51 protein-coding genes (1 of these 51 only partly in view) are annotated in these 57,671 nt (G+C 43.5%); 20 read left to right on the top strand and 31 right to left on the bottom strand.

Annotation, left to right across the window (positions count from 1 at the left end):
• Positions 1–44 precede the first annotated feature (44 nt).
• On the top strand, positions 45–1,481 hold the full coding sequence (locus tag S4054249_RS20305; protein ID WP_046354903.1) for a PLP-dependent aminotransferase family protein: 1,437 nt from the start codon (positions 45–47) through the stop codon (positions 1,479–1,481).
• Positions 1,482–1,514: 33 nt separating this feature from the next.
• On the opposite strand, the gene S4054249_RS20300 is transcribed toward S4054249_RS20305, so the two are convergent.
• Entirely contained in the window at positions 1,515–2,303 is a 789-nt protein-coding gene (locus S4054249_RS20300) for a YggN family protein (RefSeq protein ID WP_046354904.1), read from the bottom strand.
• Between the two features lie 346 nt (positions 2,304–2,649).
• Between S4054249_RS20300 and S4054249_RS20295 the strand changes: the two genes are divergently transcribed.
• Positions 2,650–2,832, top strand: coding sequence for a PA3496 family putative envelope integrity protein (locus S4054249_RS20295; protein WP_046354905.1), 183 nt, complete (start codon positions 2,650–2,652; stop codon positions 2,830–2,832).
• A 44-nt stretch (positions 2,833–2,876) separates the two neighbouring features.
• Here the strand turns inward: S4054249_RS20295 and S4054249_RS20290 are convergent, their stop codons facing one another.
• Entirely contained in the window at positions 2,877–3,326 is a 450-nt protein-coding gene (locus S4054249_RS20290; RefSeq protein ID WP_046354906.1) for a c-type cytochrome, read from the bottom strand.
• Positions 3,327–3,690: 364 nt separating this feature from the next.
• Here S4054249_RS20290 and S4054249_RS20285 point away from each other — a divergent pair, with 364 nt between their 5' ends.
• Positions 3,691–7,755, top strand: coding sequence for a S8 family serine peptidase (locus tag S4054249_RS20285; protein ID WP_046354907.1), 4,065 nt, complete (start codon positions 3,691–3,693; stop codon positions 7,753–7,755).
• Positions 7,756–7,970: 215 nt separating this feature from the next.
• On the opposite strand, the gene S4054249_RS20280 is transcribed toward S4054249_RS20285, so the two are convergent.
• Positions 7,971–8,438 (bottom strand): DUF2721 domain-containing protein, encoded by a 468-nt coding sequence (locus S4054249_RS20280; protein WP_046354908.1) that lies wholly within the window; start codon positions 8,436–8,438, stop codon positions 7,971–7,973.
• Positions 8,429–8,923: a TlpA family protein disulfide reductase gene (locus S4054249_RS20275; RefSeq protein WP_052960879.1), complete on the bottom strand. Its 495-nt coding sequence runs from the start codon at positions 8,921–8,923 to the stop codon at positions 8,429–8,431. Before S4054249_RS20275 ends, S4054249_RS20280 begins: the two co-directional genes overlap by 10 nt.
• Positions 8,924–9,021: 98 nt before the next feature.
• Between S4054249_RS20275 and S4054249_RS20270 the strand changes: the two genes are divergently transcribed.
• Complete coding sequence (locus S4054249_RS20270) at positions 9,022–9,447, top strand: YqaA family protein (protein WP_046354909.1); 426 nt, start codon at positions 9,022–9,024, stop codon at positions 9,445–9,447.
• A 46-nt stretch (positions 9,448–9,493) separates the two neighbouring features.
• Here S4054249_RS20270 and folX read toward each other — a convergent pair whose 3' ends face one another.
• The 6 genes from folX to S4054249_RS20240 form a co-directional block, all read right to left on the bottom strand.
• Complete coding sequence (gene folX, locus S4054249_RS20265; protein WP_039611292.1) at positions 9,494–9,868, bottom strand: dihydroneopterin triphosphate 2'-epimerase; 375 nt, start codon at positions 9,866–9,868, stop codon at positions 9,494–9,496.
• 19 nt (positions 9,869–9,887) lie between these two features.
• On the bottom strand, positions 9,888–10,445 hold the full coding sequence (gene folE / locus S4054249_RS20260) for a GTP cyclohydrolase I FolE (protein WP_046354960.1): 558 nt from the start codon (positions 10,443–10,445) through the stop codon (positions 9,888–9,890).
• Positions 10,446–10,501: 56 nt separating this feature from the next.
• Entirely contained in the window at positions 10,502–11,209 is a 708-nt protein-coding gene (gene folM, locus S4054249_RS20255; protein ID WP_046354910.1) for a dihydromonapterin reductase, read from the bottom strand.
• 249 nt (positions 11,210–11,458) lie between these two features.
• Positions 11,459–12,292, bottom strand: coding sequence for an ammonia-dependent NAD(+) synthetase (nadE, locus tag S4054249_RS20250; protein WP_046354911.1), 834 nt, complete (start codon positions 12,290–12,292; stop codon positions 11,459–11,461).
• A gap of 89 nt (positions 12,293–12,381) precedes the next feature.
• On the bottom strand, positions 12,382–12,999 hold the full coding sequence (locus S4054249_RS20245; protein ID WP_046354912.1) for a YceH family protein: 618 nt from the start codon (positions 12,997–12,999) through the stop codon (positions 12,382–12,384).
• 96 nt (positions 13,000–13,095) lie between these two features.
• Positions 13,096–16,425, bottom strand: coding sequence for an ATP-binding protein (locus tag S4054249_RS20240; RefSeq protein WP_046354913.1), 3,330 nt, complete (start codon positions 16,423–16,425; stop codon positions 13,096–13,098).
• 225 nt (positions 16,426–16,650) lie between these two features.
• Between S4054249_RS20240 and S4054249_RS20235 the strand changes: the two genes are divergently transcribed.
• Positions 16,651–18,951 (top strand): penicillin acylase family protein, encoded by a 2,301-nt coding sequence (locus S4054249_RS20235; protein WP_046354914.1) that lies wholly within the window; start codon positions 16,651–16,653, stop codon positions 18,949–18,951.
• An 11-nt stretch (positions 18,952–18,962) separates the two neighbouring features.
• Here the strand turns inward: S4054249_RS20235 and S4054249_RS20230 are convergent, their stop codons facing one another.
• Positions 18,963–20,030 (bottom strand): GGDEF domain-containing protein, encoded by a 1,068-nt coding sequence (locus S4054249_RS20230; protein ID WP_046354915.1) that lies wholly within the window; start codon positions 20,028–20,030, stop codon positions 18,963–18,965.
• A gap of 121 nt (positions 20,031–20,151) precedes the next feature.
• Positions 20,152–21,033: a DMT family transporter gene (locus S4054249_RS20225; RefSeq protein ID WP_046354916.1), complete on the bottom strand. Its 882-nt coding sequence runs from the start codon at positions 21,031–21,033 to the stop codon at positions 20,152–20,154.
• Between the two features lie 286 nt (positions 21,034–21,319).
• Between S4054249_RS20225 and S4054249_RS20220 the strand changes: the two genes are divergently transcribed.
• A complete protein-coding gene (locus S4054249_RS20220; RefSeq protein ID WP_046354917.1) occupies positions 21,320–21,703 on the top strand; it encodes an MAPEG family protein in 384 nt (127 codons plus the stop codon).
• Here S4054249_RS20220 and S4054249_RS20215 read toward each other — a convergent pair.
• Entirely contained in the window at positions 21,698–22,423 is a 726-nt protein-coding gene (locus S4054249_RS20215; protein WP_230851891.1) for a pseudouridine synthase, read from the bottom strand. The two genes, S4054249_RS20220 and S4054249_RS20215, sit on opposite strands and share 6 nt — an antisense overlap.
• Positions 22,424–22,534: 111 nt before the next feature.
• On the opposite strand from S4054249_RS20215, the gene S4054249_RS20210 reads away from it, so the two are divergent.
• Positions 22,535–22,840, top strand: coding sequence for a DUF6482 family protein (locus tag S4054249_RS20210; protein WP_046354919.1), 306 nt, complete (start codon positions 22,535–22,537; stop codon positions 22,838–22,840).
• Between the two features lie 245 nt (positions 22,841–23,085).
• Positions 23,086–23,811 carry a hypothetical protein gene (locus S4054249_RS20205; RefSeq protein WP_046354920.1) on the top strand — a complete coding sequence of 242 codons (726 nt, stop codon included), beginning with the start codon at positions 23,086–23,088 and terminating at the stop codon, positions 23,809–23,811.
• Positions 23,812–23,837: 26 nt separating this feature from the next.
• On the opposite strand, the gene S4054249_RS20200 is transcribed toward S4054249_RS20205, so the two are convergent.
• The 9 genes from S4054249_RS20200 to lptM all read right to left on the bottom strand — a co-directional run bounded on the left by S4054249_RS20200 (position 23,838) and on the right by lptM (position 32,348).
• Complete coding sequence (locus tag S4054249_RS20200; RefSeq protein ID WP_046354921.1) at positions 23,838–24,977, bottom strand: retropepsin-like aspartic protease; 1,140 nt, start codon at positions 24,975–24,977, stop codon at positions 23,838–23,840.
• Between the two features lie 23 nt (positions 24,978–25,000).
• On the bottom strand, positions 25,001–25,879 hold the full coding sequence (locus tag S4054249_RS20195; protein WP_046354922.1) for a dTDP-4-dehydrorhamnose reductase family protein: 879 nt from the start codon (positions 25,877–25,879) through the stop codon (positions 25,001–25,003).
• 150 nt (positions 25,880–26,029) lie between these two features.
• Positions 26,030–27,553, bottom strand: a complete 1,524-nt coding sequence (locus tag S4054249_RS20190; RefSeq protein ID WP_046354923.1) for a peptide MFS transporter — start codon at positions 27,551–27,553, stop codon at positions 26,030–26,032.
• Positions 27,554–27,710: 157 nt separating this feature from the next.
• A complete protein-coding gene (locus tag S4054249_RS20185; protein WP_046354924.1) occupies positions 27,711–28,412 on the bottom strand; it encodes an HAD-IA family hydrolase in 702 nt (233 codons plus the stop codon).
• Positions 28,413–28,494: 82 nt separating this feature from the next.
• Entirely contained in the window at positions 28,495–29,415 is a 921-nt protein-coding gene (locus tag S4054249_RS20180; RefSeq protein ID WP_046354925.1) for a tyrosine recombinase XerC, read from the bottom strand.
• Positions 29,412–30,038 carry a DUF484 family protein gene (locus S4054249_RS20175; RefSeq protein ID WP_046354926.1) on the bottom strand — a complete coding sequence of 209 codons (627 nt, stop codon included), beginning with the start codon at positions 30,036–30,038 and terminating at the stop codon, positions 29,412–29,414. The genes S4054249_RS20180 and S4054249_RS20175 overlap by 4 nt, the downstream gene beginning before the upstream one ends.
• Positions 30,035–30,865, bottom strand: coding sequence for a diaminopimelate epimerase (gene dapF, locus S4054249_RS20170; RefSeq protein ID WP_046354927.1), 831 nt, complete (start codon positions 30,863–30,865; stop codon positions 30,035–30,037). Before dapF ends, S4054249_RS20175 begins: the two co-directional genes overlap by 4 nt.
• A gap of 46 nt (positions 30,866–30,911) precedes the next feature.
• Positions 30,912–32,168: a diaminopimelate decarboxylase gene (gene lysA / locus S4054249_RS20165; protein ID WP_046354928.1), complete on the bottom strand. Its 1,257-nt coding sequence runs from the start codon at positions 32,166–32,168 to the stop codon at positions 30,912–30,914.
• On the bottom strand, positions 32,169–32,348 hold the full coding sequence (lptM, locus tag S4054249_RS20160) for an LPS translocon maturation chaperone LptM (RefSeq protein ID WP_046354929.1): 180 nt from the start codon (positions 32,346–32,348) through the stop codon (positions 32,169–32,171). It abuts the gene before it with no gap.
• 132 nt (positions 32,349–32,480) lie between these two features.
• Here lptM and cyaY point away from each other — a divergent pair, with 132 nt between their 5' ends.
• The 7 genes from cyaY to add all read left to right on the top strand — a co-directional run bounded on the left by cyaY (position 32,481) and on the right by add (position 39,368).
• Positions 32,481–32,801, top strand: a complete 321-nt coding sequence (cyaY, locus tag S4054249_RS20155) for an iron donor protein CyaY (protein ID WP_046354930.1) — start codon at positions 32,481–32,483, stop codon at positions 32,799–32,801.
• On the top strand, positions 32,801–33,454 hold the full coding sequence (locus tag S4054249_RS20150) for an alpha/beta hydrolase (protein ID WP_046354931.1): 654 nt from the start codon (positions 32,801–32,803) through the stop codon (positions 33,452–33,454). Before cyaY ends, S4054249_RS20150 begins: the two co-directional genes overlap by 1 nt.
• Before the next feature lie 16 nt (positions 33,455–33,470).
• Positions 33,471–34,304, top strand: a complete 834-nt coding sequence (locus tag S4054249_RS20145; RefSeq protein WP_052960880.1) for a DUF2914 domain-containing protein — start codon at positions 33,471–33,473, stop codon at positions 34,302–34,304.
• A gap of 18 nt (positions 34,305–34,322) precedes the next feature.
• Positions 34,323–35,261, top strand: coding sequence for a hydroxymethylbilane synthase (hemC, locus tag S4054249_RS20140; RefSeq protein WP_046354932.1), 939 nt, complete (start codon positions 34,323–34,325; stop codon positions 35,259–35,261).
• A gap of 1 nt (position 35,262) precedes the next feature.
• Positions 35,263–37,086, top strand: coding sequence for a uroporphyrinogen-III synthase (locus tag S4054249_RS20135; RefSeq protein WP_046354933.1), 1,824 nt, complete (start codon positions 35,263–35,265; stop codon positions 37,084–37,086).
• Positions 37,083–38,207, top strand: a complete 1,125-nt coding sequence (locus S4054249_RS20130) for a heme biosynthesis HemY N-terminal domain-containing protein (protein ID WP_046354934.1) — start codon at positions 37,083–37,085, stop codon at positions 38,205–38,207. The genes S4054249_RS20135 and S4054249_RS20130 overlap by 4 nt, the downstream gene beginning before the upstream one ends.
• A gap of 165 nt (positions 38,208–38,372) precedes the next feature.
• The gene (gene add / locus S4054249_RS20125; RefSeq protein WP_046354935.1) at positions 38,373–39,368 is read left to right on the top strand and encodes an adenosine deaminase; all 996 of its coding nucleotides are present in this window, start codon (positions 38,373–38,375) and stop codon (positions 39,366–39,368) included.
• 13 nt (positions 39,369–39,381) lie between these two features.
• Here the strand turns inward: add and S4054249_RS20120 are convergent, their stop codons facing one another.
• The 3 genes from S4054249_RS20120 to ubiD form a co-directional block, all read right to left on the bottom strand.
• Positions 39,382–39,792 carry a CBS domain-containing protein gene (locus S4054249_RS20120; protein ID WP_046354936.1) on the bottom strand — a complete coding sequence of 137 codons (411 nt, stop codon included), beginning with the start codon at positions 39,790–39,792 and terminating at the stop codon, positions 39,382–39,384.
• A gap of 128 nt (positions 39,793–39,920) precedes the next feature.
• Positions 39,921–40,634: an NAD(P)H-flavin reductase gene (fre, locus tag S4054249_RS20115; protein ID WP_046354937.1), complete on the bottom strand. Its 714-nt coding sequence runs from the start codon at positions 40,632–40,634 to the stop codon at positions 39,921–39,923.
• Between the two features lie 142 nt (positions 40,635–40,776).
• Positions 40,777–42,252, bottom strand: coding sequence for a 4-hydroxy-3-polyprenylbenzoate decarboxylase (gene ubiD, locus S4054249_RS20110; RefSeq protein ID WP_046354938.1), 1,476 nt, complete (start codon positions 42,250–42,252; stop codon positions 40,777–40,779).
• Positions 42,253–42,540: 288 nt separating this feature from the next.
• On the opposite strand from ubiD, the gene S4054249_RS20105 reads away from it, so the two are divergent.
• Positions 42,541–45,159, top strand: coding sequence for a GGDEF and EAL domain-containing protein (locus tag S4054249_RS20105; protein WP_080928292.1), 2,619 nt, complete (start codon positions 42,541–42,543; stop codon positions 45,157–45,159).
• Here the strand turns inward: S4054249_RS20105 and S4054249_RS20100 are convergent.
• Positions 45,144–45,920, bottom strand: coding sequence for a sel1 repeat family protein (locus tag S4054249_RS20100; protein WP_046354939.1), 777 nt, complete (start codon positions 45,918–45,920; stop codon positions 45,144–45,146). The genes S4054249_RS20105 and S4054249_RS20100 overlap by 16 nt on opposite strands.
• A 78-nt stretch (positions 45,921–45,998) precedes the next feature.
• Positions 45,999–47,408 (bottom strand): M20/M25/M40 family metallo-hydrolase, encoded by a 1,410-nt coding sequence (locus tag S4054249_RS20095; protein WP_046354940.1) that lies wholly within the window; start codon positions 47,406–47,408, stop codon positions 45,999–46,001.
• A gap of 219 nt (positions 47,409–47,627) precedes the next feature.
• On the opposite strand from S4054249_RS20095, the gene dbpA reads away from it, so the two are divergent.
• Positions 47,628–49,010 carry an ATP-dependent RNA helicase DbpA gene (gene dbpA / locus S4054249_RS20090; protein ID WP_046354941.1) on the top strand — a complete coding sequence of 461 codons (1,383 nt, stop codon included), beginning with the start codon at positions 47,628–47,630 and terminating at the stop codon, positions 49,008–49,010.
• Between the two features lie 15 nt (positions 49,011–49,025).
• On the opposite strand, the gene S4054249_RS20085 is transcribed toward dbpA, so the two are convergent.
• Positions 49,026–49,628, bottom strand: a complete 603-nt coding sequence (locus tag S4054249_RS20085) for a DNA-J related domain-containing protein (protein WP_230851890.1) — start codon at positions 49,626–49,628, stop codon at positions 49,026–49,028.
• A gap of 68 nt (positions 49,629–49,696) precedes the next feature.
• On the opposite strand from S4054249_RS20085, the gene S4054249_RS20080 reads away from it, so the two are divergent.
• The gene (locus tag S4054249_RS20080; protein WP_046354942.1) at positions 49,697–52,552 is read left to right on the top strand and encodes a tetratricopeptide repeat-containing hybrid sensor histidine kinase/response regulator; all 2,856 of its coding nucleotides are present in this window, start codon (positions 49,697–49,699) and stop codon (positions 52,550–52,552) included.
• Here S4054249_RS20080 and S4054249_RS20075 read toward each other — a convergent pair.
• The 3 genes from S4054249_RS20075 to trxA all read right to left on the bottom strand — a co-directional run bounded on the left by S4054249_RS20075 (position 52,523) and on the right by trxA (position 55,723).
• On the bottom strand, positions 52,523–53,797 hold the full coding sequence (locus S4054249_RS20075; protein WP_046354943.1) for a methyl-accepting chemotaxis protein: 1,275 nt from the start codon (positions 53,795–53,797) through the stop codon (positions 52,523–52,525). The two genes, S4054249_RS20080 and S4054249_RS20075, sit on opposite strands and share 30 nt — an antisense overlap.
• A gap of 130 nt (positions 53,798–53,927) precedes the next feature.
• Positions 53,928–55,187 carry a transcription termination factor Rho gene (gene rho, locus S4054249_RS20070; RefSeq protein WP_023399073.1) on the bottom strand — a complete coding sequence of 420 codons (1,260 nt, stop codon included), beginning with the start codon at positions 55,185–55,187 and terminating at the stop codon, positions 53,928–53,930.
• A 209-nt stretch (positions 55,188–55,396) separates the two neighbouring features.
• A complete protein-coding gene (gene trxA, locus S4054249_RS20065) occupies positions 55,397–55,723 on the bottom strand; it encodes a thioredoxin TrxA (RefSeq protein WP_039611268.1) in 327 nt (108 codons plus the stop codon).
• Between the two features lie 92 nt (positions 55,724–55,815).
• Between trxA and rhlB the strand changes: the two genes are divergently transcribed.
• Positions 55,816–57,099 (top strand): ATP-dependent RNA helicase RhlB, encoded by a 1,284-nt coding sequence (rhlB, locus tag S4054249_RS20060; protein WP_046354944.1) that lies wholly within the window; start codon positions 55,816–55,818, stop codon positions 57,097–57,099.
• Between the two features lie 31 nt (positions 57,100–57,130).
• A protein-coding gene (gene gppA / locus S4054249_RS20055) for a guanosine-5'-triphosphate,3'-diphosphate diphosphatase (RefSeq protein ID WP_046354945.1) crosses the window boundary here: on the top strand, positions 57,131–57,671 show its beginning. The gene runs 962 nt beyond the window's last position; the window shows 541 of its 1,503 coding nt (coding positions 1–541); the start codon lies at positions 57,131–57,133; its stop codon lies off the right edge, out of view.

Here is a 57,671-nt window from a genome sequence, read left to right as displayed (position 1 = left end):
ATACAGAAAAATGTATTTTTAACCTATACAGATGGACGTGTTGTATGCAGAGCGGACAGTTTCTCTACCAGCGTGTGATTGAAGTCATTAATGACATGATCTCACAGCAAGTGTTAAAGCCAGGTGAAAAGCTACCATCCTTACGCAAACTGGCGATGCAGTTGTCAGTGAGCATTCCTACGGTGAAGCAAGCTTATTATCATTTGGAGGGGCAGGGGCGAATTTACTCGAAAGAAAAGTCGGGGTATTTCTTATCTGATGCGGAACAAAATGCCTTACCAAGGCGTTGTCAATTGCCAATCAACCCAACTGAAGTGAACAAGCAGTCGTTAATAGAGCAAGTCTATGAAGGCATACATGCGCCACATCAGGCCAAATTTGGTATTGCTAACCCTGTCACGGCCATGAGTGATGAGGCTGTATTGGCAAAATTGATGCGCAGTACGTTAAAGCAAGCTGGTGAGCAAATTCTACAATATGGGGCGATGGATGGGCTGATGGAGCTCAAGCAGCAAATTGTGCAGCGTTATTTGCGTATGGGCTTATCTGTATCGTTGGACGATATTGTGATCACCAATGGTGCTCAAGAAGCTTTGGCCATCGCATTACAGTGTGTGACACAGCCAGGTGATGTGGTTGCGATTGAGTCCCCTTGCTACTTTGGCATTATAGAATTGATAGAAAATCTTGGCCTCAGAGCGTTGGAGATCCCAGTGTGCCCTGATGATGGCTTGTGGCTTGAAGACTTAGCCAAGGCGCTCACTCAGCACGATGTCAAAGCCTGTGTTTGTTCAACCAGTATTAATAACCCAATTGGCAGTGCTATGCCTGAAAACCGACGTCAGAGCTTGTTAAAGATGTTGGTAGAGCGTGATGTAATACTTATCGAAGATGACGTAAATGGTGATTTACACTTTACCAAACATCGCGCAAAACCCGCTCAGTTTCATGCAAAGCCGGGCCAGGTGATCACTTGTGACTCATTTTCTAAAACGGCTGCGCCGAGTTATCGTATCGGCTGGATGCTAGCCCCTGGATACGTGCAAAGAGCAAGGCGTTTTAAACGCGCATTAAGTTGTTCTTCATCACTGATAAACCAATGGGTGCTAGCTGAATACTTGGCTTCAGGCGCTTATGACCGACACATAAAAAAACTGCGTTTGAGGTTGCAAGAAAATAAGCAGAAGATGCTGTGTTGTATTCGCCGCTATTTTCCAGAGCAAACACGCATCAGCGACCCTAGAGGGGGTTGCGTTGTATGGGTAGAATTAGAGCCACAGTTTGATGGTGGCAAATTGTTTAATCGAGCGATTGCTGAAGGTATCAGTTTGGCACCTGGGCAGTTGTTCAGTGCTTCAGAGCGGTTTCAAAATTGTATTCGATTAAGTTATGGGCAGCCTTGGCATGAAATCCATGAAGTAAGCTTAAAAAGGCTAGGGGAGTTAATTACTATGATGATGAGCGATGAGAGCGAGCCTTAATAAGCGCTCGCTCAAAGAGTTGAAAATGAGTTGTTAATATTGATTTTGGCGCATTAATGCGTACCCAGATAAGGTAGGTATTGAATGGGATAATCTAGCCTCTTGTTGTGCGATTTGTGTAAATTGTTGGCAAAGGGCATCTGCGCGAGCTTCGAGTTGGTCTGCTTGTGCAGTGACTCGTTGTTCTATGTTTTCACCCATTTGCTCCATGCGTTGCTCAAATGTGTTGATATCGCCATTGGTATTTTTCATTTCAGAGCCCAGAGAAATCAGCAATGTACCAATTGATTCAAACATGGCGCTTTTCACTGCACTTTCTATTCTAGATTCAAACTCATGACCAAACCTTTCTCCAAAATTGTCCATGGTTTGCTCTCCCATAACGAAGCTGCCATCTTGGTAAAAAGTATTGTGTACTTCCTCGTTTAACTCCTCTAATACACCAGACAGCTCATCAAGGCTGTGTAAATTAAACGTCGTCGCTACCTCATCCAGGGCAACACCTGCAAGGGTGACAGCCTCTGTAGCCACTTCAGCAACTTTGGGAAGCTCAACACGTAATGTGTCTGCATAATTGGAGAGTGCTTGTTGTTGCTCAGGTGTCACAGTAATTGTTTGGCCATTGATAAGTAGATTACCATCGGCAGTGATCAGCATATGTTGGTTGTTGGCTTGTGTGATTGATACATCTTCTGGGGAAATTTTTACATCGTTTTGAAACTGTAACTGACAGTCATCATGAGTAATAGAAAAGTGATGGTCTGTGTGTGCGTAAGCAGATGCAGAAGATAAAATAGCGATAGATAATAATGTTGTTTTCATGGCATGGTTCTTTTTTTGTTGATGATATAGAGTAATAACCAAATATAATGCCAACTATAAAAAGCTATAATTATCAGTTTCTTATGTTTTTATTTTGGTCTCACTGCTGATTCATTTAACGATATTTAACTAAATTTTAGTTTTTCTGATGAATATTTAGCATGATTAGTTTTTTCAATCGTGACGATAAAAATCATTCACTGTCAAAGTGCCCTATTTCAAGCTAAATACTTTATTAGCTTTGGTGTAATTTTTCGTAGCAATTGTTTCTATGACGGATGCCGACCAGTAGGCTCAGATATCCGTGTTTATAAAGTTAAACTCTTTATGTAAATAGGAGCTTATCATGGGTAAAACATATTCCTATGATCCATTGGGTGATGAATATCAAGATGATTTAGGTGCGTTAAACGAGAAGGATGTGAATCAGCAGCGGCAGAAAGTCAGGAAAAAATTAGATGAATATTTGGAGCAAAAAAAGCTGCGACGGCATCTCGGTGATGACGACTTTGATTTTTTAGATGATTGATGGTTAATAGAGCGCATAAGCATGCGCTCTATTAAAGCGCATTGCTAGTCTTTAAATGACTTATGGCAATCTTTGCATCCTTTTGCCCAATTTCTAAAGGCCGGTGCAATCACTTTTTTATCACCTGATTCTGATGCGATGGCCAGTGCTTGTGCATATTCGGCAAAGTCAGCGGCTTTCTTATCAAAGGTGGCTCTGTCGCTCCAAATACTAGGTAGTGCGCTCGTATTCCCTTTGTCTGATCCTGTTACAAATGCTTCCCAAGGCATACTCGAAAGCTGCGCAGCATTGTGGGCGCGTTGCTTAAAGCGTTCTGCGTCAAACGGCACTTTTCCTTTAAGCATGTCACCCATATCGCCAATCTGATACCGGATCAGTTGAAAGGCTGCTTTACGGTATTCGATGGCGTCTTCCTTCTCTTCAAACATGGAATCGGCTTGTACTTGAAGGCTGATACCTGCAAGTAAAGTTAATAATGTTAATGACTTCTTCATTAATTGCCCCTTAAATAATTAATTCCTTACCTTTTTAAGGGTTTCTATATTATTTAGCAAGGTTCTGAGGCTAATGGTGGGGATATTTTCAGCCATTGAAAATAGTTTGTTGCTTTTTTAGGTCCTATTAAAAGCTTCTGTTTACAGTAAATTTATTTTAATTCCATTTACTTTCTTTTACATAACATTTTCCTTAATAAAAACATTGCTTTATGAAGTTGAATAAATTTAAAGTTCAAAAAATGTAACTTAATTGTATTTCCATTATTGCAATTAACCATGTAGTCACATTATATTGATGAATGATTCTACTCTCTTAAATATAAATAAACACCGAATTAAACAACAAGTCCTAGGGGAAACTATGGCCAAGTATTCATTTAAAGCGACAGCGGTAGCTATGGCTGTCTCAGGTGCGCTAACTGCAGCAGCAGTCAATGCTGCGACAGTAGATACGCATCATCGCGCATTTAATACCGAAATCTCTAAAGTTGACCAAGCAGAACTGCAAGAAAATCGTGCAGAAGCGTTCTTGGTAATTTTAAAGCAAGACACTGCAGCAGACTTAATGGCGCGCGGTAACTACTCAGTTAACGACGCACGTACAATGGTTACTGATGTTGAGTTGTTACAGACGTCTGTTAAGCGTGATTTAGCGGCGCTGAACGCAGATATTAAAGTTGTTGGCTCAACGAAGTTACTCGCATCAACACTTATCGTAGAAGCCTCTGATGAAGCGCTTGCGCAGATTAAAAAGAATAAAAGCGTAGAGCGTATCCTGCCGTTATACGATTACGAGTTACACGTAGCTGATGCAAATAATTACATCAAAGCAGCGCCAGTCAACTTAGCTGGTTTTACTGGTAAAGGTCAAAAAGTAGCAGTATTAGATACTGGTATCGATTACACACACCAAGTATTTGGTGGTGCAGGTACTAAAGATGCTTATGAAGCTGCACAGGCAGATCCGCGTGCAGTAGAATGGCCACAAGGTCAGGTGAAAGGCGGTTATGATTTTATGCGTAACGACCCGGATCCAATTGAAAGTGATCCTAACTTCCCTGATCCGACAAGCCCAGATGACGGTGCTTCTAGCCACGGTACATCTGTATCTCACTCAGTAACCGGTATTGCACCAGACGTTGAACTATATGTTTACTCTGTATGTGGTGGTGGTTGTCCTTTCGCAGCTCAGCTTGGCGCTTTAGAAGCGGCTATGGATCCAAATGGCGACGGTGACATCAGCGATCGCGTTGATGTAATTAACATGTCACTCGGTGGTGAGTTTGGTTCGACTGACCGCGAAGAAGGTACTCAGTTCCTTATCCATCAAGCAGTTAAAATGGGCACTAACGTTGTTATCTCTGCGGGTAACGATGGTAACCACCCATTCCGTATCGGTGGTCCAAGTACAACACCAAATGCACTTTCTGTAGGTGCAATGGGTCACCCAACGTTGAATGAGCTATTTGCACTAGGTACTATCAGCGGTGAGTCTGTTGAAGTAGGTACTGCAAGCTTTGGTCCGCAAGACCCGTTCTCGTTCTCAAACGAAGACACTGAAATTGTTTATCCTGAAACAAACCAAAATGGGTGTGACCTACCTGATCCGAATGACGCAGATGGCGCGTTAAATCCATTCGAAGGTATGGACTTCACAGGTAAGGCTGTACTTATCGACCGTGGTGCGTGTGCGTTCACTGAAAAAGCACTAAATGCACAAGAGAAAGGTGCTAAGTACGTTATCATTGCGAACAACGTTGCTGGTGGCGCGCCAGGCCTTGGTGGTTCAGATGACAATGTCACTATTCCAACAATTTCCGTAACTCAAGATGACGGTGCTAAGCTTAAAGCGACATTGGCTGCTGGTCAGCAACCAGTGTTCAAGTTCGGTATTGAAGCTCACCTTGCAATCGATACTGTCGCAGATTTCTCTTCTCGTGGTCCTTCAATGGATGGCCTATTGAAGCCAGAAATTACGGCACCAGGTGTAAACATTCAGGTTGCAGCAACAGGTACATACACTGAGCTAGCTGGTGCGACGGGTACTTCATTCTCTGGTCCAATTACTGCGGGTGCGGTTGCACTTGTACGTGAAGCACGCCCTGAACTAAGTGCATCACAAGTCAAAGCAGTTCTGATGAATACTGCGAACTTGAATGTATTCATGGAGCCTAAGTCAATCAATGCTGATGCGGCATTAGCGCCAATCAGTATCATTGGTGCGGGTCTAGTTGATGTTGAAAAAGCTGTGGCTTCACAAACGGTCGCATGGGTTAATCAAACTGACTATGATACAGCACAAGCTGCGCTATCATTTGGTTTTGATGTCCTAGATGAAACAACAACTTACACGAAGACGGTTCACGTTAAGAACTTCTCAGCGACTGATAAGACATACAATCTTCGCACTGAAGCGCGTTATGACAATGACGCAGCGTTAGGTGCCACGGCTTGGGAATTCCCAGCGTCAATCACTGTGCCGGCGGGTGAACAAGCTTCATTTGAAGTTAAACTGACAATTGACCCAAGCAAGCTACCAGCGTGGAGCCTACCTAATCCACAAAGTGCAAATGACTTAACGGCACGTGCAGATGCATTGACATTGTCAGAGCTTGATGGTGCGCTTGTATTTGATGATACATCGCTTGACGGTGACCACGATCTTCACATGGTTTACCATGTTTTACCGCGTGCAGCAGAGAGTGTCGCCCTTGAACTAATCGAAGACGACGGTCGTATCAAAGTAACCAATGATGGCTTCACGACGCTGAACGTGTACCCTGAGCAATTGATTGCAACAGGTGTTGAAGCAACAAAAGAAGACAAAGCGTATAACATCATCAGCTCTTCATTTAGCTTATTCGCTAATGAGTTCTGTGACACTGGCTTATTCTTCAATGCGTCAATTGAAATGCGTGATGAGCTAACAATTCACCGTCGCGCTGGTTACCAAATGAACCTAGATATCGATAACGACGGTATTTATGATTACGCGTTAGCTAACTACTTTGATGTAGGTCGTAGCGCAGCAGTTATTGGTCGTGCACGTACAGTAAGTGGTCCAATTGTTGATGGTGAACCACAATGGAGATTCCTAACTGCGATGTACCATGAAGGTGGTTCAAACACAGTTAAGTTCTCAGGCTGTAGTGATATTATCGGTCTAGACGGCGCTTCAATTGGCCAAGATATGATGATCCAAGCGATGGTTGGCCATAACAATTATCAGCTAGGCATTTACGAAGTTACTGACTCAGTAACTGGCTACGCTAGATTTGATGGCACGGCTGCTGCACTTGTAGATGATGCAGGTAATCAAGTAACTGAACTTGCACCTGGCGCGTCTGCTTATGCGATGAGTTATATGCCTATGACAGTGTCATCTGATAACCAAATCCTTGCAAGCGTCACATCAGACTTACTACCAGAAGTTGTAGTACCAATGGTTGCTGATGCTGATCTTGAAGTATCTGAAGATGCGGAAGTCGGTCACGTGATTGGTCAACTAGAGCTAGTTGAGCAAGACGGTGGTGCAAAACTTGATATGTTTGAGCTAGTTGCTCAGTCACATTCAGGTATCACAGTGCATAAAGATGGTTCAGTCGTAGTTGCTCAAAGCGATACTCCGCTGGATTACGACGCAGGTCTGATGCACGTTGAGCTAACAGTTGTTGCGCATGATGAAAAAGGCTTCAAATCAGAGCCGACAAATATCATTGTTGATATTCTAAATGCGGTTGATGAAGATTCTGAAAAAGCACCATATGTTGCTGAAGGTCAGGAATTCGATGTTGATGAAAATGCAGAGCTTGGCACTGAAGTAGGTCACCTTGAGTTTATGGATCAAGATGACAACGTAGCAGAGTTTGTTGTTGACGGTTCTGACGCAATCGCTATTGACGCTGATGGCCTAATCACAGTTGTTGGTGAAGTTGACTTTGACCTAGGTGAGTCTTTTGAAGTGACTGTAAAAGCAGTTGATGAAGACGGCTTAGAGTCTAAAGCAGTAACTGTTGTATTCAATGTTGAAGAAGATGAATACGAAGGCAAGCCGATGATCGAAGAAGGTCAGAGCTTTAACATCGAAGAGAATAGCCCACTGGGTACGGTTATCGGCCAGTTAACTTTCTCTGATTTCGACAATGATGTTATTGAGTTCATGGTTGCAGGTACTTCGCTAATCACTGTGAATGAGCAAGGTCAATTAATCGTTGCGGGTAACCTAGACTTCGAATATGACCGTCAATTCAGCTTTGACGTGAAAGCAAAAGATGCACAAGGCAAATACTCAGATGAAGTTCGTGTAGAAGTTCGTTTGATTGATGTTGCTGAAGACAACGGTGATGATGATGATTCAGGTTCACTAGCTTGGTTGACATTACTTGCTGCACCATTTGCTGCATTACGTCGTCGTAAACAAAAATAATCATATTCATATCAGCTCTGTCTGATAGAAAAAATGTGTAATAAACACCGGCTTGAAGCCGGTGTTTTTTTATGCCCCAAAATAGCTGGGATGGGAGTAATAAGAGGTCGCTATCGGCGCTCATATAGAGACTAGGCTCAATTAAGTTGCCTGTTTGAGAAGATATATTACATTCTTATTGAATGAAGGGGCCGTCGCTATGAGCTTCTGGACCGTTAGCCAATGTCTTTAAAAATCATACCTCGGCGCATACTGCGAGTCGCCAGCATAACTTCGGCAAGTAAGGCCAAAAAAGCCCCGATGAGCAATAGCATGGCAGCGATAAAGCAACTGGAAACAGTAATCCCTAGAGGCCATGTATATAGATGAGATATAAATAATAAGGCCACCACGGCACAGACCATCAGCGCGCTAAGTACGCTCATACTAAATGCGATATGGATACATCGAGAACGTTTTAGTAGAGCGCGCATTTCTTGCGTGAGGGTAAAGTTAAATGACTCATCTAGATTGGCATTGAGTTTTCTATCAAGTAACCTAGCTCTATCCGTAATGCGTGCCAATCGGTTGGATAGAACGCCTAGCAGAGCTGCTATCCCTGTTAATAAAAAGACTGGTGCAACAGCGGTTTGGATTACTTTGGCCATGGTTAAAATGCTCACTACTTCAGAATTTAGTTCCATTTTACTTGCTCAATAATGTTATCTGTTTCACCAATTAAAGTGTTAACCACACGGTTATTTTCATCAAGTAAGATCAATCGAGGCACTCCTTTATTCGCATACTGGCTATAGATGATACGCTGTTCATCGCTTACAAGTGGGAAGGTGACATGATAATCTTCAGCAAATTGAGTAAGTGATGCGTTTGTTTCATCTCGTCCGATAGCGATAATTGTCACTGTGTTATCGGTGGCCAAAGGAGAGGCTTTGAGTTGTTCAAACATTCGCAGCGAATCTGAGCACCATGTGGCGAAGAAAATCACCAGCTTTTTAGATTTAATTCCATATAAGTCATAAGATTGATTTTTTATGTCTGTCAGGGATAGGTGTTTAAATGCCTCTCCTTGGTGAATGTAAGTTTCATAATCTTGGTCCATGGCACCACAGGCGCTGAGTGATAAATTGAGGGCTGTGATTAAGCTGATTGTGAGCAGACTTTTTATCATTGTGTACTTCCTTATGGTAGGCTGGCGTTATTTACGCGTATTTTTATTTACATATCAAGCTTAGCGATATGAGCTTTCACAACTGTTGATGTTTATTTATGGCCTATTTGAGTCTTTTCCTTAGTGCATTTATTGCTGCTACATTGTTTCCTGCCTCGTCTGAACTGTTGCTCACAGGCATGGTTGCCAAGCAATCAGGACATCTAGGGCTTCTGTGGTTTAGCGCTACTTTGGGTAATGTGATCGGGAGCTGTGTAAATTATTACCTTGGTATGCAAATAGAGCGGTTTAGTCACCATCGTTGGTTTCCTATATCACCAAAAGCGATGGAAAAAGCGCGTAATCACTATCAAAAATATGGCAGTGCAAGTTTATTGTTTGCTTGGTTACCTGTGGTAGGGGACCCATTGACGTTGATTGCTGGTGTTTTTAGAGTGAGATTCAGCGTGTTCTTATTATTAGTGAGTATCGGAAAAGGACTGAGATATGCGCTGGTGATTGCGTTGGCTTTAGGGTTGTTTTAAGTGACATAGCTTGCTCCAAAGTGGTGACTTTGGAGCAGAGTAAACATCAATCAATATTACGTTTTTTTTGCCATTCAAGCGTCAGTGATACTGAGTCTGCAAACCTGAGTGCATGAGGCTTATCGACGCGCACGCGTGCGAAGGTCACGTCTGGATGTTGATGACATTCAGCCAATATGTCGGCAACCAACTTCTCTAGTAAAAGAAAATGACCAGTCTCAACGAGCTTGATCACCGATTTGGTTATCGTTTTGTAGTTCAGAGCATGGTCTACTTCATCCAGCTGCACGCATTCTGTGTCAGCGGGGTAATGTATCTCAATATTAATGACGACATCTTGTTTCTTTTCACGTTCTTCATCATTAAACCCGATAAAAGTGCGTAACCTGAGATTTGTGATATTGATAATCGCATTATGCATCATGGCTGATCCTTGCTATTTAGCCGTGTTTGACAAGCTGTAAAAATTCATTTCGAGTTTTTGCATCTTCTCTAAAGTTACCTAGCATGACTGATGTGCGCATTTTTGAGTTTTGCTTTTCTACACCACGCATCATCATGCACATGTGTTTAGCCTCGACGATAACCCCAACACCTCTCGCTCCAGTGACTTCTTCTACCGCTTTGGCGATTTGGTGCGTCAGCTGTTCTTGGATTTGAAAGCGACGTGCGAACATGTCTACGATCCGAGCAAACTTTGATAAGCCTAACACTTTACCATTGGGAATGTAAGCAATGTGGCAGCGGCCGACAAAGGGGAGCAGATGATGCTCGCACATAGAATATAGCTCGATGTCTTGAATAAGTACCATATCGTCTGCATCTGATGAGAATACAGCGTTGTTGGTGATTTCATTCAAGGTCTGACGATAACCTTGGGTTAAATACTCCATGGCTTTGGCTGCGCGCTTAGGGGTGTCCAATAGACCTTCTCTATCGGCGTCTTCACCAACGGCTTTGATGATCTCTGTGTAACTGTTTTTTAAATCTTCATGCATAATATGACTCACAATTTCATTATTTGAACTCGAGCTGATAACGGGGTCGCTCAAATTTATTTTAAGTGTCTACCACCATCTACGGCGAGTGTTCTACCTGTTATATAGTTGCTATTGAGCAATAGCTCAATACTGGCAATGACTTCTTGGCAGCCAGGCTCAATACCCATTAGAGATTTCTTTAAGGTTTTAACTTTGTAATCATCATCGTCATGTTCATTGAAAATGATCAGCGAAGGAGAGACGGAGTTAACTTTAATTTGAGGTGCGTACTTGGCTGCAAACGAGCGGCTTAAATTGTCTAAAGCTGCTTTACTTGCAGCGTATGCGATGTGTTTTGGGCTACCTTTTTCGGCAACGTAATCAGTGATATGAATAATATCAGTAACTTCAGTCGATGCTTGAAGCAGCGGGGCAAGTGCCATATTCAGTAAATAAGGAACTTTGGCATGGATACGCATCATGTTGTCAAAAAGCGAGCTATGATCTGGATTAAGCTTTTCGCAATCCCAGCTCGAGGCGTTGTGTATGACTGCGCGCAGTGTTGAGGTATGTTGTTTTACCTCACTAACCAGCGACTCAACTGCATTATGCTCGTTGAAGTCCACTTGAATGCATTTTACACCGCTGGCCTCTAATTCATCGACTGTCTTATGTCGGGTACGATACGTGACGATAAGTGGTGTATCTGCTTTAATCAGATGCTGTGCAAGTGCTAGCCCGATACGCTGTGCTCCACCTGTAATTAAAATTGGGGCTGCCATTAGGGTTCCTTAAAAAATGTATGTCGCGTGGTCATAAACTTAATACTGTCCTGATGTAATGACTGAGTTGAGACTACAAATGACACGTTTGCCAGAATAATACGGGGCGAGTTACCTTTGTGATCACTAACTTAGCATGGCTTTTCATTGACTGTATAGAGTGTTGTTACATTAATGTTAAAGCTATGAGGTCAATACAGAGAAAATAAAAAGGGTGCTCAGTGCACCCAATTTTTAACTGTGTTTGACTTATTCGTCGTACACTGTTGGGATCGGCTGTCGCTTATGTTGAGTACGAAGATAGATAGCGGTGAGCTTGTCTTCAACGTCTTTAGGTATATTTTTACCTTCTAAGAAGTCGTCGATGTTGTCATAGCTTAGCCCTAATGCGGCTTCGTCTGATAAACCGGGTCTGTCACACTCTAAGTCTGCGGTAGGCACTTTTTCAACCAACTGAGCGGGGGCACCTAAATGTGCTGCAAGGGCACGAACTTGGCGCTTTGAGAGGCCGAATAATGGTGCTAAATCACAAGCGCCATCACCAAACTTAGTGTAAAAGCCCGTGATATTTTCTGCACTGTGATCGGTACCCACCACTAGCCCTGCGCTCAACCCAGCGATTTCATATTGTGCGACCATTCGCTGCCTTGCTTTGACATTGCCTTTGACAAAATCAACGTGAGTTTGTGCAGGTAGGGAGAGGCTAGCATCATTCATCGCTTGAATCGCTTGCTCATGCATGGCGTCAGCAGCCGGCTTAATATTAACGGTCAGGCGATGAGTTGGCTGAATAAAGTCCATGGCAAGTTGCGCTTCATCTTCATCTGCTTGCACACCATAAGGTAACCGCATAGCGATAAACTGATAAGATTTATCAGGGTAGTCTTGATTTAACTCATCAACTGCTAGTTGACAGAGTCGACCACAGGTCGAAGAATCAACACCACCACTGATCCCAAGGACAAGGCTTGTGCAGTGTGCAGATAGTAATCGTTGTTTGATGAACTGAACTCGGCGGGTTATTTCTTCAGCCACATTGATACTAGGCTTAACTTTCATTTCGGCAATTATTGCGTCACGCATTGAATATCCTCGGACCTATTTATTATCTTCATAAATAGTGTAATTGATCCTCAAGTCTCTGGGCAATGATGTTTTCACTGTGGTGTACTTTAAAGTCCAAGATGTTGTTTGATGACTTTCAACTCGGCCTTCAGGTTATTGATTTCTTCAAGCAATGAATTGAGTTCATTGGGATCATTAATATCGGCTTGTGGTGTCGCAGGCGAAGTAGGTGCGTCACCAAACAAATGTTGATAACGGCTTTCTCGTTTTCCTGGCTCACGCTCGAGTTTTACTATTAATTCTTGCTCTTGCAGTTTATTGAGTGACGTTTCAACGTCGCTAACATTGCCAAATTCTGCGAGACGGCCACTGCGAGTTCGTAATTCTCCTGGTGTTTGTGGTCCTCGTAACAAAAGTAGGCAAACGATGGCACGTTGCTGCTCGTCGAGTTGTAAACTACTAAACTCGGTATTGCAAAAACGATGTGTATATTTAGTCACACGTCCAGATAATGCCTCATCACACATTACTAAGCGCTGAGTTTTCAGCTGCTCTAACCCGTCTAGCACCTCAGCTTCTGTGAGAGAAAGTACCGGCTCCCTGTTGGATTTTTGGTTGCAAGCATTAGTGAGGGCGTTCAAAGAAAGCGGATATTGATCGGGTGTCGTCGTTTCTTTTTCTAATAGACAGCCAATTAAACGTTGTTCAACTGTTGTTAGCTTCATAATTTCCCTCTTTTGTAAAATCGTAGTATGAAACGTGGTCTTTCTCTATTGCGTTACCAGTGAGCTTAAACACAGAGCGAGATCCAATAAATACCGTTACTCTATGCTATTTAAAGATATTTTCCTAGTTGAGTTGGTCCATTCCTGTAGCGACTGTATTAACAACTCAAAATTGATAGGTTTACTTAAGTACGCGTCCATACCTGCCGCAAGACATTTTTCTTCATCACCTTCCATGGCGTTGGCTGTTAGCGCAATTATAATGGCGTCTTGATGTTGTTTTCCGCATTTACCCTGACGGATGACTTTGGTTGCAGTATAGCCATCCATTTCAGGCATTTGACAATCCATCAAGATGATATCGTAAGGCTTATCTAATTTTTGTAGCTGTTCGATAGCTAAGCGCCCATTGGCAGCACAGTCGGCTTTGATGCCGACTTTAGCCAGTAAACTCAGCGCCACGGTCTGATTGATTTTATTGTCTTCGACTAATAAAACTGAACAGTTGAGTTGAATGTCTTGTTTGCTAGTCTGTGAGTTTGGTTTTTTCTGTACTAGCGCCAATGCATTGGCAGGAGTTAAAGGTGCAAGAATGGTGTTGCTTTCATGGCTCTTAGGTAGCGCCGCTAATTCATCTGGAGTATGGCATAAAATAGCATAGTTGAGCTGGTACTTTTTGATAAAAGAAAAGAGAGCCTGTGAGATTAATTCTGTGCTTTGTGTAAGTACAGTCGCTGTTACGATCAAAGCTGGGTGTGCATTGCTCTGAGACTCGCAGAACTCAAGTGCGTCAGGTATTGTCAGAAAGTGCTCTGTCGGTACACGCCATGCATTGAGCATGTGCCTGGCACTGAGCTCTGTTTGCGGATGCTGATCGATGATCAAGAGGTAATCTGTATTACTTTCTAATGCTTTGATTGGTTGAGCTTCTTGTAATTCGATATAAAAGGTAAACGTACTACCTACTCCCAATTTGCTGTAAGCGTGCAGTGCGCCGCCGAGTAGCTCACAGAGCTGTTTGGCGATGGTCAGACCTAAGCCTGTTCCGCCAAATTTACGTGTCGTAGAGGGGTCAGCCTGAGTAAATGAATCAAAGATTTTATCGAGCTGCGCTTTACTTATCCCAATGCCAGTATCTTCAATACTGCACCATAAACGCGTATTTTTATTACTTTGTTCTGTGTAACAAGTCAGTGTGATCTTACCGTTCTCAGTAAATTTAATGGCATTGCTGATTAAGTTATTTAATATTTGTTTCAAACGATGAGGATCAGTCTTTGCAATCTGGTACTGCATATTTCGACTATCTAAAAATAGTTCAGTATGTTGATCGATGGCTTTGGGTGCAAAGGCTGCAAAGCAGTCACTGATGATTTGAATGAGATCGCATTGGATAGTATCAATTGACATTTTCCCTGCTTCAATTTTAGAGAAGTCGAGAATATCATTGATAATAGTTAACAGAGATTCTGCCGAACTTTGGGCCAGTGTTAAGTGACGCTGCTGGCCTTCATTTAAATGAGAGCTGCTCAAAATATTCAGCATGCCCAAGATCCCATTCATTGGTGTGCGGATCTCATGGCTCATACTCGCTAAAAATGAGGCTTTTACTTTTGCAGATTGCTCAGCAAGCTCTTTTTCCATGATTGCTTGATGCTGCGCTTGCTGCTGTTGTTGACTGCTAAATAAGCTTGCAAGCATGGCCGCAATGGCTTTTAAAAAACGTTTATCACTTTGTGTCCATTGTGGGTAGGCAGTATTAAATTCCGCAGTTAAAGTACCGTATAAAGTGTTTTTGAAAAAAATAGGAACAAACACAATGGCGTCTATTTCAAAAGGTGATAAATATTGCTCATTGATGGTGCGTGTAACAGCATGACTTTTGGCTGACCACGCTTCAATGCTGTTTTTATTTATTAAGGCGCTAAATAGTGCTGATTGTGATGTTTTTCGCCAAGGTGGGTAGTGTTGCAAGCTGTCTCGTTTAGTGTTGCTAAAGCATACGGGATATAAATGTGTTTGTTCTTCACTGAATAGCCAAATACTCGCTCGAGTGGCATTAACACCATGGCAAATAGTATCGATACAAAGCTCTTGAGCACGGTCAAGGTGATTGTTTAAAATGGCCTCATGTGTACTCAGCTGTGCTAATAGCTCATTGTTCTTGGCTACTTTTTCGTGCTCGACCTCCATAGTTTTACGCTGATGTATGTTTTGAATAGAACCAAACACCTCCTGTGTTTTTCGACCCACTCGCTTGGTTTGCGCTTTAATAAGAACCCAGCAGGGAGGTTTATCTTTGGGCACAATTAAAAACTCACCTTGAAAGCATTTCCCCTTTTTAATCGCCAGGCCCATGGCATCTTGAAACTTTTTCCGTTGAGCGCCTTCTTTAAAAAATTCAGTACTACCCATCCAAGAGGGATGATAGTGTGCGGGGACATTAAAAATTTGTTGAGTGACTGTGGACCAGGTGATGTGGTGGTCACTCAAATCAACAGACCAAGCGCCTACCTCTGCCAACGACCCCATACTGGTTAGGGAGTTGGCTTGATCTTCTAATTGTTTTAATAGCCGCGTAAAGAATACAAATGCAATCATAAAGAAAATTACAATGGTGAGCAGCGCTAGTCGAAAAGGCCACAATGCAGAGTCTTCACCAGACCAGCCGAAGCGAGGTGCGGCATACAATACCCAAGACCCCGATGGCACATTGATTTCAAACTTTAGAGGGTTAAGTTGTTGAATATCACTGGAACCATAAAAGTAGGCACCTTGTTCGCCGCGGGCATGTTGTCCACGCATCGCAATTTGGTAGTTGTCTTCCAATTCATTTAGGTTGGCGCTTTGATAGAGCTTTTGCATGTCAATGACCACCGAAAGCAGCCCCCAAAACTGCCTTTGTGCATCAAAAACCGGAACTCTTGCGATTAATGCATCGCCTCCCTGAACAAGTTTCAATGGCCCTGCTAAGACGATTTCACCGGTATTTTGTGCTTTTAGGGCTTCGAGACGCTGAGTTGGATGGGTGCGGTAGTTTAAGCCCAGAGCCTGTTCATTCCCTGTCAGTGGATAGATAAATTTCAAAATCATATCAGGGGCTGCGCCAAGGTTACGCAGTACTTCGTCTGACTCAAATAGCGGCGCTGCAATATTGGCAAACTTTTGTTGTGTGAGATTATCTGTGTTGCCAAGGGCGATTGCGAGCCCCCTTACCAGCTGAATATTGGCGGCCAGTTGGCCTTCTATACGAGTTCGGTACAGGTTTACCTGTTCATAAGTCCGATTCTTTTGCACTTCGATGAGGTGTTTATGATTAACTCGATCCACATACCAGCCGGTGGCGATGATCACAGCTAATAGGATGAGTACTCCGAGCTTGGATAGTATGGCTTTCCTTGGCGGCACAACATTCTCTGTTTGCATGTCTTGTCTGTCGGTTCCGTGAATACTTTAACTATAGATGCCTTGCTAAAAAGTCGCCAAATCAAACTCGGGTAAATGAACTGTAAAACAAGCATGATAGTTATTATGTCGACAAAGTCTCTTTGAACCTGACTCAATGACTTGCTATAACTGGTGGACATATTGGAGAAGGTTGCTAGCAAGACACGCTTGCCCACGTTTAGAAAGGAACATAAAGGAACATATATGTTGAAATGGTTTAAATTAGGCATTTCAGTTGTTGTCATTGGGGTATTAATAGTGACTGCAACTGTTTATGGGGTACTCTCACTCAGTTTACCTGCATTAGATGGACACGCCATTAGCGATAGAATTACCGCTCCAAGCAGGCTAAGTCGAGATAGTATGGGGCAGGCGATAATTCATGCCAACAATCGGCAAGATGCAGCTTACACCATGGGTTATGCCCATGGTCAAGATCGGTTTTTCCAGATGGATATACTTCGCCGCAATGCTGCCGGAGAGCTCAGTGAGTTGTTCGGCTCAGCAGCATTGAAGCTGGATCAGGTTCATCGTTTTCACCAATTCAGACTGCGCAGTGAGCAAATCGTTGCTTCCATGGATGAAACAGACAGAAACCTGTTGAGCGTCTATACACAAGGTGTCAATGACGGTCGTCTGCAAGCCGGCATGTCGAGTTTTGAATACTTACTCCTTGGTGTGGATGCTCAGCCTTGGCAGCCCGCAGACTCTTTGCTGGTGATTTTTAGTATGTATTTGGACTTGCAGTCAGTGACTTATAAACGTGATAAAACGCTCATCCATATTGCTGAGCATTTTGGTCAATCGATGGTCGATTTTATGCTTCAACCAAGCAGCTATCAAGCGGCGTTGGATGACAGCCAGTTGCCGGTTAAGTCAGTTGTGATCCCAGAGATAGAAGCATCTAGTGCAGTAACACAACACATCTCTCATATTGAAGATGTGCCACTTTATGGCAGCAATAACTGGGCAGTCATGGGGCAGTTGACAGCAACTGGCGCTGCGATGGTATCTGATGATATGCACTTGGGCCTGAATGTGCCGTCTATCTGGTACCGTGCACAATTAAATTATCAAACAAAAGAAAACCAATCTGTGACAGTGACTGGGGTCAGCTTACCAGGCGTGCCTGCTATTGTCGTAGGAAGTAATGATCACATTGCATGGGGCTTCACAAACGGTTATCTAGACACCGCAGATTGGGTCGAGCTCACTGCTCAAGATACATTGAAGACAGTAACAGAAGAGATTAAATTACCAAACGGCCAATCACATACCTTTGAATTGATGATGAGCGAATTTGGACCAGTAAAGCAATTCAATGGAAAGCACTATGCACTACAGTGGGTCGCGCACCAATCATATGCGGTAAATTTAAACTTATTAAAGCTAGAGACTGCTAAGACGGTTGCGCAAGCGCTGGATGTTGCTAACAGTGTTGGGATCCCAGTACAGAATTTGATGGTTGTAGATGAACAAGGCAATGCTGCTTGGCAGCCCATTGGTGCTGTGCCATCTCGGGTCTTTCCCAGTGACTTAGCAGTGCCTTCTAACCGAGCAGAGCCAACCATGTGGCAAAAAAATGAATGGGTGCGACCGCAAATAATTAACCCCGATAGTGGCAAGTTATGGACGGCAAACTCTCGGGTGATGTCTGCAATTTCACACCGTCGATTTGGTGATGGCGGATATGCATTAGGTGCCCGTGCCGCACAAATTCGGGATCGATTATTGGCGCAAAATCAATTTAGTGAGTCTGATTTTAATCAGTTACAGCTTGATAATGAGGCGCGTTTTTTACTGCCTTGGCATGAACTTCTGGTAGATACCCTGACTAATTCTGCAAAACAAAAAGGCGATTACCAGCAAGCGCTCGATTATTTGGCAAATTGGCAAGCTTGTGCATGCAGTGATTCTGTCGGTTATACCCTAGTGAAGTATTTTAGGATGAGTGTCATAGACACGGTATTTAGCCCAATTGAACATACACTGACAGCAAAAGAGGAGACGCTAAGCCATCTTAAGCGTTATTTCGAACCAGCGCTTTGGCAGCTTATTAGCTCCAAGCCACACAGTTGGTTGGCTGGACATCAAGATTGGCAAGGGCTACTTGAAGCCTCTTTTTCAGAGGCCCGTCACACATTACAAAGCCGTTTCGGTGCGAATATGGAAAACTGGCGCTGGGGTAACGTGAACAAGCTCCAAGTTCAGCACCCATTTAGTCAGCAGATGCCATTTTTGAGTCGATTTTTAGATATGCCGTCTGTCCCAGGGTTTGGAGATAGTTTCATGCCTGCGGTTCAGGGGAAAAGCTTCGGTGCATCACAGCGGTTTATTGCTCAACCAAGATATTTGAATAACGCCGTTATGACGGTCGCAGGGGGTCAAAGTGGCCACCCATTATCACCTTATTATCGCAGTGGGTTTGCTGCATATGCCGATGGGGAGCTCACCCCATTACTGCCGGGTGAAATACATCATGTGATTGAATTTTCGACTCCATAGGTATTGACGCTTTAAGTATTGTGTACCTTTTTTAAGGGGGCGCTAGTCGTTCGATTACGTCCTTGTGTTTTACTGATATATAAGGCATCGTCAGCCAACTTAATGGCCATCCGAAAAGGCAATGCAGGGTGCCATTGGGCGATGCCAAAACTCATGGTCACTTGTAGCGTATCGCCGTTAAAAGTATGTGTTTCAATTTCTCGACGCAGGCTTTCAACTCGAGCTTGTGCGGTCTGCAAATCACAATTGACAAACACTAATAAAAACTCTTCGCCTCCCCAACGAACTGCAATATCAGAGTGCAGTGTGTGGTGTTTTATTTTTAACGCGACTTCGATTAAAACGTCATCACCCATGTCATGGCCGTATTTATCATTGATGCCCTTAAAATGGTCAATATCAGCCATGACAATAGTGAGCTGCTGCGATGTATTAACGCAATTTTCTTGTGCGTTCTTGATTAGCTCTTTGGCGTAGCGGCGATTAAACAGGCTCGTTAACGGATCTTTGGCTGCTAGTTGCGCCAGTTGATAGCGGTTCGAAAAGGTGACCTCACGAATATGACCAATGGTATATATGCTCGGTAGCGCACAGATCAAGACATTAATGAAGTGGATGTAGGGGGCGAGGTGACTCAATATAAAGCTGTGTTGAACACTATTAAAAAGCTCAAATAAAGCGGCAAAGGTGAGGATGAGCAGCAGTGCTAACCCCGACGCGATTTTTAATTTGAGTTGATAATCTAGTAAGATGAGACTCGCTATGGTCCATAGATAATATTGAAATCCATAGCTCATGCCAAGTACAGCGCAGACGAATATGGAATGTAGCGTGACTTCAATACAAAACAGTCGCAAAGCGAGATGACTTTTGTTTTGATATAGGAGCTTTATGCCCATTGACCAAGCGATCACACTGCCTACATTGACCACTGCTAATATGGCAATGTCACAATACCAGAACAACACCAATAATAAGCAATGCAGCCCTAAGCAATAATATGCCAGCTGTTTGAAGAGCCTATTTTTAACTTGCTCGACGGTGTCAGGTTGACTGAAATAATGTTGACGTGTTGCCACACCAACTCCAAGAATATGTGATAATTGTTTCAGTATAGGAGATGGATCTCAAGCTGAACACTTGTCACTCATAGACAAGTGCAAGTACATCCACCATTGCGTAGCATCATGTGATATTTGCTTACAACATATCACCCCACATGACCATGATGGCAGCAATTGCGATTAAACTTAGTCCGAGCGTGTCGCGTTTTTTTGGCGGAGATTTTAGCCAGAAAGCGGCAATTAGGAGTGTAAAAAATACTTCAATTTGTCCTAGCGTTTTGACATAGGCAACATGCTGGAGACTCATGGCACTAAACCATCCAATGGAGCCAATGCAACTGGTGGTGCTGATCAGTAGTACCAAGGGTAAATGCGACTTAAGTGTGGCCCATGCTTGCGGTGTTTTAATACTGATATAGAGACTCAAAATGAGCGTTTGGCAACCAAGTACGTACAACAATACCCACCCCGCGCTATGCGGAAAAGGCAGCCCTGAAGCAAGAGCAGCTTCTCTGACCCACAGCGAAGTTAGGGCAAAACAGGTACCGCATAGTAAGCCGATGGCGGCTGTTTTTAGGTTAAATTGCTTTAAACTGAAACCGCTCATTAATAAGACTGCCACAGCGCCGATTAAGACACCAATCCAACCGATCAGTGTTAAAGCCGAACCGAAAAACAACATACCTAAGATTGCGGCCATTAACGCCTCACTTTTTGCTAAACCGGCACCAGTTGTAAAGTTTTTTTGTTTAAACAATACGACCATGAGAGCGGTTGCGATGATCTGCATGAGGCTAGCAGCGAGGATATAAGCACCTAGCGTGAGTGACGGCTGCAAAGCTGGTGCAGGTTTAAATGTGTAGAGTAAATAGACGTAGAGCGCGGCGATAGGAGTTGCAAATATGAACCTTGCCAAGGTAACCAGACTGACACTGGCGTGTTTGCTGAGTTGGCTTTGCAGGGCATTGCGCCACGCTTGACTGAATGCCGCTAGGCACGTAAATAAAATCCACCCCATAGATCACCTTCATTGACTATTTGTTATTTAAATTACTATGTTAGCGTTTGTATCCATAATGAATTTTTGTGATGACGGGTATTTTAAATAGTGACTAGACAATGGTGCGACAATCTGTCGCAGTGTGGACTTTATGTGATTTACCTATACTGTGGTGGATGTTACTCATAAAGTCACGAAAATGTATTAGAGTGGCTTTGTTTCACCTGCCTATTGCAATTCAATTATTCAATTTTTAGTTAAAATACGATTAAATAGTATTCAGATTGTGTTTTAAGGATTGACAATGAACTTGATAATTTTGTGTGCACTAATTGCGGTGTTTCTGCCGTATCTAGCTAAGATCCCCATCATTGTTGCGGCCAATAAAGCTGGTGGTTACGACAATAAGCAGCCGCGAGCACAACAAAGCACATTATCTGGATTAGGTGCTCGCGCAGTTGCAGCGCATTACAACAGTTTTGAGTCTCTCATTGTGTTTGGTATTGCGGTAGCGATCGTGCTTTCAACAGGGACCTTGAGCCCAGTGATACAAGGTCTGGCTGTTGTACATATTATTGCTCGGTGTGCTTACTGTATATGTTATTGGTACGATCTAGATTTGCTACGTTCAATGAGTTGGACAGTAGGAGTTTTGTGCCCAGTGGCCATGATCGTGATGTGCTTATAAAGGAGGTAGGTTAAGTTGCGGGGCTAATGTGTTGATATCTAGCTGACAATACTGTCCTTCGGGCAAGGTATTAGGGTCAAGTGTGAGGTTGGCTATACGGGTACGATATAAATCGACGACACGACGATTACAATGCTTGGCCATTTTTCTAATTTGCCGATTTAATCCTTGCTTAAGGATAATAACAAACGTTTTTTCAGCAACCTGTTTAACTGTACAGGGTAACGTCAGATGCCCATCGACGGGTACCCCCTGCGACATTGCAATACAAAACGTATCGTCAATCTCTTGATCAACCGTAACAATGTATTCCTTCTCTTGGTGTTGATCTGGGTGAATTAACGCATGACATAATTCACCGTCATTGGTGAGTAAGAGTAGTCCCCTGCTATCTTTGTCTAATCGGCCAATGGGATAAACCCGAGTTGTATTAGGTAAGTGATGTATTAAGCTTGCAGGGTCTTCAATATTTAGTTTACAGTCAATACCGACGGGCTTGTGATATATGTATAATAATTTCGGTGCAAGTCCCATTACTTTTTTGCCTTCAACCCAAATGTCATCATGCTCATTTACGTGATCAATATGATTGGCAGGTCGCCCGTTTACCTTTACGAGACCTTGATCAATAAGCCGTGAGGCTTGTCGTCTAGAACAAATACCACAGTGACTAAGATATTTAGCTAAACGCATTGGCTGGTGAGTAGTAGGTTCGCTCATTAGGGATATCGAGTGGTTAAACAGGCCCGCATAATATTAAAATTATTATCATGTGTGCGCAATAAACTTTACCGAGCTTTATCTCGTATAGAAAAACTTTGGAGGTTGGAAATGAAAATTACTCTCGCTGCATTAGGTGATAAAGCCACCATAGATAAGTTTATTGTAAACTCTCTTGATCAGGCGTTGTATCAACTAACGGTGTGCATTGGAGATACCGAGTATGTGGTGGTTGACGAACGTGGTGAAACCATCAAAGCACATAACCCTTTAGATTTACAAAAGAAAGTTCAGAATTTACCTTATCAGAAGATGACGCTACGCCAGTACAGTGCCTATGATGAAATGATAGGTCAGCCATTGCGTGAAGGCAGCAATCAACTTGAAGTCCCTTTTGGTGATAATAAGTTGTACTAGTTAAATGTTGATACTATGTAGGCTTTTTTACTCATAGCGACAGAGAAACTATACGATTATTCTAAATTCTGAATACGCATAATTTTATTTAAGTTTATGACTTTTATGAATTTACGCATTTTTTGGTGTGCATCTTTATTTTTATAAAATGCTTCATTTATTAAACTTTTTCACACTTTATTAAAACAATCATATATATTAGAGTTACACTTAATACATCTTGAGTTAATTTGGTGTTACTTGTTGTGGAGATCAATCAATTACAAAGGCATTTGAGTCATTGTGGTGATCTCGTTCGAGTAGGTGGACCACACGAACGTGGTCATTTGATCCCCGCTCGTGCGATTTCAAAAACCAAAACATTACTGTCTTTAGGCGCGAATGGTAATTGGCGCTTTGATAGGGCATTTCAGGAGCTAAACCCTGAATGCCAAGTTGTTGCAGTGGACCATAACCTCAGCTTATCTTCAGTGCTTAGTGACGCATTAAGCAGTGGTATCAAGCTATTACGCAGTGCTTTTTTAGGTAAAGTAAAACAGAGTAAGTGCCATGCGCAAACGCTCCTGAACCAAGTTTTACTTTATATGTTTTACAACAACAGCAATCGCTTGCTGCGTCGCCGTGTGAGTAATCAAACGAATGAAGTGGATATTCGATTAGAAACTTTGATTGCCGTTTATGGCACGATTGATGACAACGCGACCATGCTCAATATTAATATGTCTTGTCAGCAATGCCATTTATTAGAAGATATTATTGCTTTGGAGAGCATGTTGAGTGTTGTGACTATTGAACTGTCACCATTGCCAACCAATGTCACTGAGATCGAGGGTTTGATAGATCAGATGTCAGCATGTTTTGATATCGTCAATGTATCCAGTAATGGTGTTGATGTTGACCAAGCACCTTCAATAGATTGTTTAGCGGCGCCTCTGGAGCTGACATTCATGAACAAAAGGCTCTCGCGCTGATATCAATAGGTGGCTTTGTATGGTGCTCACCTAGGCTTTAATATGAGCTCAGCATTTTGTTGATCTATTTCAAAATCAAAATGTCGCAAAAAATTCATACCCAGTAATCCCGGTCCATAATGAGATTGCTCCATCACACCAAATTCAAACGGAGTTTTTTGTTTCGTGCCAATTTGTATTCCTGTGCTTTGGTAAAACGGTACTTCGGTAATGCCATTGGCTGTGCTCACGCGTCTAGAGTTCACATAGCTTACGTCATAAGCCAGTTGCTCAAATTGCGCGGCCGTCAATGCCGTTACGCTGGCACCGGTGTCTATCATGAGTGCAATGTCTTGACCCGCAATCTTCGCCTTTAGAATATAATGTTCTCCTTGGCGGACAAGGGGAATTCTTTCAGTTTGTTGTGTCGCGTTGTCGAGGGCTTTTTTTAGTGGTGCAATGGCTTGGTGCTGAAGTTGTTGAGCACTGAGTTGCGATAGCAATAACTCTGCTTCTAAGGCGTTATTCAGCGCTAAGTGTGCCTCAGTCATGGCGGCAATTATCGGAAGATTTCCAGGTTGTTCGCTCAGCCATATTTGGCCTTGTGTAATGGTTTCATGCCAGTTACTTTGCGTTTTTAGTTGTGCTAATCGTTGTGTAATTAAATTGGTTATGATGTCTTGTAACTGAGCGAATTCGGGGTAAAGGTGCAACAAATTGATATAGCGATCAATCGCTTCGTTGTGCTCGCCTTGCGCAAAATAGATATCAGCTTCTAATTGCAGTGCGGTAAAATCAGTGGGTGTAATTGATAAAATACGTTGCACGAATAACAGTGTATCTGCTAACTGCTGGGTATTTTGATGTGTCAACTTAGCGCTGAGTTGACCTATCCAGCTATGTATCTGAGCAATATGTTGGAGTGGATGAGTGCTATTTTCCCACACAGCAATCGCCCTTAATATATCACCTTGATTAAAGTAACGAATAGCTTGTGAGAGAGGTTCATGTGACTGTATTGAGTGTGCGGGCGGAGTCTTTGGGGTTATTTGTGTCACAACTTCAGCCTGTATCTGCGCAGGCTCGTTTTTGAATAGGCTTTGTAAGATAGAGCCTGGTCGCTGCCATTCAAAATAGACGTTGAGCGTTAAAGAGCACATCAGTAATAACCACATGAAATATCGCATTGCTGTGTACTCCTTGAGTGACGTTAGAGAGTGTGTTTATTCAGCACATTGGCAATGGCTGTAGCAAAATCTCTATGATGTGCAATGCCTATGGATTTGAGTCGGGTGTCTTTGAGTGCACAATTATAAGGCCTTGCTGCTGTCTGCGATGGCTCTGGTAAAGCAACTAGGTCTTGAGAATTTAGGCCTAATACTTTTGCAATATAGACAGCCATCTCGTATTTGGTCATTGACTGGTTATTTGATATATGAAAAGTGCCCGCTTGCATTTCCGGTGGTTGGAAAAATAAATCGTTCAGCGTGAGCGCAATGTCTTCTACATGGGTTGGATAGCGAATGGCCCAATGATCATGTTCACTGTGAGGGTTTTTTATCACTTGTTCAGCAATAATGGTCACTGCTGACTCGGCTAAGTACTCCACTTCACCATATAAAACGGGGACCCGTACAACAGTATGCTGTGAGCTCACCGCTAAAACAGCTTGTTCTGCCTGTACTTTACTTTCGCCATAAAAATTAACTGGGGAAGTTGCTGCATCTTCAATATAAGGCGCAGCTTGACCATTGAATACATAATCAGTGCTAATCAATACAAATTGGATATGTCTATCTTTACACAGTGTAGCGAGAAATTTCGCTGCTTGGACATTTAACGCGATGGTTGCCTGATGATCATTTTCACATATGTCTGGTTTGCGCTCAGCGGCTGCATGAACCAAGATATTTGGGCGGTGAGTATCTAAAAATGTGGTGATAGCCGCCTGATCATGCAAATCTAATTGTTCTATGGGGGGAGCCGCTCGACTGAACCCTGTGCCAATGACGGTATTTGATTGGGATAATACTTTAACTAAAGCGCGTCCGAGTAATCCAGTTGCACCTGTAACGACAATTTTATTCATTGTTTTCTCAGCTTCTTTATCACGCTAGTATCTTAACGCTAGGTTAGCGTGTAAAGAAGAGGAAATGCGGTGAAATAAATGAGAAAAATAGATTAGTTGTAGATTGAGAGATACGACACCTTGATATGATGTCGTATCTGATTAAAAAGGTTAAGCAGACTGCTGTTGCGTTTGGCCTTCCCAAATTTTCGCTCTAAAACTAAATAGCAAAATAAGGATACCGACACCGATACCAAACAAGCTGATCTGTAGGTAAAGGTTTGGAATTTGATCTACTTGCTCTGGATCAAAGTTACCCGCCAGTAATCCTGAAATGATGTTACCGATAGAGTAAGTCAGTACAAATATCCCCATCATTTGGCCAGCAAAGCGCTTTGGTGATAACTTACTGACCGCACTTAATGCCACAGGGCTTAGGCAAAGCTCGCCGACGGTATGCAGGAAGTAAGTCGTAATAAGCCACATTGGCGCTACTTTAAAGCCTTGCGCCGCGTATTGAGAAGCGAAAAACATCACAATAAACCCTGTTGCCATAATGATCAGGCCAATTGCACATTTAAGGCTGTATGAAGGGGTGATCATACGTTTGGCAAGGTTAATCCAAAGTGCGGCAAAGAAAGGCGATAAAATAATGATGAAGAATGAGTTTGAAGATTGGAACCAGGCAGTTGGGACGGTAAAGCCTGCGATCACTCGGTCAGTATAGTTTTGTGCGAATAGGTTTAAAGAGGAACCGGCTTGCTCGAAGCCTGACCAAAAACACGCTGACGCCACACAGACTAAAAACAGTGCCCATAGCTTTTTCTTTTCACCCTCATCAAGGTCGCCCGCAAAATAAATATAGCCATAATAGCCAAGGAAAATCACAGTAAAGGCAACAGCAACATATTGTGCAAGCGTCACAGGTTCGATGATGATCACGCCAGCATAAGTCAGTGCGACAATCGCGGCGGTTGCTGCTAGAACAGCGCCGATTGCAAGCCACGCATTTTTACTGCCAGCGGGCGTTAATGGATGACTCGGCTTGTCACCGACACCTTTAATGTTGCCAAGTGTCATGCGATACTGAACAAGACCGATTGCCATACCCACGGCCGCCGCGCCAAAGGCCCAGTGCCAACCGACATTTTCCATAAAGTAACCACACACCATGTAGCCAATTACCGAGCCGATATTAATGCCCATGTAGTAAATGGCGTAGCCACTGTCGCGGCGCACATCTTCACTGCTGTATAGTTGGCCGACCATGGCACTGATATTGGGCTTTAATAAGCCTGTACCCATGGCCACTAAAATGAGGCCGATGAAAAACGTACTTTGGGCTGGAATAGCGAGCACGATATGCCCGAGCATGATGATAATACCGCCATACCACACGGTTCGTTGACCACCAAGCAGGCGGTCAGCTATCCAACCGCCGGGTAGGCCGAGGAAATACACTGCGCCTGTGTACAAACCATAAATCGCGGTTGCGGTGGCAACGGTGAAGGCAAGACCTTCTTCTTGTAGGCTTGCGGTCATAAATAAGACCAGCAAGGCACGCATGCCGTAGTAGCTCATACGTTCCCACATTTCAGTGAAAAATAGGGTTGAGAGGCCTTGTGGATGACCGAAAAAACCCGTGTCTAACTTGTTGTCCGGTGACTCAGCAGAAGCTGCTTCGTGAGATGACATAATGACTTCCGATTCTGTGTTTTTATATTTGAAAGCCAATATTAGTACGTTATCTATACTGTGAATGCAAATTTAGCAGACTAATTGCGAATTGACAGTGCTCAAATAAAGGTACCTTTTGGTTGAGTAATCCTTATTTGAGCACACTTATTGATGCTTAACACAGCGCTTGAAGCTGGTGGATATCTGAAATTTCAATATCCGCAAGGCCCTTGTAGCCATAGGTGGTATCTTGATTATTTAACCATACGCTTTGACAGCCAGCATGGTTCGCGCCCTGTACATCGGTATCTAAACTATCGCCAATATGTAAGATCTGTGCAGGCACTATGTCTAAATCACGGCAGGCGCGCTGAAAAAGGGCATCACTTGGTTTTGCTTCACCATCTGGCCCTGCTAAGTATACCTTTTTAAATACGCCAGCTAAGTTAAACTTGTCGACCTCGACATTACCATTGGTGATGGCAATTAAAGTGTATTTTTGGGCCAAGTTATCCAATAGAGTCAGTACAGAATCAGCAACCGTGATTTGACTTCGGGCGTCAGCAAATGCCTGATAGGCACCATGCGTATGTCGTGTGATCTCTTCCGTTGTTAAGTTTAATTGTGACAAACCATATGTGAGTGCAACTTTTCTCCATTGTGTGACATCACTTTGTAAGTGCGGGTGTGTTTCACCAATATGGTGTCTGCACTCAAGCCAATAGTCATCGCCTTTGGCTGCCCATTCAGGGATGGCTTGCAGATAACTGTGCATGGCTTTGATTGCACCGAGAATAATAGGGTGGTTATTGTAAAGTGTGTCGTCTAGGTCAAAGCTTAAGACTTTAATAGGTGAGATGGCTCGATTGAATCGCATAGTGCACGGTTAAGTTGGACAACAATGTTTTTATTGTAAGCGAAAAGCAGTGCCTGAGTGAACCCAATCACGTTTCGCTTAGCTAAGGCTTTTTTTGCTTGGCTCTTGGGTGGGCTTGATCGTACACCTTGGCAAGATGCTGAAAATCGACATGCGTGTAAACTTGCGTGGCCGACAAGCTGCTGTGCCCGAGCATTTCCTGGATACCGCGCAGGTCACCACTGGACTCTAATAAATGGCTAGCAAAGGAGTGGCGTAACTTATGCGGGTGCACGTTGGCACTGATCCCTTGTTTTATGCCCCATTCTTTCATGCGTGCGCGCACATGACGGACAGAAATACGGGTTTTGCGACTACTAACAAACAAAGCAAGTTCTTCTTCATGGGCAAACATAGGACGCAGCTTTAACCATGCGCCAATGGCTTCGCGGGCTTTACTGCCAACAGGCACCACACGCTCTTTATTGCCTTTACCCAATACACGGATCTCTCCGTCACGAATATCGTACAAGTTGGTATTCACTAATTCACTAATACGTAGGCCACTTGAATACATGAGCTCCATCATGGCTTTGTCACGAACAGCTAATGCGTCATCATCATCGATATCGAGTAGCTGCATCATTTGATCAACATCGAGGTTCTTTGGCAGTGGCTTTTGAAACTTTGGGCCTTTTTGTGCTGCTGCAGGGTCGTGCACACTGTCTGAGTCTGCGTGCTTAGTTTTAAGAAACTTATAGAGGCTACGAATACAGCTGAGCTTGAGGTTAATGCTGCGAGGGTTGTATTGTTGTGCGCGTAATTGCATTGAAAAGCGCCGAATTAATTCGCTGCTGACACTCGACCAGCCATGGCAATGGGGGACGAAAAACTGTGCGGCTAAGGTTAACTGAGTTTGATATTGCGTCAGCGTGTGCGCTGAATATTGCTTTTCATAGCGCAAATAGGCCATGAAGTCGTCAATGGGGGTTTGCCACTGAGCACTGAGCGGTATGTCGCTCATGCGAGCTCCTTGAGCCGTATTTGCAATGAAGAGACCAGTTCATTAACAAACAAATTACCGTTATCAGGTGAAAAATGGTCTGCACAGCCACTGGCAAAGGCTAAAATTGCGGTGGGCTTATCACTTGGACCAAGTAGGTAAAGGGCAACAGATTGACAGGCAAAGCCACTGAATAGCAATTTTTGCTCTTCTAAATCTAGCCGCCCCAAATATCGAGATAACTTGTTAAAGCGCCTGCTCACCAGCTCTTCTAACGTGGTGTCATAGGGGATCAGCTGACACACGGAAATTTTCGGCGATTGCGATAAGGTATCAGCGAGGATATCCGCCAACTCTTGAAAGTTCTTGCAGTACCATAGAGCACGTTGGCAATCACTAAACAATTTGAAAATGAGTTCATTTTCTCTTGCTGAGTCGATCATGGTGCTAATTTGTTTTTTTAGCTTGGTATTTTCCTCGCGAAGTAAGCGCTGTTGCATCAAGGCGAGGTTTGGCGCACCTTGGTGCTGGACATGCAGGTTCATGTCTAAGAGTAAATATGGGTGCTCAAGCAAAAAGTCCGGATTTTGCTGTAAAAATGTCATCACATCTTGGGCTGACAAATTTGTTGGGTTGTTGCTCATATTGCTACCTGTCCATCAAAAACATGTTCCGCAGGGCCTGTCATTTTGACGGGCTTATTGCCGCCACTCCAGCGCACTTGTAACGTGCCACCAGGTAAGTCAACGCGCACCGTATCAGCTAACTTGCCTTGTGCAATGCCAACAGCCACGGCGCCACATGCACCGCTGCCGCACGCTAAAGTCTCTTGTGCACCACGCTCCCATACTCGAAGCTTGATATGTTCTCGGTTAATGATTTGCATGAAGCCGACATTAGTCCGTTTTGGAAAGCGTTCATGATGCTCAATGAGCGGGCCTAGTGTCTCGACATCAGCGGTATTTATATCATCAACTTCGATAATACAGTGTGGGTTACCCATGGAGACCGCGCCACAAAAAATGGTGTGTTCATTGGCTCTTAGCACATAAGTGAGCTCACTTTGTTGTGCTTTAAAGGGAATATCTTGTGGCGCGAATTGCGGTGTGCCCATATTGACAGTAACTTGGCCGTCCTTTTCAGTATACAAAGTAATATCACCACCTTTAGTCGAGACATTGACTTTGTGCTTGTTAGTCAGCCCTTTCATTCTGATAAAGCGGGCAAAGCAGCGTGCACCGTTGCCACATTGCTCTACCTCAGTGCCATCGGCATTAAAAATACGATAATGAAAATCTAAATCTGGGGAATAAGGCGGCTCGACCAGCAATAATTGATCGAAGCCAATGCCAAAATGTCTATCTGCGAGCTTTTTAATTTGATCGCGCGACAAAAAAACGTTTTGTGTGACGTTATCAATCACCACAAAATCGTTTCCTAAGCCATGCATTTTTGAAAAATTTACAAACATATTATTTTACTATTTAGCCGCTCAATGCGATGCACCATCGCTCTTATTATTCTGAAAGTAAGGTTTCACCCTGCCATAGCGATTCAAGTGATTCTCTGACACGTATCACTTGAGCGCGATCACCATCAACCATGATCTCAGCCACTCTTGGGCGTGAATTATAGTTTGAGCTCATGGTAAAACCATAAGCACCCGCGCTGCGTTGAGCAAGTAAATCACCGGGTAAAATGGCCAAGGTTCGATCTTTACCAATAAAGTCGCCAGTTTCACAGACCGGACCAACCACATCATACGTATGTTCTGGTGTGCCATCATGACGAGGGCTGACAGCAATGATCTCTTGCCACGCCTGATACAATGATGGGCGCAACATGTCATTCATTCCCGCATCGACAATTGCGAAATGCTTGCCCGTGGTAGGTTTTAAGTATTCTACCTTGGTTACGAGCAGGCCTGCATTGGCCGCAATGGCACGGCCAGGTTCAAAAATTAATTCTAATTCTTGATGTGACGCAAGTCGCGCAATGACTTGAGCAGCATATGCACTTGGGTGAGGTGGCTTTTCACCATCATAAGGAACACCGAGTCCACCGCCAATATCTAAGTGGTGGAGTGTGATCCCCGCAGACTTTAAGGTATCAACCAAGTCTAATACTTTATCTAATGCTGCTAAAAAGGGTTCAACCTCGGTGAGTTGAGAGCCGATATGAAAATCTACCCCAACGACCTTGATCCCTGGTAAAGCACACGCCAATTGATAGACGTCAAATGCTTGTTTGATATCAATACCAAACTTATTCTCTTTCAACCCAGTAGAGATATACGGATGTGTTTTTGCATCGATATCAGGGTTAACACGTATAGAGACTGGCGCTTGTACTTTCATTTGCGAGGCAATTTCAGAGATGCGTTCTAACTCAGCTTTAGATTCGACATTGAAGCACTTAATGTTTTGTTCAAGCGCGTAAATGATCTCTTGCTGTGTTTTCGCTACTCCTGAAAACACCACTTTTTTAGCATCACCACCGGCTTTCAATACGCGCGCCAGCTCACCTTGTGAGACGATATCAAAGCCTGCTCCCATGTTTGCCAAGACATTGAGTACGGCAAGGTTGCTGTTTGCTTTTACTGCGTAGCAGACCAAATGTTTATGCTGGGCCGCAGCATCAGTAAATGCTCGGTAATGACGTTCGAGCGTTTTGCGAGAGTAAACATAGCAAGGTGTACCATATTGGGCCGCGATATCTTTGATAGCAACTTGCTCTGCGTACAATTCATTATTTTGGTACTGGAAAAAGTCCATTTACTTATCCTTTTCGTCAGTTTTTGTCGTTTCTTGCGATGATTGTTGCGTGGTTGAAGTACGGTTTTTGTCTGCGTCTTCAGGTAAATACAGTGGACCACGTTGCCCGCAAGCTGTTAACGTTAAGGTGCTAGTCAATGCTAGGGCAAGTAAGCTAAATTGAGTGTATGTCGCTTTCATTAGATTAATGATGTCAGTGCCTTTATAATCGCAGAGTAACAGAATTCGCGAAAAAAGCAGCTTTTGCGGTTGAAATTTATTCCCTGTATCGGGAAAGCTGGTTGTCGCTTAGCCGTATTTAAGGAGTTAGTCATGACAGATAACGAGTATCATCAGTTAGCCGAAGCGTTAATGTTAACAATTGAAGAGCAGATCGACGATTGTGATGCTGATTTAGACTATGAATCTGCTTCCGGTATCTTAGAGATTATATTTGCTGATCGTTCTAAAATTATTATCAACAAACAAGCGCCACTACATCAAGTATGGGTAGCGACTAAATTTAATGGCCATCACTTTGAATTACGTGATGATAAATGGATAGATAACCGTTCAGGCGCGGAGTTTTGGCAGTTTATGGCTGATGCGGCGACTCGTCAGGCGGGTCAGAAAATAGAGTGGCAACACGACTAATGTTAGAATTTGTAGAATATGCTGCTAAAACGCAGCACAAAGCAACGGTAATTTGGCTGCATGGATTAGGCGATTCAGGTAATGGGTTCTTACCGATTGCCCCCGAGTTAGATTTACCTGATTCATTGGGTGTACGTTTTATATTTCCTCATGCGCCGATACAGCCTGTGACCGTCAATGGCGGTATGGAAATGCGCGCTTGGTATGACATTAAGAGCATGGATCTTGAAAATCGTGCAGATGAAGCGGGTGTACGTGAGTCGGCGGCAGCAGTGTCTGCGTTGATCGAACAAGAAATCGCAGCAGGGATCTCTGCCGATAAAATCATTTTAGCGGGCTTTTCGCAAGGTGGCGTGATCAGCCTACACTTAGCACCACGTTTATCGCATACATTGGCTGGTGTTATGGCATTATCGACTTACATGTGTGCACCACAGAAATTGAGCGGAGAAGCGATACAATCTGCGTTAAATATCTTTATGGCGCATGGAAGTCACGATCCTGTAGTGCCGATGCAAGCGGGACGTACCGCGTATAATACACTTGTGGATCAAGGGTATGAGGTCAGGTGGCAAGATTACCCAATGGAGCACCAAGTGTGCATCGAAGAGCTTAAAGCGATCCGAGCGTGGCTAATCGCACGCTTGTCATAGTGAATAGGACAGACATATGACTCAACGTATAGTGATAAAAACCAAAATGACAGAGGCTAAATCCCAGCCACGCCGTATTGAAACCGTCGGATATCAATATCATTGGCGGCGCATTATCAGTGCGGTGTGTGTGGCAAGTTTTGGTGCTACTGCGTTGTCATATGGGGTGTTTACTTCTGTCTATGCGGAGGAAGAACAGGTAAATATCAGTGCGCCTTCAAATGCAGCAGTGTCTACCTATGAAGTGACGCAAACAGAGTCTGAAGTTGCAGATAGGAAAGATGTTGATGGTTACACACCATCGGTAGATGAACTAATCACAGATACTGTAGACACGACACAAATGACTGGCGAGACTGCGATGTTAGCAGAGACAACACCTCAAGTTGTGTTGGAAGATCAAATACCCATTGAGCCGTCTATAGCAGCCGAAGAAACAGAGCAGTCATCACAAAAACAATTTGCAGCCGATGCACAAGTCGCTAGCGTTGCACTCAATGCAAAGGTGGATACCAGTCACATCAGCCGAGCTGTTTTGACCACAGGCATTGAAGATCGGGAACCAATCAATGTGCTTAAGCACCTTGTTGAACCAAATCGTTTTCAAGAAAAACTCTATTTCTTTACCGAGATCAAAGGACTTCAAGGCGAAGTGGTGCAACATTTGTGGTTTCATCAAGACCAGCTAATGGCAGACATTACGCTGCCAGTGAGTACACCAAGATACCGTACTTACTCCAGTAAAAATATTATGCCGAGTCAAACCGGAGAATGGCGTGTAGAAGTGATCACGCAAGGCGGTCAATTGTTAGCACAAAAATCATTTCGAATTTTAGCAAAGGCTCCATAGAGGCCGACAAGGTAAGACATGACAGAAACAAAAAATAGCGTGCGTATTGCAACACGTAAAAGTGCATTGGCACTTTGGCAAGCAGAGTATGTAAAAGCGAGACTAGAGCATTTTCACCCAGGGCTTGTGGTCGAATTAGTGCCTATGTCAACCAAAGGTGACAAGATCTTAGATACACCACTGGCTAAAATTGGCGGCAAGGGGTTATTTGTCAAAGAGCTTGAGCAAGCCATGCTAGAAGGGCGTGCAGACATCGCAGTGCATTCAATGAAAGATGTACCGGTTGAGTTTCCAGAAGGGCTTGCGCTACATACTATTTGTGAGCGTGAAGATCCGCGCGACGCATTTGTTTCAAATCAATATAAACACATCAGTGAATTACCAGCAGGTGCTGTGGTGGGTACCTCCAGTTTACGTCGCCAATGTCAGATCCGAGCAGCTCGTCCAGACTTAGTTATTAAAGATTTGCGTGGCAATGTAAATACGCGCTTAGCCAAATTAGACGCAGGTGAATTTGATGCCATTATTCTCGCTGCAGCGGGTCTAATTCGCCTAGAAATGCCAGAGCGTATTGCGAGCTTTGTTTCTGTTGAAGATTCACTACCGGCGAATGGTCAAGGTGCCGTTGGCATTGAATGTCGTAGTGATGATGCACGTATTCAGGCACTGTTGGCGCCGCTGGAGCATGCCGCAACAAGGGCACGTGTGTTGGCAGAAAGAGCGATGAACCGCCGTTTAGAAGGCGGATGTCAAGTTCCTATTGGTGCGTATGCTGAGCTGCAAGCAGGCCAGCTATATGTACGTGGTTTAGTGGGGGCTGTTGATGGCAGCAAAATCTTAAGAGCGGAATTGACTGGTGATGTTGCCAATGCAGAAGTACTTGGCATTGAGCTTGCTGAGGCACTTTTAGCGCAAGGTGCGGATAGCATTCTAGCGGACGTTTATAGAGACGCTTAATGTGAAGTTTGCCATCACTCGGCCGCAAGGAAAGGGAGAAGCGCTTGCCTCTGAGTTGGCAAAATCTCATTCATCAGCACTGTGTACACCAGTGCTGAAACTCTGTTCAGTTCAAGCATCACCTCAACAATTACTCAGCGCCTGTGATGCTGATATCCTCATTTTTATCTCGCAAGACGCGGTGATTAACTTTGCATTGCAACTCCAAGCAGATGATCTGTCAGTGCCTTCTACTTGTAAAATTTTTGCCGTAGGCACACAGACCTCTGATGCGGTGAAGGCACATTTATCACGCCATGCCACGGCGCCTAAGCGTCAAGACTCTGAAGGACTGGTAGCGCTAAAAGAGCTACAAGCAGTGCAAGATTTGCAGGTTGTGATAGTCAAAGGGCGCGGTGGTCGTACGCATATCTCAACAGCGCTTAAATCACGCGGAGCGAGGCTAAGTACCTGTAATGTCTATGAACGAACCGCAGCGCAAAGTCACTCAGATGACTGGTTAGACCTCTGGCGGGAAGCTAAAATTGACGGTATAGTAATTACCAGTAATGCGGCGGTTGATGCGATTTTTAATACCCATCAAGCGGCCAATCAGGCTTGGTTGCAAGCATGTATGTTTGTTGTTGTCAGTGAGCGGACAGCGCAACACCTTAAAATACAGTATAAAATAACCGATACACAGATCGTGGTGAGCCAAGGCGCCAGCACAGAGGCGTTAGCACAAACGATAGGTGATTTAAATTCCCAACAGGGCAACGCAATGACGGAAAAACAGCAAGAAACGTTGGCTTCAACCCCATCGAATGAGCCGCAGCAGGTGGAAACCCATGCAAAAAATCATACTGCCAAATTGAGCAAAACAGCGGTATTGGCGTTATTGGTCGCCTTGACGGGAGTGGGCGCTGCTGGTGGTGTCTACATGTATAACCAACAGCAGGTGACTCAGCAAAGTGGACAAATAGCGCAGTTAAGCGCGCAAAATTCGCAATTACAGTCGCAGCTGCAAACCACTCAGTCGGCATTAAACGAATTACAAAATCAGTGGCAAGCTCAACAAAAATCGATGAATACGCAATTGCAGCAACAGCAGCGACAAGTGCAACAAACATTACAACAAACCCTGTCGCAAGCGCGCCAGCAGGTAGGGGGGGCGGTTAGCTCAGAACTGCGTGCATTGGCGCGTTATGCCGAATTTAAAGCGGCCAGTGAGCGTGATTATTTAGGTGCTGTCATTGTATTAAAGCGCCTAGATGGCGCGCTATCAGAAGAGCTCGCAACAGATACATTAAAGCTCGCCATTAACCAAGATATAGCGATGCTGCGGGCACTGCCAAAGCCCAGCACTGAAGCGGTGTATATGGAACTGGCGGGGTTGATTTCTCAGGTGGATAAATTACCACTGAAAACCATTGATAAACCAAAAGAACGTGCATCTGAAAGTGCCGAACTCAGTCGTGATATCAGCGAATGGCAAGCTAACGTTATCCGCAGTTGGCAAAAAATAAAGGCAGACTTTTTGACTATTCGTCAGCATGATAGGCCTGTAATAGATCCTTTGTTAGATGCGCAAGAGCAGCAATTGATCCGAGCACAGCTACGCAGCTATTTACAGCAAGCGCAAACTGCATTCTTAGATCAGCAAGCCAGTATTTTCGACCAAGCCTTGTCGGGAGCGATATCGACTTTGAATAGCTATTATCGAACAAGTGATTCAGCTAGCAATATGGTTATGGAGCAGCTGCAGGTGTTGAAACGAGCAGAACACCCAGTTACTCAAACTCCTCAGTTGGCGACACCAAATGCACTGAAGGAGTGGTTACAATGATACGCTGGTTATTGGTGGTCATATTGTTTTTCGTCGTGATGGCTGGTGCACATATGTTGATCGATGAGAAGGGCTATGTCTTAGTATCGGCGGGCGTGTATACCATAGAGAGCACACTGGTTTCACTGGTGTTTATGCTGGTTTTAGCATGTGTCAGTGGCGTAATTTTGCTAAAAATCGTTAGCGCTATTTGGCGTGTTGTAGCTGGTATCTCAAAACGTCGTGGCAAAAAACGTATTGCTCGTCAGGAAGCTGCGCTGGAGCAGAGTATGTGGGCGCTGATAAATGGCCAAGAAGACAGCTTAAATTATGCCCTGCAAAAAGCTGAATTTCCCGAAAAGTGGCGGGATATGCAGTGTGCAATTCAAGCCAAAGCGGCATTGTATGCAGGGAAAAAATTGGTGGCCAGAGAGTATTTGCAGCAACTGAGTGAGCCGGCACAAAGTAAGGTTAGTCAACTTTGGTTAGCTGCGGAGCAGGAGGGGCAAGCACTGGAAAGTTTGGCACCCCAAGCAGAGATGAAAAAAGCCACACCGACGCAATTGCATGCCTATGTCAGTGCGCTGCTGCAAGCGAAAGACTGGGATACGTTACAGTCGACGATAGTGCAGCGTTATAAACAGCTGCACTGGGGTGAGGCGCAGTGGGATGCCTTTTTTAATGACTACTTTTCTGCCATTGTGCAATTCACAGACAAAGACCTTCAAGCGCTACAGGGGGCACTGCCTCGTGGGCTGAGAGCGTTGAGTAATAATGCATTTATGACTGTTTGTGTACGAACAGGTCAATTAGCACCAATTCGCAAAGAGTTGATAAAGCTTTTGAAAAAAGGCCAAGTTGTCGAGCTTGCTGAGATTTTACAGTACTTAGGTGGTGCAGATATCGAATTGCGTAAATTGGTACAAAGTAAATTGAAAAAACAACCTGAGCAACCTGATTTGTTGTTTTGTTTAGCCTGCTTGGCCAATGGTGAGGGGGATCATAGCCTCGCCGCGAAAATTTTTGATACATTATCGAGTGAGCCGTGGCAAGTTTTATGGCAGCATCAAGCGCAGCAGGCATTTGCAAAAACTGGGCAGTTTGAAAAAGCCTATTTACTCTTAAACGACCAGCATAATTAATGAAAAAGCCAGCGATAACGCTGGTTTTTTATCTCTCATATTTATCAGCGTGAAAATAGTTCAATGTCAGAGGTCTGTTTAGTTTATTTTTGCGGATAATTGTCCTTGTATCTAAACTTAAGATGCGTATGATCTGAAAAATTTTATCTGCAAACCGAGTGCCTTATGATCAATACCAAACTACCTTTACTTGATTTACACCGCCACTTAGACGGTAATGTGCGTGCTGAAACAATTTTAGACCTTGGTCAAAAATTCAATATGCCGCTACCAGCACACGATGTTGAAGGCCTAAGGCCACATGTGCAAGTACTCGATAACGCGCCAAATTTGATGGCATTCTTGGCTAAATTAGATTGGGGTGTAAAGGTGCTGGGTGATTATGATGCGTGTCGTCGTATTGCAGTTGAAAATGTACAAGACGCCATTGTGCAAAATATGGATTATACAGAGTTGCGCTTTAGCCCATATTACATGGCAAAAACACATAATTTGCATCCGCAAGGTGTGGTAGAGGCTGTGGTGGATGGAATTCAATCAGCCACTGCTGGACGCGATATTAAAGTGAATTTGATCGGTATCATGTCGCGTACTTTTGGTGTCGAAAAATGCCAATATGAGCTAGATGCACTTTTGGCATTTAAAAATGATTTGGTGGCGATTGATCTGGCTGGTGATGAGCTTGGATTCCCTGGCGAGTTATTTATTGAGCATTTCAAACAAGTTCGTGATGCTTATCTTGGTGCAACCATTCATGCTGGTGAAGCAGAAGGCGCGAGCAGTATTTGGCAGGCTGTTCAAGAGCTCGGTGCAACCCGCATCGGTCACGGCGTAAAGGCCATTGAAGACCCTAACCTGATGGACTACTTGCGTGATAATCGCATTGGTATTGAGTCTTGCCTAACCAGTAACCTACAAACCAGTACAGTTGCAAGCATTGAAACACACCCACTTAAGCAGTTTTTAGATCACGGTATTTTGGCGACTATCAATACCGATGACCCTGCTGTGCAAGGGGTAGAGCTTGATAATGAATTTGAAAAAGCCGCGCCATTAGCGGGCTTGAGCGAATCAGATATCTTTAAAGCACAACAAAATGCCATCGAAATTGCGTTTTTAAGTGATGCAGACAAACAAGCACTTTTGAAGAAATACGCTTAATACATGAAGCTGCTCAGTGTGCTGAGCAGCTTAAATAATTATCTTTTAATGCCGCGATGATCTGACTACGCGTCACGATGGCAATCACTTTTTCATCTTCCAACACTGGATAAATTTTTGGCTTGTTTTGCTGCATTTGAGTAGCTAAGTCGACAATCGTGGTTTCCTGCGTAACCGACAATGTATCTGTACTCATGAGCTCTGCAACTTGATTGGCGCCATCACAGAAATAGCTACTTTGCAGTAGTGGTGCAAGTAATTGTTGCTCGGAGATGAATCCGATCAACTTACCTTGGCTGTCTTGCACTGGAGCACCAAATAACCCAAATTTGTGTAGCTGCTCAATTGCATCCGTAATTTCAGTATCGGGTGTGATGTTTGGAAATTGTCCTGACATGATGTCTGAGATAAATTGTTTTGCCATGATAGCTCTCCTGTTGAGTGATAGAGCTAGTATGGGCGATGGCTAATCATTTTTAAAATTGATTATTTATATTGCTTTAATTGGTTTTTTAGATTGGTTGCGCGGTTTGGCACCGCGCATAGAGTGCATTATTTGATAAATGCAAAGGCATCCGCGAACATAAAGTCACGTTGTGCACCGTGATTGATAAAGTCATCACGTACAATACCGATCATGTCAAAGCGTCCAGCCATATAAACACTGTATGGCTCTAATGAGACGATGTCTTTCATCACAGCCTGATGCACATAGCCAGTATGGCCAGTCCAGTCAGCAGATGCATTTTCTACGACAGGGATAAATTGGAAGTTTGCTTTGCTGTTTGCCCAAGCCTCCATTTCTGCTTTCGCATAGAGTGCAGATTCTTCTTTTACACCCCAGTAGAATAAAACCGGCTGATCGTAGTCAATTTCAGCTAAGTAATCTGCCATTGATTTAACGTAAGAAAAGCCAGTGCCGCCAGCGAGTAATACTAAAGGTCTTGATTGTTCAGGGCGAACTTGTGAGATACCCAGTCCCACTTCAAGATCTACTTCAGCATCATTGCTGTGCGCTTCTCTCAAGTGATCCAGTGCCTGCATTGCATAAGAGTCAGCACCTGATGCACCAATGTGCAATTCAAGTTCTTGTTTTCTCGAAGGGCTGCTGGCAATAGAGAAAGCACGCTTATCTTTCTCGCCAAGTACGAGTTGTAAATAGTGACCCGCAGAAAATTCTGCATCATGTTGTGGCTTTAATAGCACCTTATGAACAAATTCAGTGAGAGGAGAAATGGCCTCTACACGCGCTTTTAGTATTTGCATTTCAAACCTTAATAATTAAGCACCTTGGCGAAAGTATGCGCACTGTAACATATTTGGTTGTCGATTTGATATATCGTCTACCGTGATTATTTACCTAACTTGTAAACATTTACAGGTATTCAGTGCGCATGACATTAAGCTGTTATTGCTTATCCATGATCCCCAGGCTATCCCAAATTTCATCCACTTTACGTTTAACTTCGTCATCCATCACAATAGGGACACCCCACTCACGATCAGTTTCACCTGGCCACTTATTGGTCGCATCCATACCCATTTTAGATCCGAGTCCAGATACCGGTGAAGCGAAATCAAGGTAATCAATAGGGGTACTCTCTATCATAGTGGTATCTCTGGCTGGGTCCATACGTGTGGTAATCGCCCAGATAACATCATTCCAATCGCGTGCATTGACATCATCATCACAAACAATGACAAACTTTGTGTACATAAATTGGCGTAAGAAAGACCACACCCCCATCATCACGCGTTTAGCATGACCTGGGTATTGTTTTTTCATCGTCACAACTGCCATACGATATGAACAGCCTTCTGGTGGCAAGTAGAAATCGACAATTTCAGGGAATTGTTTTTGTAAAATAGGCACAAAAACTTCGTTCAGTGCGACACCCAAAATAGCGGGTTCATCAGGTGGACGACCTGTATAGGTGCTGTGATAAATTGGGTTTTCACGATGTGTAATATGCGTGACCGTCATCACAGGGAAATCGTCGACTTCGTTGTAATAACCTGTGTGGTCTCCATATGGGCCTTCAGGCGCGGTTTCACCTTGCTCAATGTAGCCTTCTAATACGATTTCAGCACTGGCTGGGACTTGTAAATCATTAGAGATAGATTTGACTACTTCCGTTTTGCTACCTCTCAGCAAGCCCGCAAACGCGTACTCGCTAAGTGTATCTGGCACAGGTGTCACTGCCCCTAATATAGTCGCTGGATCTGCACCGAGCGCAACCGAGACAGGGTAAGGTTTGTCTGGGTGTTCTTTACACCACTCTTGGTAGTCTAACGCGCCACCGCGGTGAGATAACCAACGCATGATTATTTTGTTTTTACCCAACAATTGCTGGCGATAAATACCTAAATTTTGGCGTTTTTTATGTGGACCTTTAGTCACTGTTAAACCCCAGGTGATAAGGGGAGCAGCATCACCTGGCCAGCAGTGTTGAATTGGTAATTTAGTTAGGTCAACTTGATCCCCTGATAATACAACTTGCTGGCATGGGGCTTTTTTGACTTCTTTGGCTGGCATATTGAGCACCTGTTTAAATACAGGGATTTGGCCAATCGCTTCTTTGATCCCTTTTGGTGGCTCGGGCTCTTTTAAAAATGCCAGCAGCTTACCGACTTCACGCAGTTCGTTGACATCAGTTTGTCCCATACCCATGGCAACACGTTTTGGGGTACCGAAGAGGTTCGCTAAAACAGGAATATCAAACCCTTCAGGGTTTTCAAATAAAATAGCGGGCCCGCCAGCTCGCAATGTACGGTCGGCGATTTCGGTCATTTCTAACTTTGTCGAAATAGGTTGGCTGACGCGCACGAGTTCACCTTGCTTTTCAAGCAACTCGATAAACTCTCTTAAGTCTTTATATTTCATTTTTGCCTTTTACGCAGTGAGTACGCTTATTGGTAACTGGAGTATATCAATTCCCTTCAACACAGCACATAGTCAAACAGTTCAACAACCACTATTTAGACAGCTCATATTGTAACTATGCGCATACGTTCATCATTTAAAGATAATTGTTAAATTGGGTACGAATTAAGTAAGTATTTGGTTTAACACTGATCATATTTTTGTCTATGTTCTGCACTCTTTAGTTTCAATGCCCTAGTCTATAGGCTATATTCTGTGAGAGTCGACGGAGTATTGGGTGGAGGCGGCTTGAAGACAATAACAAAAATAGCGCAGCGTTTACTCTTTGCGTGTATTGGGCTGCATGCTACACAGACTCTCGCACAAACATTGCCAACAGAAGTGTTTGATAATCATAGTGCGGTCATGCTGCTAATTGAGCCAGATAGCGGAAAAATAGTGCGGGCTAATCAAGCCGCCGCTGATTTTTATGGCTACAACAAAGCACAGCTCCAAGCCTTATATATTCAAGAAATTAATCAGTTCTCGCCCCAGCAAGTGGAAAAAGAACGCCTTTCTGCGCTCAATGAAGGGCGAAATTATTTTATCTTTCAACATCGTTTAGCGAACGGCGAAAATCGAACGGTGTCAGTGTACTCTTCTCCATTTATGGCGAGCAATGGCGAAGCTTTGTTATTTTCGGTGATACAAGATGTCAGTGAAAGGCGCAAGTTGGAGCATGCGTTGTGGCACTACCAAAGTAACCTTGAGCAGCAAGTTGCCCAGCAAACTCGGGAAATAAAACATGCCAGCACAGTGCAAGTTTTTCTTCTTAGCAGTGTCATCGGAATTTTTGTTGGTACGACCGTGATATTAGGCTGGGGGTTTCTCCGGTTGCGTAAAACTAAAAAGCGCTCTGAATTTCATCGTGCCAGATTAAACGCCATTTTTGATGCCATTGGCGACTACCTTATTTTTACGGATGTAAATGATAAGGTGCTGTCTGCTAATCGTTCGGCCTACCAAGATTTAGGCGAACTTGATAACAAAGCAATTGTGGATGTACTTTCTAAATGTGTATGCCTTGAGCAGCTCCAGTTTGAACCCAAAGAATGCCAAATAAAGACCAACTTCGGCACATTGGATGTCGAGATCAGCAAAACAGATGTGTTGGATCACAACGGTGGATTATATGGGCATATATTCTTGTTACAAAATATCACGCAGCGCTTGGCGGATGAAAAAGAGCAGCGCTTGGCTAGTACCGTATTTTCGACGACCAGTGAAGGGGTTTTAGTTTCTGATAAAGACAATTGTATTCAAATGGTGAACCGTGCTTTTACGGATATAACTGGTTTTTCTGGGCCAGAAGTGATGGGCAAAACACCTGCTATTTTTAATTCAGGACGTCATGACACCGCTTACTTTACACAGTTGTATGATGCGCTTAGTACACGCGGCCACTGGGAAGGTGAGATTTGGAATAAACGCAAAAATGGAGAGGTGTATCCTAGCTGGCTACAAGTATCTGCGGTATTTGATCAGCATGGTGACATAGACATGTATGTTGCGTTATTTAATGACATCACATCACGTAAGCGCAATGAGCAATTGATGTGGCAGCAAGCTAACTTCGATAACTTAACTGATTTAGCAAATCGCCATCACTATCATGCTAAATTTGATATCGCACTGGCACAAGCTCAGCGTAAACAAACACGGGTCGCGGTATGTTTTATCGATCTTGATCGGTTTAAAGCCGTGAATGACACATTAGGCCATCATATTGGCGATTTACTGTTGATAGAGGCTGCTAATCGGATCCGGGAGTGTACGAGAAATTCAGATACTGTGGCGCGTTTGGGTGGAGATGAGTTTGCCTTGTTACTGCCTGATATGGACTTGATCAGTGATATGGAAAAGTTAGCGGACAAGGTTTTGACTGCATTAAGTGCGCCGTTTCACCTTGAGGGTCATGAGGCGTATGTCTCAGGCAGTATGGGGATCACGTTTTACCCTGACGATGGCGAAGACCGCAAAGTGTTATTACGTAACGCAGACAGTGCTATGTATAAAGCTAAAGAAAGTGGCCGTAATTGCTACCAGTTTTTTACCACCGCCATGCACGAGCACGCTAAAGCGCGCAGTCAGCTGGAAGGGGCACTGCACCGTGCGTTGGCTAATCAAGAGCTGCGCGTGGTGTACCAACCTATCGTGGGTGATGAGCAGAGACTTGGTTGTGAGGCATTATTACGTTGGCATAATGAGGTATTGGGTGACGTTTCTCCGGCTGACTTCATTCCCATTAGTGAAGAGTTGGGGCTTATTATTTCTATGGGCGAGTGGGTATTATATCAGGCCTGTGCACAAGCTCGCGCATGGTTGACGAAGACTCAGCGGCCATTTTTTGTTTCGGTCAATGTGTCTAGTATACAGTTTAAGCGTCAAAATGTGGTTGCTTTGGTGGCTAAAGTACTCAAAGACACAGGGTTACCAGCGGAGAGCTTGACGCTCGAGATCACAGAAACCGTATTAGCTGACAATTCAGACGATATCGAAAGGCAGCTAGAGCAATTGCGAGCGATGGGGGTTGGGTTGGCAATAGATGACTTTGGAACGGGGTATTCTTCACTGGGTTATTTGAAACGTTTTCCGCTTTCTAAACTGAAGATTGACCGAGCATTTATTAAAGATTTACCCGATGATGAAGAAGATAAAACACTGATTAGCGCAATAATTTCGATGGCCAGTAAACTGAAACTGACTGTTATAGCTGAAGGGGTAGAAACCGAAGCGCAGTTAGACTTATTGCAAGAACTTGGTTGTGATTATACTCAAGGGTATTTGCATGCCAAGCCCTGTAGTGCCAGTGAGTTTGAAGTATTTCTGCAGCAATATCATGATGCATCTACTCATTCGCAGATTTGATGCATCATACACAGCGACTCTAGCGCCTCTTTGGCTTTGATGTTACCTTGTGCATGCGCGGCCTTGAGCAACTCAAAGCCGCGTTGCAAATTCTGTTCTCCACCTTCAGCTGCGATCAGCATAGTGGCTAAGTTATACATACCCCATTGGTCTTTATTTTTTGTCGCAAGCTCAAATTCAGCTCTCGCTGCGACTAAGTCACCACGTTGATAAAAGCCAATACCTTGACTGTTTTCAGCTGAAAAAACAGCACGTTGATGTTTTGGAAAATGCGGTAGTGCGCGCTGTTTTACAATCCCACCCATGACGTAAATGTCATTTGGGCGATAGGCAGCGTAGATTACGCCACTTTGGTAATAGGGCATGACTTGCGTTCTGGGCACATGCCAAGGTTCTGCCTGAAAGTAATCATCTACCATTAAGTTATCAAGCTGGATAGCGCGTTTTGCATCACGTTTCCTTGAGTAGGTATAACGGCCCTGCTTGAGGGTTAATTGGGCATCATTGACTGCAATGACCTGGGCGATACGAAATTGCGGTTGATAGACTCTGTCCGTTTGCAGTCTGCCAACATCAACCATGATGACATCATCCACTTTCGGCGCTTCTAACCACGTATGCTGCATTTGTTGAGTGCGTTGATGCTTTACAATCCAGTGAGCACATACGCCAATGAGGATAAACGCGATAACAATGGCTTTGTAGCGACTTAGTAATTCTGAAATGATGTCATGAGAACGAAAAATTGCGTTTTTGATCATCGCCAGCTCCGTGGTTGATTATTATTATTGTAATGCCAAGACAAAGATAGCATGCCTTTGTCTTGGCACAAAGTGAGTTTATTTACCCGCCATTTTGGTTTCTGCATTGGCAGCCATCAAAGCAAATACGGCATAAGCGGCGGTATTTTGTTTCAACTTATCTGGATCAACTTTATCTAGCGTATCATCAGCGGTGTGGTGATAGTCGAAGTAATCAGTGCCGACTTGATGCAGATCGAAAATCGGCGCAGATGCAGTTTGTTTTAGCGGAATAAGGTCGGGTCCACCGCGTGCTGCATTTTTACGGATATATTTTACCCCAAGCGGTTTTAATTGTTCTGCAATGGCTCTGACGACCGGTAGAGAAGCAGCATTGACGTTTGACTCAAATGCATACACGATATCGGCACCAAAATCAGACTCTGCGGCTGCCACAATATTATCAAGTTGCTTTTCGTAATGCTTGAAATAGGCTTTAGCACCCCACAGACCCAGCTCCTCTGCAGCAAATAACACAACGCGGATACTGCGTTCTGGGCGGGTGTGGTCGGCGATATGTTTAGCTGCAGCCATGGTCAATGCCACACCTGCGCCATCATCTAGCGCGCCAGTCCCTAAATCCCATGAGTCTAGATGACTGCCGAGCAAGACATATTGTTGTGGGTATTTAGAGCCGGTAATTTCACCGATGACGTTGTAGCTTGTGCCTTCACCAAGGTCTTCCGTTTGAATATTCAATTCAACTTTAACAGGTTTCCCCAGCGCGATCAGGCGTGCTAATTGGTCCGCATCAGGGTTGGCAACGGCAGTTGCTGGAATTTTTGTTACCCCTTTGGTGTAGTGGCTTCCTCCGGTGTGTGCAAATCGGTGGTGACTGGTACTTACTGAGCGCATCATGTAAGCGATAGCGCCTTTCTTAGCGGCTTCAACGGCACCTTTGTTGCGTGCTTTTACCGCTGGCCCATAGCCGTTACCGTCAATATCTCGGTTCATGCGATAATTCACAAATGCTATCTTACCTTGCAAGCTGTTAGCTGGTGCAGCAATTAATTCATCGAACGTCTCAAACAATACGACTTCGCCAGATAGGCCTTTTTTAGGCGTACTGATACTATTACCAAGCGCTGTTAAGTGGAGAGGTTGTTTACTTGGGCTCAGAATAAAACCTGATTCGTGGTAGCGACGCCACTCTGGAAATTTGGAAGGTTCCAACCATACTTTATCAAAACCAAGTTTTTGAAACTTCTGCTTAGCCCATGCAACGGCCATTTTATCATTTTCAGTACCAGGTAAACGTGGACCCACCTCGGTTGTGAGGGACTCAACCAGTTGCCAGCTTAGGTCACTTTGTCGAGCGTGTTCGCGTACTTTTTCAACCATGTCTAGCTCTGCTTTAGTAAATTCTTGGGCATGAGCAATATGGCTGGTACAGAGTGTTACAAGCGGCAGTATGCTGAATTTAATCAGCGTACGAAGTGCATGTTTCATGAATAATCCTTGATAGACAAATTGAGTTTTATTTTGGCATTGAAACTATTTAATTTAAACGTTAATAAGATGAATGACATGATTATGCACTGTAGGATTATTGTTGTTTTGTGTGGGGTGATAGGTGTGTATTGTATTTTGAATGCCAGAATACAGTTATATACCAAGAGTCGAGATTTTTGGTAAAATTGACTTAATTTGATTTGTTAGGACATCCATGTGAATTTGCTATTTTCTCAACTCCCCCTGCGTCAAGAGTTGTTTACTTCATTGTCAAACGCCGGTTTTAATAAAATGACACCAATTCAGGCGCAGGCGTTACCTGAGCTATTAAATGGCAAGGATGTTGTCGCACAAGCTAAAACGGGGTCTGGTAAAACACTGGCTTTTAGTTTGGGGGTGTTGCAGCAATTGGACCCACATGCACAGCAAATTCAAGGGTTAATTCTGACTCCAACACGCGAGTTAGCATCGCAAGTGGCGGATGAAGTCAGGAAACTGGCGAAACCCTTAGCAAATATCAAGGTGCTGACGATTTGCGGAGGTGAGCCGATTGGCCCGCAGATCAGCTCATTAGAACATGGCGCACATATTGTAGTAGGTACTCCCGGTCGTATTGAAGAGCATTTGTTCAAAGGGACCTTAGATTTAACCAATGTCAGTCACTTTGTTTTGGATGAAGCCGATCAAATGTTAGAAATGGGATTCATTGATGCCATTGAAAACATTGCCGCTTATTTATCGTCTACTCGTCAGACGATGATGTTTAGCGCAACATATCCTAAGAATATAGAAAAGCTCGCAACGCAGTTTATGCAATCGCCAGTTGTTGTTAAAGGTGAAACTGAAACGCTTAATAAGCAGATCAAACAACAGTTTTATCATCTAAAAAATAACAAGCTGCGATTTAATACTTTAAAACTATTGTTATTACAGCATAAACCGCAAAGTGGTATCGTATTTTGTAATACCAAAGTTGAGACCAAAAAGTTGTACAGTGAGCTACAGCAAACAGGTTTACAAGTCGTGGTATTACACGGTGATTTGGCGCAAATTGAACGTCAGCGCATGTTATTACGCTTTGCTAATAAAAGTGCTTCTATCCTTGTTGCTACAGATGTGGCTGCAAGAGGGCTCGATATTGACGATATCGATATGGTTGTTAACTATCATATGGCACTTGAACCGCAAACACATGTGCACCGTGTAGGTCGTACGGGCAGAGGGGGCAAAAAAGGCTTTGCGTGTTCTTTATATGGAGAAAATGAAACTTTCAAAGTCAAGCAGCTAAGCGAGTTGTATGAAAGAGACTTTAATCCTTCCCCTACGCCACCTTTAAGTTTGTTGGATAAGCCAGTATACAAGCCAAGCATGGTCACTGTGGTGCTTGATGTTGGTAAAAAGCAAAAAGTCAGAGCAGGAGACATAGTCGGTTGCTTAACAGGTGAAAATGGCATCAGTGCTGCACAAATTGGTAACATCACGGTACAAGACAATCAGACCTATGTTGCGATATATCGAGATGCGGTTAAACCTGCAATTCGTAAGTTACAGGCGGACAAAATAAAAGGTAAGCGTATCAAAGCAAAGCGTTTAGTTTAGTGGTTTTGGAGTCGCTTATAATGTGTTTTTTAGCTGCTCATATTCATATTTTATTTGTTTAAAGTTGGCTGCATTACCGCCTTTATCTGGATGGTTTTTGATGGCCAGCTGTCGCCATCGTTTTTGCAATTCAGTCGCAGAATAATGTGTTGGCAGCTGCCATTTTTTTTGTAACTGGGTGTGCTCTTCAGGGGTGAGACTTTGAGTGGTACGCTGGTATTTTTGCCAGAAACTTGTCAACAAGGTTTCGACTTCCTCTTTAGTCGTTTCATAATTGCTCCAATCTAAATAATAACACCTTAGAGCTGCAGAGGATTTAACGTGAAGTTCGTTTGAGTTGGTTGTATCCACTGCGGCCTGCTTAAGGTAGATATCCATATTTGATATACATAAGTGATGGCCATACTCGTGTAGCTCACTTTGTAATTGATATAGCGCATTCATGATCAAAAAATTTTTTTTAAACAATTCTTTGTGTGGATCAGAGTCTAAATTAGGGAACACTTTTTGCGATGTGAGCTGCGCAGCTAATTCGTGAACTTTATAATGTGTACCAGTGGAGAGAATTTCAAAAATAGCATCAAGTAATGGGTTGGTCATTGTTCGGTCTGTAAACATAGTGTATCTTCATTGCATAGGATATTGTTGATTAATTATTACGCTATTGCAAATTGGGATTAGCACGGATGGCAGTTATAAAGATATGCTGTATGTTGATAATGGCATTAGGATTCAGTTTTCATACCATGGCAACGGAGCCACTTAGTGAGGTTCAGTCGCTACAACAGCAAATCGAAAATATTACGCAACTTGATGATTGGCAAGAAAAGAAAATGGCTACGGAGCAATTGCTTAATCATCCAAAGCTATTGTCAAAACAGCGTATTACATTACTCCAAAATATGGGCAGTGCCGCCTTTGCTTCTGGCCAAGTTGCTGATGGTATTGGTTATTTTAAAGATTTAGAATTGTCTGTGGATGGTGAGCTTGACCCTGAGCTCTTATATCAAGCGATGAAAATGCAAGGAATTGGTTGGTACCACTCAGGTGGGTTTTCAGCGGCGGTAACTGAATATGAAAGAGCATTAGTGCTGGCACGATTGCATTTACCTGCCATTGAGCTTGGTCATATTCTCAATAACCTTGGCCTTGCGCGTTTACAGATGCATGATTTGATCGGTGCCTTGTCCTCGTTTACTGAGGCGTATTCGCTATATCAAACCCACGGTGACGATCAAGATGAAGCAGACATCATTCTTAATATTGCGGGTGTTTATATTCGCTTGTTACGATACGAAAAAGCCGAAGAGCTGTCCCACAAAGCAATAAAATTATTCAATATGCTCTCTGATAGTTATGGTCTTGCATTAGCTCAGGCGAATCTGGGTGTTATGTATACCCATACTGGACGATATGAGGAAGCACGCACCTTTTTGCAAAAGGCTGTGGATTATTATGAAGCCGCAAATGATATTAAACATCTCTCCTATGAGTATGCAAATTTGGCAAGAGTAAGCGTGGTTTTGGGTGAGGTTGAGCGGGCCGAAGTGGAAGTTAACTTCGCAATATATTATGCCGAAAAATCAGGGAATTTGGCGAATATGGCTGAAGCGCTTCATGTACAAGCGCAGGTAGACCTGATCAAAGGGCAGATCCCAGCTGCAATGGAAGCGGCTCAGCGGAGTATGGAAATAAGTCGAGACTTAGGTAGCTCCTTGCGAGAAAAAGAGTCTATGTTGCTCTTTGCTCTGACAAAAGCAGCACTAGGCGAAACAGCCAATGCACTGTCCATAATAGTAGAATACAACAGAGCGCGTACACAGCTACTTAATCAAGCGTTATTTTCAGAGGCTGAAAAATACCAAAAGCAATTTGAAGAAAGTGAGCTTAGCCAAGAACTCGCAAAATTAAAACAAGCTCAGCAACTTCAAGAATTAAAGAGCAAGCAACAGCAACAACTCACTTGGATGGGGTTCCTTGTTGCAGGATTTGCATTGTTAGCATCCATTGCGTGGTATAAGAGAAGCCTAGAACACAGAGCCAAATTGGATCTTCGTCATGAAGTTGCAATGCGCACAGCAGAGTTGCAAAAAACGGCTGATCAACTGCGCAGTGCAAATCAAATAAAAAGCCAGTTTTTAGCAAATATTAGCCATGAAATAAGGACACCACTGACAGCGATTCTTGGATATAGTGAAAATATGCTGCGCGAAAATCAACATAACTGCGAGCTGAAAGAGCCTTTGGAAGTATTACTTAGACAGGGAGTGCACTTAAAAGAGCTGATTAGTGATGTGCTAGACCTGAGCAAGATAGAGGCTGAGCAACTTGAGTTAGAAATGACGGAGTTTAATGTAGAGGCTTTACTTACAGATATCACGGACATGTTTCATCATCCATGTTTAGACAAATCACTTGAGTTAATCGTTGACCACCATCTAGAAATGCCATATTGGGTTCGATTAGATTATGTAAGGGTGAAGCAGGTCCTTATTAATTTGCTAAGCAATGCGATAAAGTTTACGCATAATGGGTATGTTGAGTTGATAGCGGAGTCGTCAGAAGAAGGGATCCTGTTTACGGTCACAGACACAGGAATTGGGATGTCGGGTGAGCAACTAGATAAAATATTTGACTACTTTCAGCAGGGAGATAACAGCATTTCTCGACGATTTGGTGGCTCTGGATTAGGATTGAGCTTATCTCAACAATTGGCCACTATGATGGGAGGGAAGATCCAAGTGATGAGTGAGTTACATGTAGGTAGTCGTTTTTCGTTTTGGTTGCCTTGCAAACGTGTCAATACAGCATATTGTGAGAGCGCACCTCAGCCATCTCAGAATATAGCCTCGGCGATGTTTAGTGGTGAAGTATTAGTTGCGGAAGATCATGACGATAACCGTGCGTTATTTGAACGTATTCTGCGTCAACTCGGTGTGAAGGTTGAATCAGCAGTCGATGGTCGACAGGTTGTTGAAAAGTGTTTGAGTAGCTTCCCTGATTTAGTATTGATGGACATTCAAATGCCAGAAATGGATGGGTTAGAGGCGCTTAAGCTACTTCGTCAAGCTGGCTATGAAGGACCAGTTTATGCACTTACTGCAAATGTGATGGAGCATGAAATAAGTTATTACCTTAATAATGGCTTTAATGGACATTTAAGTAAGCCGATTGAGCATAATAAGTTAGTAGCAGTGTTACACAAAGAGTTATCTGAGTATGAAGAGCAAAGTAACCGTGCTGATATAAGTTTGGATATGAGTGATTTGAAGCAGAGTTTTGCATCGACTCTAGAGCAAGAGCGATATAAGTTGATCGACCTTTGGCAAGACTCGGATCATGATGGTTTACAATACCATTGTCATAAAATTGCAGGTGCGGCAGCTGTGTTTGGTTTTACCGCTATCGCTGATATTGCTAAGCAATTTGAACAAGCCCTTAAAGAGCAAAAGCATGGGCAATATCAGGATTTGTTTTTGATCTTGTGTGATGAACTTAAGGTGCAAGCGTATTCAGAACAATTCGATGTCACTGGAGTCTGAGTCATCGGGCTGTACTTTTGGTTCGCTTTTTGTGATTGCCGCTACGGGGGTAGTTCGGCTCTTATCAACCCTAGGGTCTAAATCAGGATCAGGTGTTTCAGTTTTGAAAATACTGAGCTTTTCATGAATGCTGGAAGATAAGTTTAATAAGTCAGCACTTGATACGGCTTGAATTTTTGAGCTAGAAAGCGCATCAGAGTTAAGTTCTACCATGGATTCGATACTTGATTGCGCTTCATCTGAGACGAGCTTTTGTTGGGATACTTGAGAGTGAATACTGTGTGACATCGCATTAATGTCTAACATGGCATGCTCAATTTGGTCTACTTCTTTGGTGGACTCTTCCGACAGTTTCACTGTTTTATCCGTCTCCTCCAGTGCAAGCAGCATTAGCGAGTGTGCACTGTCAGTACCTGCTTGGATCTTGCTTACCATAGAGCGCACTTCTTGTGTTGATTGGCTGGTGCGAGCAGCTAAGTTCCGAACTTCGTCTGCAACGACGGCAAAACCTCGTCCTTGTTCGCCCGCTCGAGCTGCTTCAATTGCAGCATTTAGCGCGAGTAAATTGGTTTGCTCTGCAATTGAATTAATGACATCGATAACGGCACTAATAGCGTCACTGTCCGTTTTCAATGTTTCAATTTGTTGGCTGGTTTGGCGAATATGGTTGGCAAGGCTTAGCAAACTTTGTTGGCTATTATCTGTATCTATCCGTGTTTTTTTTACGGCCTCGGTAGCGCTTTCTACCGAGTTATAAATTTTTTCGAGATTTTCATCGAGCTCGCGAGAAACTACTAACATGCGATTTATAGACTCCGCGAGATCTTGACCATGAGCATGTTGAATAGTGGCTTTTTGAGTCATCGAAGCGTAAGTATCTCTGAGGTCATCTGCCATAGGTGCCAGTCGTGCTGAACAGGTATAGACTTCACAGATGAGATGCTCAATCGTTGCTAACCCTGCATTGAGTGCTAAACATGCCGGTGGAATATGTTTATTTTGGTCGTCAAATCGATAGGTGAGATCAATATGCGTTTCAGCCAATAAGGCATTCACTAAGTTATCGAGATAGCTGCCTTTACCACGATGCTTTGAGATGATGCAATATATGAGTGTTGCACTGACGGCCATTAGAACACAGAGAATAAGTGTTGCTGTTAAGGTGAAATCAAAGTAAGCAGCGCAAGCTACTGTAATGACAATATTGGCGCACGTGGTACTAACAACACCGACGTTTAAACGCATATACTTGATACTCCTTTCTATGAGCTTAAAAACTAGACTTTTCCAATTAGATTAATAGGTATAGCCTAGTTCAAAAAGAAATCCAAGCAGGAATTAGACGAAAAAAAACCTGCCGTAGCAGGTTTCTTAATTATTTTCGCTTCATGGAGTCAAAGAACTCATCATTGGTTTTACTCATCGACAGTTTATCGATAAGGAATTCCATGGCGTCAATTTCACTCATTTCATGTACGATCTTACGTAAGATCCACATTTTTTGTAACTCGTCAGGTTTCGTTAGTAACTCTTCACGACGGGTACCAGAACGGTTGAAATCAATTGCAGGGAATACACGCTTTTCAGCAATTTTACGATTTAGGTGTAATTCCATGTTACCAGTACCTTTGAACTCTTCGTAGATAACTTCATCCATCTTCGAACCAGTATCAATCAGTGCTGTTGCGATGATGGTTAAGCTTCCACCCTCTTCAACATTACGTGCAGCACCGAAGAAGCGCTTAGGTTTGTGCAGTGCATTTGCATCAACACCACCTGTTAAGACTTTACCTGATGAAGGGATCACGGTGTTATATGCACGTGCTAGACGGGTGATAGAGTCAAGCAGGATAACAACGTCTTTTTTATGCTCCACAAGGCGTTTTGCTTTTTCAATAACCATTTCTGCAACTTGCACGTGGCGGCTCGCTGGCTCGTCAAATGTAGAAGCGACAACTTCACCTTGCACCAAGCGCTGCATTTCTGTTACTTCTTCTGGACGCTCGTCGATAAGCAGTACCATCAAGGTTGCGTCAGGATTGTTGTATGAAATAGATTGCGCAATGTTTTGCAGCAACATCGTTTTACCAGCTTTTGGTGGTGCTACGATAAGTGCACGTTGACCTTTACCAATTGGTGATGCAAGGTCTAATACACGCGCTGTAATATCTTCAGTACTACCATTACCACGCTGCATAACTAGACGCTCATTTGCATGGATCGGCGTCAAGTTTTCGAATAAGATCTTTGTTCTAGAGTTTTCAGGCTTATCAAAGTTAACTTCGTTCACTTTTAAAAGTGCGAAGTAACGTTCGCCGTCTTTAGGTGGACGGATCAGACCGCTAATTGAATCACCAGTACGCAAACTGAAGCGTCTGATTTGACTCGGCGATACATAGATGTCATCTGGTCCTGCTAAATATGAAGCTTCGGAAGAGCGTAAAAAGCCAAAGCCGTCTTGGAGAATTTCTAAAACACCGCCGCCGTAAATGTTTTCGCCGCTTTTCGCATGCGCTTTCAAAATAGCAAAAATAATATCTTGTTTTCTTAGACGGGCTACGTTTTCGAGTCCCATTGACTCGGCAAGTTTTACAAGCTCATTTATTGACTTGTCTTTAAGTTCGCGTAAATGCATATTGGTGGGTTCTTTAATTAACTTTGTCTTCTCGTCGCACGAGGGATTGAGTTGATATTTGATAAAAGGTTAGTGGCTCTATAAGTTAGCAGCTAGCTAGCGAGTCGTCCAGTCTTTATACAAAAAATAAATCCATTAATCTATAAATAGTCGCTAGTTAGTATAAGAAAAAGCCCGTTATATCTGATCTGGGCTTTTTCGTAGAGGTATTAAACGTTGTCGTTTAAGAACTCAACAAGTTGAGTTTTAGACAATGCGCCTACTTTAGTAGCAGCAACTGCGCCATCTTTGAAAAGTAATAAAGTAGGGATACCACGAATACCGAACTTGCCAGGTGTACCTGAATTTTGGTCAATATTCAACTTACCAATGCTCACTTTACCTGCAAACTCTTCTGCAACTTCATCAAGAATTGGCGCGATCATTTTACAAGGACCACACCACTCAGCCCAAAAGTCCACAAGAACTGGGCCGCTTGCATTTAGTACGTCAGCTTCGAAGCTATCGTCAGTTAATTGAATTATTTTGTCGCTCATTACGTTCTCCGATAGAAATTTGGCGAATTATTTAGTGCGTATTTAAACACTCTTGTTTCTTATTGCAAGTTTAAACGTTATGCTTTATTGCTATGACTAAGACACATTTGACCAACACGAAATTTTCAGACTTTGCTTTAGCACCGGAAGTGGTCGCCGGTTTAACAGCGAATGGCTTCGATCATTGTACGCCAATTCAAGCAAAGTGTATGCCTTACGTATGTGAAGGCAGGGACATTGCGGGTCAAGCGCAAACAGGAACAGGTAAAACATTAGCGTTCCTAACTGCGACTTGTCATCGTTTAATGCAAACGCAACCAGAGCAGCAAACTTCGGGACAGCCGCGCGCCATTATCATGGCACCGACACGAGAGCTTGCAATTCAAATTCACAAAGATGCTCAAATTATCGCACCGCACTGTAAATTAAATCTAGGTTTAGTATATGGTGGCGAAGAATACGAAAAACAACGGGCGCAGTTAGAAAAAGGTGTCGATATTTTAATTGGCACAACTGGAAGGCTCATTGACTTCTATAAACAAGGCGCATTCAATTTAAATAGTATTGAAGTTGTGGTGCTTGATGAAGCTGACAGAATGTTCGATTTGGGCTTCATTAAAGACATTAGGTATTTGTTTAACCGCATGCCTGGTACGCAAGAGCGCATGAATTTACTATTCTCAGCGACTTTATCTTATCGTGTACAAGAACTCGCTTTTGAGCATATGCACAATCCTATCCATGTTCAAATTGAACCAGATGTTAAAACTGGCAAGCGCATTCAAGAAGAGCTGTTCCAGCCTTCACAAGAGGACAAATTGCCTTTACTTCTTACTCTAATTGAGGAAGATTGGCCAGAGAAGGCAATTGTGTTTGCAAATACTAAACATAGCTGTGAAAACGTTTATGAATGGTTGAAAGCAGATGGCCATCGCGTTGGGCTGTTGACAGGCGATGTGAACCAGAAGAAGCGTTTGTCAATTTTGACAAGGTTTACAAAGGGGGAATTGGACTTATTGGTTGCGACGGATGTTGCTGCGCGAGGGTTGCATATTCCAGAAGTGAGCCATGTGTTTAATTTTGATCTGCCAGATGACAGAGAAGATTATGTTCACCGTATTGGACGCACAGGCCGAGCGGGTGCATCGGGTCATGCGATTAGTTTCGCGTGTGAACAATATGCTTACAACCTACATGAGATTGAGGAATACATCGAGCATGCTATCCCAATTTCTCAGTACGATAAGTCTGCATTATTAGATGACTTAAAAGCGCCTGTAAAGCAGCATCGTAGAAATTACCACTCAGGCCCTAGAAAACGTGGGAATACACGACGCCAAGGTAATTATCAAAAAGCATCGCCTAAGCACAGTTAAAAAGTAGTAAAGGTAAGTAGAGGTCACAAGCGTGGGATACAACTCACCACTGAATAATGTATATGCCGTTATAGATCTAGGCTCTAACAGTTTCCATATGTTAATTGCAAAGCATATGGCTGGGGGAGTCCATACGATTGGCAGAGTAAAACGCAAAGTCAGATTAGCCGCTGGGCTAAATGAACAAAATGTTTTATCACAAGAAGCGATGGAGCGCGGGTGGGAATGTCTATCCTTATTTGCAGAGCGACTGCAGGATATTCCAGCGCAAAATATCAAAATTGTTGCGACAGCCACGTTACGTTTGGCAACGAATGCGCAAGAATTTAAACAGCGGGCTGAAAGTATACTGAACCACAAAATCGAAATTATTAGTGGTGAATTGGAAGCTTGCACTATTTACAAGGGCGTTGCGCACACATCTGCGTGTCACGGCAAGCAACTGGTTGTGGATATTGGTGGTGCAAGTACCGAAGTTGTCATTGGAAGAGGCTTTGATGCCGAGATTTATCACAGCCTAAATATGGGGTGTGTTACTTATCTTGAAAAGTTTTTTAAAGACGATTGCTTAA

This window comes from Pseudoalteromonas luteoviolacea (assembly GCF_001750165.1).
Classification (GTDB): Bacteria; Pseudomonadota; Gammaproteobacteria; order Enterobacterales; family Alteromonadaceae; genus Pseudoalteromonas; species Pseudoalteromonas luteoviolacea_G.
The sequence above is the reverse complement of the archived record's forward strand: the minus strand, read 5'-3'. Positions and strand labels throughout refer to the sequence as shown.

Bases quoted from the DNA above. Each gene is read 5' to 3' on its own strand.
- S4054249_RS20210 (WP_046354919.1), top strand. From the start codon at position 22,535: ATGAAAATTACTCTCGCTGCATTAGGTGATAAAGCCACCATAGATAAG.
- S4054249_RS20295 (WP_046354905.1), top strand. From the start codon at position 2,650: ATGGGTAAAACATATTCCTATGATCCATTGGGTGATGAATATCAAGAT.
- add (WP_046354935.1), top strand. From the start codon at position 38,373: ATGATCAATACCAAACTACCTTTACTTGATTTACACCGCCACTTAGAC.
- S4054249_RS20280 (WP_046354908.1), bottom strand. From the start codon at position 8,438: ATGGAACTAAATTCTGAAGTAGTGAGCATTTTAACCATGGCCAAAGTA.
- S4054249_RS20190 (WP_046354923.1), bottom strand. From the start codon at position 27,553: ATGTCATCTCACGAAGCAGCTTCTGCTGAGTCACCGGACAACAAGTTA.
- S4054249_RS20130 (WP_046354934.1), top strand. From the start codon at position 37,083: ATGATACGCTGGTTATTGGTGGTCATATTGTTTTTCGTCGTGATGGCT.
- S4054249_RS20290 (WP_046354906.1), bottom strand. From the start codon at position 3,326: ATGAAGAAGTCATTAACATTATTAACTTTACTTGCAGGTATCAGCCTT.
- S4054249_RS20180 (WP_046354925.1), bottom strand. From the start codon at position 29,415: ATGAGCGACATACCGCTCAGTGCTCAGTGGCAAACCCCCATTGACGAC.
- S4054249_RS20275 (WP_052960879.1), bottom strand. From the start codon at position 8,923: ATGATAAAAAGTCTGCTCACAATCAGCTTAATCACAGCCCTCAATTTA.
- hemC (WP_046354932.1), top strand. From the start codon at position 34,323: ATGACAGAAACAAAAAATAGCGTGCGTATTGCAACACGTAAAAGTGCA.
- S4054249_RS20305 (WP_046354903.1), top strand. From the start codon at position 45: ATGCAGAGCGGACAGTTTCTCTACCAGCGTGTGATTGAAGTCATTAAT.
- folX (WP_039611292.1), bottom strand. From the start codon at position 9,868: ATGCATAATGCGATTATCAATATCACAAATCTCAGGTTACGCACTTTT.
- S4054249_RS20185 (WP_046354924.1), bottom strand. From the start codon at position 28,412: ATGCGATTCAATCGAGCCATCTCACCTATTAAAGTCTTAAGCTTTGAC.
- lysA (WP_046354928.1), bottom strand. From the start codon at position 32,168: ATGGACTTTTTCCAGTACCAAAATAATGAATTGTACGCAGAGCAAGTT.
- S4054249_RS20300 (WP_046354904.1), bottom strand. From the start codon at position 2,303: ATGAAAACAACATTATTATCTATCGCTATTTTATCTTCTGCATCTGCT.
- S4054249_RS20095 (WP_046354940.1), bottom strand. From the start codon at position 47,408: ATGAAACATGCACTTCGTACGCTGATTAAATTCAGCATACTGCCGCTT.
- S4054249_RS20075 (WP_046354943.1), bottom strand. From the start codon at position 53,797: ATGCGTTTAAACGTCGGTGTTGTTAGTACCACGTGCGCCAATATTGTC.
- lptM (WP_046354929.1), bottom strand. From the start codon at position 32,348: ATGAAAGCGACATACACTCAATTTAGCTTACTTGCCCTAGCATTGACT.
- nadE (WP_046354911.1), bottom strand. From the start codon at position 12,292: ATGCGTGACGCAATAATTGCCGAAATGAAAGTTAAGCCTAGTATCAAT.
- S4054249_RS20240 (WP_046354913.1), bottom strand. From the start codon at position 16,425: ATGCAAACAGAGAATGTTGTGCCGCCAAGGAAAGCCATACTATCCAAG.
- S4054249_RS20195 (WP_046354922.1), bottom strand. From the start codon at position 25,879: ATGAATAAAATTGTCGTTACAGGTGCAACTGGATTACTCGGACGCGCT.
- trxA (WP_039611268.1), bottom strand. From the start codon at position 55,723: ATGAGCGACAAAATAATTCAATTAACTGACGATAGCTTCGAAGCTGAC.
- S4054249_RS20220 (WP_046354917.1), top strand. From the start codon at position 21,320: ATGAACTTGATAATTTTGTGTGCACTAATTGCGGTGTTTCTGCCGTAT.
- S4054249_RS20145 (WP_052960880.1), top strand. From the start codon at position 33,471: ATGACTCAACGTATAGTGATAAAAACCAAAATGACAGAGGCTAAATCC.
- rhlB (WP_046354944.1), top strand. From the start codon at position 55,816: ATGACTAAGACACATTTGACCAACACGAAATTTTCAGACTTTGCTTTA.
- S4054249_RS20215 (WP_230851891.1), bottom strand. From the start codon at position 22,423: ATGAGCGAACCTACTACTCACCAGCCAATGCGTTTAGCTAAATATCTT.
- S4054249_RS20235 (WP_046354914.1), top strand. From the start codon at position 16,651: ATGTTGAAATGGTTTAAATTAGGCATTTCAGTTGTTGTCATTGGGGTA.
- S4054249_RS20150 (WP_046354931.1), top strand. From the start codon at position 32,801: ATGTTAGAATTTGTAGAATATGCTGCTAAAACGCAGCACAAAGCAACG.
- S4054249_RS20200 (WP_046354921.1), bottom strand. From the start codon at position 24,977: ATGCGATATTTCATGTGGTTATTACTGATGTGCTCTTTAACGCTCAAC.
- S4054249_RS20225 (WP_046354916.1), bottom strand. From the start codon at position 21,033: ATGGGGTGGATTTTATTTACGTGCCTAGCGGCATTCAGTCAAGCGTGG.
- dapF (WP_046354927.1), bottom strand. From the start codon at position 30,865: ATGTTTGTAAATTTTTCAAAAATGCATGGCTTAGGAAACGATTTTGTG.
- rho (WP_023399073.1), bottom strand. From the start codon at position 55,187: ATGCATTTACGCGAACTTAAAGACAAGTCAATAAATGAGCTTGTAAAA.
- S4054249_RS20085 (WP_230851890.1), bottom strand. From the start codon at position 49,628: ATGTTTACAGACCGAACAATGACCAACCCATTACTTGATGCTATTTTT.
- ubiD (WP_046354938.1), bottom strand. From the start codon at position 42,252: ATGAAATATAAAGACTTAAGAGAGTTTATCGAGTTGCTTGAAAAGCAA.
- S4054249_RS20100 (WP_046354939.1), bottom strand. From the start codon at position 45,920: ATGATCAAAAACGCAATTTTTCGTTCTCATGACATCATTTCAGAATTA.
- S4054249_RS20175 (WP_046354926.1), bottom strand. From the start codon at position 30,038: ATGAGCAACAACCCAACAAATTTGTCAGCCCAAGATGTGATGACATTT.
- folE (WP_046354960.1), bottom strand. From the start codon at position 10,445: ATGCATGAAGATTTAAAAAACAGTTACACAGAGATCATCAAAGCCGTT.
- S4054249_RS20120 (WP_046354936.1), bottom strand. From the start codon at position 39,792: ATGGCAAAACAATTTATCTCAGACATCATGTCAGGACAATTTCCAAAC.
- S4054249_RS20270 (WP_046354909.1), top strand. From the start codon at position 9,022: ATGGCCTATTTGAGTCTTTTCCTTAGTGCATTTATTGCTGCTACATTG.
- S4054249_RS20245 (WP_046354912.1), bottom strand. From the start codon at position 12,999: ATGAAGCTAACAACAGTTGAACAACGTTTAATTGGCTGTCTATTAGAA.
- folM (WP_046354910.1), bottom strand. From the start codon at position 11,209: ATGGCAGCCCCAATTTTAATTACAGGTGGAGCACAGCGTATCGGGCTA.
- S4054249_RS20285 (WP_046354907.1), top strand. From the start codon at position 3,691: ATGGCCAAGTATTCATTTAAAGCGACAGCGGTAGCTATGGCTGTCTCA.
- fre (WP_046354937.1), bottom strand. From the start codon at position 40,634: ATGCAAATACTAAAAGCGCGTGTAGAGGCCATTTCTCCTCTCACTGAA.
- cyaY (WP_046354930.1), top strand. From the start codon at position 32,481: ATGACAGATAACGAGTATCATCAGTTAGCCGAAGCGTTAATGTTAACA.
- S4054249_RS20080 (WP_046354942.1), top strand. From the start codon at position 49,697: ATGGCAGTTATAAAGATATGCTGTATGTTGATAATGGCATTAGGATTC.